Origin of the sequence: Massilia scottii (assembly GCF_030846495.1) — a bacterium.
GTDB lineage: Bacteria > Pseudomonadota > Gammaproteobacteria > Burkholderiales > Burkholderiaceae_D > Telluria_A > Telluria_A violaceinigra.
The window spans coordinates 171,439-229,109 of record NZ_JAVCWM010000002.1 but is presented as its reverse complement, the minus strand read 5'-3'; the positions used below and the strand labels follow the sequence as shown (position 1 = coordinate 229,109).

Genomic DNA, 57,671 nt, shown 5'->3' with positions numbered 1-57,671 from the left:
CGGATCGGGCGAGCACAGAATCGCCGCCGATTTAGTGGCCGAGTCGGCCGCCATGATCGGCACCAAAAAAGTGTAGACGGTCAGATTGTCCACCTTTTTCAGCTCGCCGATGAGCTTGCGGCAGTAGCCGCAATTCGGATCCTCGAAGGTGGCGATCACGCGCGAGCCATCGCCGCGCACGGTCTTGATCGCGTCTTTCAACGGCAGATCGGCAAACTCGAACTTGCCCAGTTCGTTGTTGCGCTGTTCGGTCAGGTTTTCCTGGGTGCGGGTATCGATCGCGGTCACGTCGAAGAGTACGAAGGAGCCGGTTTTGTCGGTATAGATCAGGCCCCGGGGCGTCACCACTTCCAGCAGGCTGCCGAATTTACTAGGTGAAATTCTCTCGATCGGAACAGTGCCCAGCAAGGGGGCGATGGCCTTCTCGACATCGGCGTAAGGCTTGGCGGGTGCGGCCGCATGGGCGGAACCGCCCAGGGCCAGGCCGAGCAAGGCCGCCGGCAGGCTTAATTGAATGAACATGGTGCTCCAGACATCAGGTGGCGGATCGGTAGGAAAAGCGCATCGCCGCAACGCCGGCCAAAGGCGGCGTCGCGGCGCTGCGCCGGTGCATTGACGGTAGCTTAGGGCACCGACGTGCTCTTGGCAACCGCTTGCTCCCACATGCGGATATCGCTCTCAGCCGAATTCATCAGCGGCGCCAGGTCCGGCTGGCGCAAGCCCTGCGTGCGCAGGTCGGCGATAAAATCGGGCAACATGCCGATATGCGCCAGGCCATTGGCCGACCACTGGCGCGTGCCGTTGCCCTGGCAGCTCTCCTTGACGTAGCTGTCCCACGTTGGCGCCGCCAGCGCGCTGGCAGAGCCGAGCAGCAGCACGGACAGCCACGGGAGTGTCGTTAAGTTCTTCATTCCAGATTCTTCATTTCTTCTTTGTTTTGTAAGCGGGTGCATGGCACCGGCGCTGCGCCGGTGCCGGCAAAGCCGATCTGGATGGCCATGCGTCCGGCGGCGCGGTCGAGCAGGCGCACCACCAGCGCGATCGAATGCGGCACCATTTTTTTGGCGACGCCGCGGCGCAGCGCATGGTCGCTCGACGAGAGCACCGCGCCGCCGAACTTGTACGAGTAGGTGCCGCCCTGGGTCAGCATGGCGCGGATGTCGGTGGCATTGGCCGCCAGCGGGGTGAAGTCCGCCAGCGCGGCCAGCACCAGCGCCGGGTCGTTCAGCTTTTCGCTGCTGTAGTAGTCGGTGACCCAGTTTTCCCAGCCCGAGTGGTTGTTCGCCAGCGTGCCGAAGGTGTGGTGCGGCTGCAGCAGGTCGGTGGTGTGCAGCACGAAGCCGAGGGTCTGGGCCGATGGCGCCTGCAGGAAGCGGCTGAAGAAATACTGGCCCAGATTGTCGATCGGCTGGAACGGGAACGCCTGGTAATCCTCGTACATGGCGCGCGTCGAGTAGCTGCCCTGGCGGTAGCGCGCTTCGGTGATGCCATAGCTGTTGTACTTGGACGCGTCGCCGAACCAGCCACCCATGTTGCCGGGTCCGTCGTCGAGGTAGTCGTTGACCAGCCAGGTCGCCGCCAGCGTATCGATATCGCCGGCATTGTTCATCTTCTGGTAGTTGTAGCCGCCGAAGTCGTTGCCATGCACGTCAGCGCCATGGGTATGGCTCTGGAAATGTCGGTGCCGGCCACCGCATAGAAGTTCTTGGGCAGGGCCGGGCGTCCGGCCGTGCCGTACATCCAGGTGGCGTTGTAGTTCGCCATCCAGCTGACCTGCTGCATGCGCACCGCGTCCGACTTCTGGCCCATCAGCCAGCCCAGCGAGGACTCGAAGACGTTGCCGCTGATGGTGGCGTCGGCCAGCGGGGTGCCCAGCGACGACGGCGCCAGCGCGTTGACCCAGCGGATGGTCTTGATGATGCCGGGGAAGCGGCTGTCCTGGGTCGGGTTCGACATCAGCCAGCGCATCATGTTGCCGCCGTGGGAATGGGTCTCGACCACCATGTCGGTGATGTTATTGGCGGCGATGAAGGCGCTCAGTTGCTTGCCGAGGCAACCGCTCGCTTCCGGCGCCCACGCGTACTTGGAAAAGTCGCAGGCCACGACCACATACAGCGCGGGATTGGGCAAGCCCTTGCGCACCGCGTCGATCATCTCGCGGGTCCAGTAGTCGTTGGTGGCGTCGGGGTGGTTACCGGTGCCATGCACAAATGCCACGCCGGTGTTGCCGGCGCTCGCCGCCACGGGAAAAGCGGCCGCCAGCGCTCGTTCAGAACCATGTTGTCTCCCTGTTTTTATCGTAAAAGGTGCGGCCGGGCCATGAGTGGCCGGCCTCCGTTACGCAGGGAAGGAAAAGGTGAGTCGTCCGTCCGCGCATCGGGACTGCTACGATGCATCAGACGGAGTTACCGATTGAATACGAATAGAGGATACCGGCCCCGATGTATTACAACTACAACAGCGGCGGCCGGAGGGGAAGCGGGCGAAGCGGAATGAGCGGGTGGACTGCGCTCTACGGCATCTTCATGCCGAAGCGTTCCATGCGCGGCATCCAGTTGCCGTCGATGTCAGCCGACGCCAGGATGCGCTCGGCGCGCCCGATCAGCAGATGGCGCGGCACCATGCCGACCATGCGCGAATCGGCGCTGCGGTCGCGGTTATCGCCCAGCATCATGAACTGATCCCTGGGCACGGTCACCGGCCCGAAGTTGCGCAACGCCATCAGTTCCGGGATGACCTGAATGCGGCGGCGGTGGCCGTCGAAAGTTTCGTCGATGCGCCGGGCGGCGATGGGGGCCGTGTCGGCGAGCGGCTCCATGGCCGTGCCGGCCGCGGCGTAGCTGGCGCTCCGGCCGTTGATGATCAGCTGTTCGTCGCGCATTTCGACGATGTCGCCGGGCAGCGCCACCAGCCGCTTGATCAGGCGGGTGCCGTCGGTGGGCGACGAAAAGGTCACCACGTCGCCACGCCGGGGCTCGCCCACGCGCGCCAGCACCACATCGGTCAACGGGATCTTGACGTTGTACGCAAGGCGGTTGACGAAGACGACATCGCCTTCGAGCAGGTTCGGGCGCATCGACCCCGATGGAATCGGATTCCAGTCCGCGATGGCGGTTCGGAAGACACCGAATAACAACAGAAACATCAAATACCCCTTATTCTCGCGCACCAGCTTTTTCATACCGCCCTCCTCTGTTAATGGTGAACAAAGTTATACGCGGACGATCTTTAGCGATGCTTAACCGGGAGCTGCGCTTGAATACTTGAACAATGTTGCTTGCGAAAAAATTGTATTACTGCCAAAATCCACGCGACGCCCGGCCTGCCCGGGTCTGCCCTATTACTTCAAAAGAATATCCTCATCAGCATGCAAACACGTCCGCTTTACCTCGCGCTTATCCTCGCAACCCTCAGCACCGGCGCTCACGCGGGCCTGAACAAATGCAAGGGGGCCAACGGCCACTACACCTTCCAGAACGCGCCGTGCGATCTGCCTGGCGCGCGCTCGCAGAAGATGCCGACACTGGCCGAACGCAACGCGAAGAGCAAGCTGGAAAGGCAACAGGAGCAACAACGGGAGAAATACGCGGATGACCGTCCGGGCGCCAACTGGGACCCGGCCCGCAAGCCGGGTGCGTCGCTGCCGCCGCTGGCGCAGGCCGCGCCGCCGAGCGCACCGGCGGTGACGGCCAAGTCCGCGCCCGTACCGAAAGCCGCGCCTGGCGCGCCGGCCAAAAGCGACAATCAGCACAAGCTCGCTGCGGAAAAGGTCGACGCCGAGAATGCGAAGATTCGGGCAAGCAACAAGGCGATTGAATGCACCAACGCACGCCAGCAACTGACGCTTGTCCGCCGCGATGGGCGCGTCGTCCAGATCGACAAAAAGGGGGAGCGCCATTATTTGGCGGACGAAAATCGCAATGCAGCCATTGCCGACGCCGAGCGCGGCGTCGCCCGCGCCTGCGGATAAAATCATCTTGGAGCACCGAACCTTGTTCTTGCCCGCTGCACGACAGTTGACCGCATTAATTTCCGAAGAAAATCAAGGTCATCGCGGTAAGGTTGATCAGCATATGGGGCACGCATGCCGCCACGTACGCTTTACGGAGTGATCGGCCGCTCCAGTAAAGATAGGCGTACGAGAAAGCAAAAAATGAGCAGACCGTCCCAAAAAACCACGATAAGGCGAAAAGCCCATGTAAAGCACCAAAAATCAGCGCGCATGTGCCAGCGATCAGACATGGCCGATTGACATATCTGGAAAGGCCCTTAATAGTCAGCCCAAGCAAGAGTGACTCAAGGACTGGGGCAAAAATAATGGTGCCAAAAAATTCGCCCAATGTCGCCGACCGCGGCGGTGGATCAGACATGACGACGTCGAATTGTAAGGCGATCGAATCAGTTGCGACCGATAAGCAAAAAGAAAGAACCAGTGCTGTCGAATAGCTCAGCAAGCAGGTCTGCCATAGGCCGCAGCTCCTGGACTCTGGGGCTATAGAAATGGACGACATGGTTACCTTTGAGTAAGTGACGTGACGTATCGTCGCATTTAGAGCGTGCGAATGCCATACGGCATTTCCATAAACCAATTCCACCTTTGATCGCCATCAAAATAATGGTCAACATCGCCCCCCAATACGGTTTATTAAGCAACATGATTTCCCACATCAATACTGCTCGGCTCTTCCAAACCTAGAGTACAGGTTCTTATCGCCCGATAAGCAACTTAAGGAGCTAGCAATGGAAGAGATGAGCGCAAGCGAAATTGAAGCGGTATCCGGGGGCTTTCGTAAAGCTGCGGTACGATTTGTAGCAACCATGATCTACGAGGGCGTCGGAAGCTATGCCGCGTACTTGATGAGTTCAGGCCCCGGTAACGGCGTCGATATGACGGCCGAGATGACTGCCGTGAATGGAGGCAACTTGGGGGCATGATCGCTCGCGCTACGATTCCAAAATTCGCGCAGCACGCGCGAATTTTCGTTTACATCGTTGACGTAAACGTCAATGCGAAGCGGCCATTGCAGAACATATGAGTAGAAAAATACTGTTCATGTAATAGCACACGAATCACCTTCCAACCAAGAAAGCAATTCCGGTCGCCATGCCGCTGACCGGCTACGGCTCCTTCACCGCAGCCAGCGCCAGCTTCTCAATTATCCCCGGCGCAACCAGCTTGAGAAAACGCCCGACCTTGCCCTTGGCGGTCATCACGACCTCGCGCTTGCGCCGCTCCATGCCGTCGACGATCAGGCGGGCGCACTCCTCCACCGACATCGCGCCTTCTTCATTCAGACTGCTCTTGCCCAGCTGCTGGCCCGCCGCGTTGTAGCCGCGATGGCGGATCTGCGTGATCACCACGCCCGGATACGCGGTCGTCACGCTCACTCCCGCGCCTTTCAATTCGGCGCGCAAGGATTCGAAAAAACCGGCCATGGCGAACTTGGTCGCCGCATACGCCGTGCGCCCCGGAACCCCGACCAGCCCTGACAGCGACGATACCGCCACGATGCTGCCGCGCGTCGCCTTCAGGTGCGCCAGGGCCGCGTGCGTGCACCACACGCTGCCCCACAGGTTCACGCGCATCAGGTCCTCGTACCAGCCCAGGTCCTGCACATCCTCGAACAAGGCGTGCGCCGAGCGTCCCGCATTGTTGATCAGGGCATCGATGCGGCCGAAGCGCGCCACCGCCGCGCCAATGAGCGCGATGCACTCGGCCTGCACCGATACATCGGTCGGCACGCACAGCGTCTGCGCGCCAAGCGACTGGCATTGCCCGGCCACCGCCTCGAGCATGGCGCCGTTGCGGGCCGCCAGCACCAGCGCCACGCCGGCGCCTCCGCGCGCCGCCAGCTGGCGCGCCACTTCGGCTCCGATGCCGTCCGAACTCCCGGTGATGACGATGACGCGCATGGCCGCTCCTTACTTCTGGGTTTTGACGATCTGCATGGCGCTGGCGATCAAGCCGCTCAGCTCGCCCAGGTTGGCCGGCACGATGATCGAATTGTTGGTCTTGGCCAGTTCCGAGAACGCATCCACGTACTGCTCCGCGACTTTCAGGTTGACTGCCTCCTGCCCGCCCGGCTCGCGGATGGCGGCGCCGATCTGGCGCAACGCTTCGGCGTTCGCTTCGGCCAGCGCCACGATGGCCTTGGCCTGGCCTTCGGCGCGGTTGATCGAGGCCTGCTTCTCGCCTTCGGAGCGGGCGATCGCCGCTTCACGTTCGCCGGTGGCGATGTTGATCTGCTCCTGCTTGCGCCCTTCGGAGGCGGCGATCAGGGCGCGCTTTTCGCGTTCGGCGGTAATCTGGGCCTGCATCGAGTGCAGGATTTCCGCCGGGGGCGTCAGGTCCTTGATCTCGTAGCGCAAAACCTTCACGCCCCAGTTGGCGGCCGATTCGTCGATGGCGTTGACGATGGTGATGTTGATGTGATCGCGCTCTTCGAAGGTTTTATCGAGTTCCATCTTGCCGATCACCGAGCGCAGGGTGGTCTGCGCCAGTTGCGTGATGGCCGCCAGGTAGTTCGAGGAGCCGTACGAAGCGCGCATCGGATCGGTGATCTGGAAGTACAGGATGCCGTCCACCTGCAGCTGCGTGTTGTCGCGCGTGATACAGACCTGCGGCGGCACGTCGAGCGGGATTTCCTTGAGAATGTGCTTGTACGCGATGCGGTCGATGAACGGCACCACGATGTTCAGGCCCGGAGCCAGCGTCGCATGGTATTTGCCCAGCCGTTCGACCACCCATGCGTGCTGCTGCGGCACCACGTTGATGGTCTTGAAGACGAACACCAGCGCCACGATGAAGAGGACAATTGTCATGATTCCGAAAACTTCCATAGCCTACCTCTTTCAGTTGTTGTTAACTAGTTGTTGGAGACGATCAGGCGGCTGCCCTGCACTTCGACGATCCGGAAACTGCCCGCTTCGGCCAGTGCGCCGGGGCCGAGTTCCACATCCCACGGCGCGCCGCGGTACATGACGCGCGCCTTGCCTTCGCTCCAGGTGTCGACGTTGACGCTCTGGCCGATGTCCATGTTCACGTTCGGATCGCGCGCGGTGTTCTGGCGCCCAGGCGCGCCGAAGCGGCTGCGGTGCAGCAGCCCGGTGGCGATCACGCCGACGACGGCCGCGGTCAGGAGCTGGCCCGATGCGCCGTAGCCCATCAGCGCCGCGATGGCGCCGCACGCCACCCCGACGGCGATCATCAAGAGGTAAAAGGTGCCCGTGAAAAGTTCAAAAATTACCAATGCGCCAGCCAGCGCCAGCCACCACGTCCAGTCAGCCATGACACTCCTCCAGGTTATAAAAAGCAAAAACCCCCGTGGCCCGGGATGGACGACGAGGGTGAGAATTTGTTAGAAAGTCGGTATTTATAATGGTCTTGTTGGATTAACTTTAATGCGCCTAGTCTAGCGGGTTTTGGGGAAGAGTCAACTACTGAATGATGGCGCGCAAATGCAAAACCGCCGCTCCCGCCAACGGCGGGAACGGCGGTTTTGCGTATGAAGACCGGTTTTAGAGCGCGGCCAGCTTCTGCCAGGTATCGATCACCGAATCAGGATTGAGCGACATCGACTCGATGCCCTCGCCCATCAGCCACGCCGCGAAATCCGGGTGGTCCGATGGCCCCTGGCCGCAAATGCCGATGTACTTGCCCTGATCGCGGCACGCCTTGATTGCCATCGACAGCAGCGCCTTGACGGCCGGATCGCGCTCGTCGAAATCGGCTGCCAGCAATGCCATGCCCGAATCGCGGTCCAGCCCCAGGGTCAGCTGGGTCAGATCGTTGGAACCGATCGAGAAACCATCGAAGTGCTGCAGGAATTCGTTGGCCAGGATCGCATTCGACGGCACTTCGCACATCATGATCAGGCGCAGGCCATTCTCGCCGCGCTTGAGGCCATTCTTGGCCAGCAGGTTGACCACTTTTTCAGCCTGGCCGAGCGTACGCACGAACGGCACCATGATCTCGACGTTGGTCAGGCCCATGTCGTTGCGCACGCGCTTCATGGCGGCGCATTCCATCTCGAACGACTCGGCGAAATCGGGCGACAGGTAGCGCGCCGCGCCGCGGAAACCCAGCATCGGGTTTTCTTCATCCGGCTCGTAACGCGAACCGCCAATCAGCTTCTTGTACTCGTTCGACTTGAAGTCGGACAGGCGCACGATCACCGGCTTCGGCCAGAACGCCGCGGCGATCGTGGCAATGCCTTCGGCCAGCTTGTCGACGTAGAAGGCCTTCGGCGAGGCATGGCCGCGCGCGACCGACTCCACTGCTTTCTTCAGATCGGCATCGATGTTCGGATACTCGAGAATCGCTTTCGGGTGCACACCAATATTGTTATTGATGATGAACTCCAGGCGCGCCAAACCAACGCCGCCGTTCGGGATCGACTGGAAGTCGAACGCCAGCTGCGGGTTCCCGACGTTCATCATGATCTTGGTGGCGATCGGCGGCAGTTCGCCGCGCGCCACTTCCGACACTTCCGTTTCCAGCAAGCCGTCGTAGATCATGCCCTCGTCGCCTTCGGCGCAGGACACGGTGACCAGCATGCCGTCTTTGAGCGTCTCGGTGGCGTCGCCGCAACCCACAACGGCCGGCACGCCCAGTTCGCGCGCGATGATCGCCGCGTGGCAGGTACGGCCGCCGCGGTTGGTCACAATGGCGGAAGCGCGCTTCATCACCGGTTCCCAGTTAGGGTCGGTCATGTCGGCCACCAGCACGTCGCCCGGCTGCACGCGTTCCATTTCGGACGGATCGTGAATCACGCGCACGCGGCCCGCGCCGATCTTCTGGCCGATGGCGCGGCCCTGCGCCAGCACCGTGCCGCTGCCTTTGAGCTTGAAGCGCTGCTGCGCGTCGGTCGGTTTTTGCTGCGACTTGACGGTCTCGGGACGCGCCTGCAGGATGTACAACTTGCCGTCGCGGCCATCCTTGCCCCACTCGATGTCCATCGGACGGCCGTAGTGGTTTTCGATGATGACGGCGTACTTGGCCAATTCCACCACTTCGGCGTCGCCCAGCGAATAGCGGTTGCGCATTTCGATCGGCACGTCGACGGTCTTGACCGAGCGGCCGGCTTTGGCCTCGTTGGTGAATTCCATCTTCAGCAGCTTGGAACCGATATTGCGGCGAATGACTGGCGACTTGCCCTGCTCCAGCATCGGCTTGTGCACATAGAATTCGTCGGGATTGACCGCGCCCTGCACCACCGTCTCGCCCAGGCCATAGCTGGAGGTGACGAACACCACGTCCTTGAAGCCGGATTCGGTATCGATGGTGAACATCACGCCGGCGGCGCCCAGGTCCGAGCGCACCATGCGCTGCACGCCGGCCGACAGGGCCACTTCGGCGTGGGTGAAGCCCTTGTGCACGCGGTACGAGATGGCGCGGTCGTTGTACAGCGACGCGAACACGTGCTTCATCGCTTCGAGCACGTTGTCGATGCCGACCACGTTCAGGAAGCTCTCCTGCTGGCCCGCGAACGAGGCGTCGGGCAGATCTTCCGCGGTGGCGGACGAACGCACGGCGAACGACATTTCGACTTCGGAATCGGCCACCAGGCGCGCGTAGAAGGTGCGGATTTCTTCTTCCAGGCGGGCCTGGAACGGCGTTTCGACGATCCACTTGCGGATTTCGGCGCCGGCCACGGCGAGCGAACGCACGTCGTCGATGTTCAGGCCTTCAAGGCGGGTCGCGATGCGGTCGCCCAGGGACGGGCCGCCGTCGATGCCATGCGCGAGGAAGTCGCGGAAGGCGTCGGCCGTGGTGGCGAAGCCGCCCGGCACGCGTACGCCGGCGCCAGCCAGTTGGCTGATCATTTCGCCCAGGGAGGCATTTTTTCCGCCGACGGATTCCACATCCGTCATGCGCAATGTCTCGAACGATGCGACGTACACGCCGGTGCGATCCGGTTCCTTCAATGCTGCGGTAGACAAGTTGGTCATAACAAACACCCTTACTGATAGTAGAAATCTGTTCGCTAGGCGGGGCTGACTATGTTTTCTTGTTATTCTTTGGGTCGTGCCGCACAATTGATGCGTTGCAGAGCATTTTACAGCCTGCGCCGCGAATTTACAGCGCACAACTTGAAACAATGGCAGCACAGGAAGCCGACACGACAAATATGACCACAGAACCACGCCCACCCCTGCCGACCTCCGCCCGTACGGTTTTTTTCGTTTCCGATGGCACAGGTATTACCGCAGAGACATTCGGCCACGCCGTCCTCACCCAGTTCGAGATGCGTTTCCGCCAGGTACGTTTGCCCTTCATCGATACGCTCGACAAGGCTTACGACGCGGCGCGCAAGATCAACGAAGCGCTCACCACCGACGGCCAGCGTCCGATCGTGTTTTCGACCCTGGTCAAGCCCGACCTGTCGAACGTGATCCGCCAGTCGCGCGGCATGCACATGGACTTGATCCAGACTTTTGTTGCTCCACTGGAACAGGAGCTGGGCGTCAAGTCGACCCATACCATCGGCCGCTCGCACAATATTGTCGACAGCCAGGAGTACAAGAACCGCATCGAGGCGATTAATTTCTCGCTGGCGCATGACGACGGCCAGTCGCACAAGAACCTGGCCTCGGCCGATGTGATCCTGGTGGGTGTGTCGCGCTCGGGCAAGACGCCGACCAGCTTGTATCTGGCGATGCAGTACGGCATTAAAGCCGCCAACTACCCGCTCATTCCCGACGATTTCGAACGCGGCAAGTTGCCGTCGTCGCTGCCGCCGTTCCGCGACAAGATTTTCGGCCTGTCCATCACGCCGGAGCGCCTGTCGGAAATCCGCCATGAGCGACGCGCCGGCAGCAAGTACGCCTCCATCGAAAATTGCCGCTACGAAGTCAACGAGGCCGAGCTGATGATGAAGCGCGAAGGCATCCGCTGGCTGTCGTCGACCACCAAGTCCATCGAAGAAATCGCCACCACCATTTTGCAGGAAATCAAACCGGATCGGCGCGAGTATTAATTCATGAGTGAAGCTGAGAACAAGAAGACCGATCTGTTGACCAAAAAACCTGACGGGGCAGCGCCTGACGCGGCGCCGGAAAAACTCTCGGAGTTCCTTGACGGCAACCTCAGCGCGCACGACAAGCTGGAACGCGCGCGCATGGAACTGCTCGACCTGTCGGCGCGCAACCGGCTGCTGAACATTCCGCGCTCGGCCAAGGCGACCCGCATCATCGACGTGACCGACGAGCGTTCCAGCGACATTTTCCGCATGCTGGTGACGGAAAACCGCTCGCTCACCTTTTTGCCCGGTCGTAGCACAGCCTACCCCGGCACCACGGCCGGGCTGGACGAGGATGCCGACGTGCTCGACGAACTGGCGCAGCCCGACGACGCCGTCGACGAGCGCGGCGTCATGCTGCGCCATAACGACACCAAGCTGCAAACGAAGCTCACCTCGAAAGGCCTGCAAAAGCGCCTGCTCGACCTGTGCAACGACGCCCGCACGCTGGAGGAAGAACAGGGCGTCAACATCCTGTTTCTCACGCTCGGCACCCTGAAATGGATCGACCCGGCCAACGCCAGGAATATCCGCTACGCGCCGCTGATCCTGATCCCGGTCAGTCTCCAGCGCGGCAATGCCGCCGAACAGTTCAAGCTGCGCTGGCGCCAGGAAGAACTGTCGGCCAACCTCTCGCTCGAAGCGTTCCTCAGCCGCGTGCACGGCATCACCCTGCCGCCGTTCGAGGCCGGTGACGACTTCGATCCGGCCGCCTACATCGGCGAGGTCGCGCGCGCCGTCGCATCCAAGGAAGACTGGCGCGTCCTCGCCGACGATGTCGTGCTGGGCTTTTTCTCGTTCGCCAAATTCCTGATGTACCGCGATCTCGATCCGGCCGTGTGGCCGGTGCAGGAAGGCTTGCTCGGCCAGCCGCTGATGCGCGGCCTGCTCTCGGACGGATTTACCAGCAACGCCTTGACGATCCCGGACGGCACCCCGATCGATGCCGTGATCGCGCCAGCGGACCTGCTGCACATCGTCGACTGCGACAGTTCGCAGGCGCTGGCCGTGCACGATGTGCGCAGCGGGCGCAATCTGGTGATCCAGGGCCCGCCCGGCACCGGCAAGTCGCAAACCATCGCCAACATCATCGCCTCGGCCGTCGCCGACGGCAAGAGCGTGCTGTTCGTGGCCGAAAAAATGGCCGCGCTGGACGTCGTCAAGCGCCGCCTCGATCATGCCGGGGTGGGCGACGCCTGCCTTGAACTGCACAGCAACAAGGCCAACAAGCGCGTGCTGCTGGAGGAACTGCGCCGCACCGCCGACCTGGGCGCGCCGCGCGGCGAACTGCCCGCCACGCTCAACGCGCGCCTGCAGCTGGCGCGCGATACCCTCAACGGCCATGCGGACCGCATGCACGCGGCGCACCCGGTGGCGCGCCTGACGCCCTACCAGGTGATCGGCCATATCACCGAATTGCAGCGCCAGCGCATCGCCCCGCTGCAGGATGCGTTCGACCAGCCGGAAAGCTGGACCCCGGACGAACGCGCGCAGCGCTACCAGCTGGTGAGCGAACTGGCGCAGCGCCTGGCCGACATGGGCCTGCCGTCGCAGCACCCATGGCGCGGCGTGCGCATGACGAATATCTCGCCCACCGAAATGGAGCGCCTGGGCCAGCGCATCACGCAATCGAGCACCGGCTTGTCGGAACTGGCGGCCAGCCAGACCGGGCTTGCCGCCTCGCTCGACATGGGTCCGCCGGACAGCTGCGACGATTTTGCCCGCATCGCCGATATGGCCGAACGGGTGGCCAGTGCGCCGCGCCTGTCGCGCCAGGCCCTCTCGTCGCCGGTATGGCGCACGCAGCGCGAGGAGCTGGCCAACCTGGTGGAACTGGGTGCGCAGTACGCTCAGCTGGTCACTTTTTTGGAAGGCAAAGTCTCCCCCGCCGCCTGGACGATGGACCTGAAACCGGCGCGTCTCGCGCTGCGCCCCCTGCCAGCCGGGATGAGCGACGACGCTTTCGGCCGCATCGCGCGCCTGGCAGGCCAGTTGCCGGCGCTGCTGCAGGATACCGAACGCCTGCGCCAGCACCTGGGCGCGTCCGCGCGTACCGGCACCCTGGCCGACATCGGCAAGGCCCTCATACTCGGCCAGCGCATCGCTTGCGCGCCGGATGTCAGCCCCGAGGTGCTGGCCGCCAGCGTCTGGGATCATGGCATCGAGCAGGCCGCCGACCTGGCGGAAGCAGTGGCGTCGCTGCAGGAAGCGCGTGGCTACCTGCAGAACAAGGTCCTCGACTACGCCTGGGAGACCGACCTGACCGGCGTGCGCCAGGTACTGGCCATCCACGGCAGCAGCATGCTGCGCTTCCTGCGCGACGACTGGCGCCGCGCCAATGGGCTGGTCAAATCGGTGCTGCGCGTGCCCGACATCGAGCTGGCCAGCCAGATCGACATTCTGGACCGCCTGTCCGCCGGCCAGCAGACCATGCGTTTTCTGCGCGAGAACGACCAGCTAGGGCGCGCCGCATTCGGCGCCGACTGGCGCGCCGAGCGCTCGTCGCCGGTACCGCTGCGCGCCCTGGTGGCGTGGATGCGCACCCTGCGCGGCATGGGTCCGGAACCGCGCCTGATCGCCGCCAGCGTGACAGACCGCCCTGCCCTCGGCGAGCGCGTGGACCACGTCCAGCGCTCGCTCGACAACACATTGACCCTGCTGCGCGACTGCTGGAACGACTGCGGCGCGGCGATCCGCGACATGTTCCCCGACATCCTGACGGTCGAACATGCCGACCTGTCGGCGGTGGGCACCTTTGTCGCCACCATCGACGGCGCCCTGGGCACGGTGCGCAGCGCACTGGCGTTCCGGCCGGCGCGCCTGTCGGACCTGCTGCCGGTGCTCGACGCCTTGAGCACCGCGCAGCGCCTGTCGGCCAGCATCGACGGCGCGCGCGTGCTGGGCGAGCAAGCCTTCGGCGCGCACTGGCAAGGGGCGGCCTCGGACTGGCCCTTCCTGGTCGGCGCGGCGCAGTGGATCGCCGCCAATCCGGCCTTGCCGGCGATGGTGGCGCGCCACGACGAGCGTGGCCTGCCGCTGCAGCGGGCCCACGTGCTGGAACAGACCTGTATCGCCTGGAACAACGAGCTGGCAGGCTTGTTCGAGACCCTGTGCACCGACGCCCATGCGCTGTTCGGCGCCGACAGCATCGCCCAGGTACCGATTGCCGACATATTGGTGCACTTCGGCCAATGGATCACGCACGCCGAACAGTTGTCGCGCTGGGTCACCTGGCGCGAGCGCAGCGGCAAGGCGCGTCTGATGGGCATGGCCCGCTTCGTCGACGAGATGGAAAGCGGCCGCATGGCCGCCGGCGCCGCGCCGGCGTGCTTCAACATGAGCTATTTCGAGGCGCTGTATGCGGCCCAGGTGCGCGCCGAACCGGCCCTGGCCACCTTTGACGGCCAGGTACACGACAGCGAAGTGCGCCAGTTCGCGGACCTGGACCTGCAGCGCATCGCCGCGGCCAGCATCGAAGTGGCGCGCGCCCACTTCAAGCGCATTCCGCAAGGCGGCGGCGCCATCGGCCCGCTGGGCGTGCTGCGCGGCGAAATGGCGCGCCGGCGCGGCCACATGCCGATCCGCCAGCTGATGCTCAAGGCGGCGCCGGCGATCCAGGCCTTGAAACCGGTGCTGATGATGAGCCCCTTGTCGGTGGCGCAGTTCCTGCCGCCCGGCCAGCTCACGTTCGACCTGCTGGTGATGGACGAGGCCAGCCAGATCCAGCCGGTCGACGCGCTCGGCGCGATCGCACGCTGCCGCCAGGTGGTGGTGGTGGGCGACGAACGCCAGCTGCCGCCGACCCGCTTCTTCGCCAAGATGACCAGCGACGCCGGCGACGAGACCGACACCGACGGCGGCGAAGCGCAGGTGGCCGACATCGAAAGCATCCTGGGCCTGTTTACCGCACGCGGCCTGCCGCAGCGCATGCTGCGCTGGCACTACCGCAGCCGCCACCAGTCGCTGATCGCGGTATCGAACAGCCAGTTCTACGAGAACAAGCTGTTCATCGTGCCCAGCCCCTACACGCAGGAAGCGGGCATGGGCCTGCGCTTCACGCATGTCGCCGACGGCGTTTTCGACTCCGGCAACACGGGCACCAATGTGCCCGAAGCGAAGGCGGTGGCCGAGGCCATCATGCGCCACGCGCTGCAAACGCCGCAGCATTCGCTGGGCGTGGCCACCTTCTCGGTGGTGCAGCGCAAGGCCATCGAAGACCAGCTGGAGCTGCTGCGGCGCGCCAACCAGCAGGCCGAAGGATTTTTCCAGTCGCATCCGAGCGAGCCGTTTTTTGTGAAGAACCTCGAAAACGTGCAGGGCGACGAACGCGATGTGATCCTCATTTCGGTCGGCTACGGGCGCAACGCCAGCGGCCAGGTCAACATGCGTTTCGGGCCGTTGAGCGCGGAAGGCGGCGAGCGGCGCTTGAATGTGCTGATCAGCCGCGCCAAGCGCCGCTGCGAAGTGTTCTCGTCGATCACCGACGAAGACATCGACCTCGAACGCGGCAAGGGCAAGGGCGTGCAGGCGTTCAAGCTGTTCCTGCGCTACGCGCGCACCGGGCAGCTCGGCGTGGCTGGCAGGAGCGGGCGCGATTACGACAGCATGTTCGAGGTCGACGTGGCGGCCGCCATCAAGGAACGCGGCTTCGAGGTCCATCCGCAGGTCGGCATCGCCGGCTTCTTCATCGACCTGGCCATTCCCGACCCGGACCGCCCGGGGCGCTACCTGCTCGGCATCGAATGCGACGGCGCGGCGTATCACTCGTCGAGTTCCGCGCGCGACCGCGACCGGCTGCGCCAGGCGGTGCTGGAAGACCATGGCTGGATCATCCACCGTATCTGGAGCACCGACTGGTTCCAGCGTCCGCAGGAGCAGCTTGCGCGCGTGATCGCCGCCATCCATGAGGCGCGCAAGACGCTTGACGCGCGCGCCGAGGAGAGTAAAAAGCTGCACCAGGCGCCGCCGCCGCAAAGCGTGCGGATCGAGCGCGAGATCGTGACGGAAGTGGCGATCGTCCCGGTGGAGGAAACGCCGCAGCGGCGCAACCGCTACGTGGAAGCGAGCATGGTGCGGCCAGGCGGCGACTACGAACTGCACGAAGCCCCGCTGGAGGTGCTGGTCGATCTGGTCGAGCAGATTGTCTACATCGAGGGCCCGGTCCATCTCGACGAAATCGTGGTCCGGCTGCGCAAGGCCTGGGGCTTGCAGCGGGTCGGCTCGCGCATGGAAGCGGCGACCGAGAAAGCGGTCGATGCGGCCGTCGCCAGCGGCCTGGTGGGGCGCCTGAACGGCTTTGTGTGGAAGCCGGGCAGCCCGGTCACGGTGCGCGACCGCACGTTTGTGGAGTCGGAAGGCCTGCGCCGCGCCGACATGCTGCCGCCCAAGGAAATCGAGGTGGCCATCATCCAGGTGGTGGAACGCCACTTCGGCGCCAGCCAGGAAGAGATCGTGCAGGCGGTGCTGAAGATGTTCGGTTTCAAACCGATCCAGGGACCGCTGCGGGATGCGGTGCAGATGCGCCTGAACCTGATGGTGCGTGAAATGGTGCTGGTGGCGAGCGGGCCGGTGCTGGTGCTGGCCGACCATGGGAAATAACGGTTCAGTGGCGAGGCGCATAAGCGACCAGCCTCGCATCTTGGCCACTGTATTCCCACATCGGTTTGGTGTTCATCGTAACCCCCGCTGCAATTCGTCCTCGCGCCGAATATCTATTGTCTAGGACGGGGCGTTGTCAGTCGCGCCATTTGCATTGCCGCGGCGGGAAAGGGAAAGCGCCTGCTATTCTCCCGTGTCCGAGCGCTGTCGGCGTTCTGGGGTACTTTGAAGTTCTATATTTCGCGAGACTACGCTATTTTGGAACCGGCCTCGGCGCGGGTTTGATCTTCATCGACCGATTACCGCTCTCCCTGCAATGCTATTGCGGCTTACGCATACGCTCCGCACGTCCTGAGGGGAACGCTAGTTCCTCTCAGTAGAACTGGCGTCAGTCCAGTTGCAAGCCCCATTCGACCCCACATGACCTTGGCAGTCGAGGAAATTAAATCGATAAAGTGACCAAACTTTGAACGCCATCGAAAAAATTGAAATTGCGAGCGCTTGCGATCATTTCGAGAGCTGAGCAACAAAGTCATATCGCATTGTGTAACGTCCGTCGTTGCTTTGGTCTGAAAAATCCCCAGCCCTCTTTTTCATGCCATAAACGCTGATTCGCAGGGTTCCTTTTTCCATAGAAATGTCCTGCTGCCGCATGCCCCATCCGTTTGACCAGTCGACGAACCTTGGGAGCTGCACGTACACTTTTTCGATTGGCTGACCCGACTTGTCACGGCGATACAGCAAGACCTGGCGAAGCGGCCAATTCCGCGAATGCCCCGCGGGTAATAGCACGAACACATAGTCAGACCCGTCCACCAGCGTGGCAATACCAGGCAAGGGTTCTCCATTACCATACGTGGGCATCCGAAAGTTACTTCCATTGGGTAACGTGACTTTTCGGTCGTTGTAATCGAACACAGACCCCGGCGGAAGTGTCGATTGACTGGGAACGTCCAGAAGTTTCACGTCCACCGGCACGGAGCCAAGAACGAGGGCCTTAATATATTTTTCTGGAGTATGCACATGCGAACTCTCATCGCGGTATCGATCGCCAAGGACCCGGTTCACGAAATTGTCGCTCCCCGAGACCCACGAGGAATCTATGCACGTGCTGGATCGGTTGAAGTCCTTGCCCCATATGTAGTTTTCCCTCTCCGCAATCACCTCCCTTGTGCTTAGCTCGATGATTTCCTGGCGCACTCCATGGAATTGCAGCGTTTCCCCGGCCACGTTCGATGTGACTGGAAGATAGGTATAGCGCACTTCGTAAGCGCCGGGAGTGTCGACCCGGTCGGCGGGGGCCGGACCGTCGAGCAAATCGGCAAAGGCCCACCGGCGTGCTCGGGTTACACCAAAGAATAGCTCGAAGCCATATGCCCCATATACTTTTGAACTTTCCGACAAATAGATCTGTTTTACGATGCGCGGAAATCGCTTGATCGATTCATGCGCAGATTCCGAGCACAGATTGGTGAAGCTGTCGTGCTGTGCCTGGGCCACTGCAACATCTTTCCGTGAAGAGCCAGGACTTGTACAGCCGCCCAGCGTTAACACGACAGCTATCCAGAAATAACGACGATGGCGCATTGAAATTGAACTTTCTGGCTGAGCAGTGGCGGCAATTTTGCCGGCACCAGTTGATGAGAATGTTCATGATGCGGATGACGGGGTAGCGTTACCAGTACGATGGAAAATGTATCGAAATCTGACAAGCAAAGTATTGCTCGACGATACGGCCTCGGCACTGGTGCATTCCCGGTCCATTGTCTGCCGAGCGTTGGACCACGCTTCTACGCTGCGTTGAATCACGATATTTTTACAAGTCGCATCGCGACACACCCATCCAGATGCGGGAAGATCGCCCATGCGCTGGGCGCCGCGGTGACAGTGCTGAGCCAGTCCCTCTCCAAGAAAGAAGATGGCTTACGTTTCGGTGCCGCCAGCAATTACGCGGCCAACGACAAGGAAAGCTTTACCAGGCTGGCCGGCCAGTTCGACCTGATCATCAATACCGTCGGTGCGGCGGTCGACTGGAACGATTACATCCGGCTGCTGAAAATCGACGGCCCCATGACGCTGATGGGGGTACCCGATGCGGCCACAGCGCCGGTCAACGCATTCAACATGATGGCACACGCCGCACGCTGGCTGGCTCGATGATCGGCTCGATCAAGGAAACCCAGGAAATGCTCGATTTCTGCGGCAAGCACAATATCACCACGGACATCGAAATCATTGATATCGGGATGATCAACGATGCTTTCGAGCGCGTCGTCAAGAGCGATGTGCGCTACCGTTTTGTCATCGATATGCAACAGTTGCCGGTGTAACTGTCAGCGCTGCCCGGATGTCAAAAGAACTGGCGCCAGTCCGCCAGCCAGTCCGGAAAGCGCTCCGCTTCCATCGGCCTGGCAATGTGATGGCCCTGCGCATACGTGCAGCCCAGACCCTGCAAAAAATCCCAGTCCTGGCGCGTCTCGACACCCACCGCGCACGATTTGCGGTCAAGGCTGCGCGCCAGTCCCAGGCAGGAACTGAGCACCGTGGCCAGCGAGCGCTTGCGCGAGGCGCCGTCGACGAAACTGCGGTCGATCTTCAGTTCCGAAAACGGCACCCGCGCCAGCTGCTGCACATTCGAGCGCCCGGTGCCGTAGTCGTCCACCGCCAGGCCGTAGCCCATCATACGCAGGCGCAGCAGCCGCTCCAGGAAGCTCGGGTCGTTGGTCAGCACCGCCGATTCCGGCAGCTCGAAGGTCAGCATCGATGGCGCGATGCCGTGGCGGTCGGTGCATACGCCGATCTGGCGCAGGAAATCGGGGTGGCCGATCGTTTCGGCCGACAGGTTGAGCGATATTGCGCTCGGCAAGCCCTTGTCCAGGAACACGCGGCACTGCTCGGCCGAGCGCTCGATCATGGTCCAGTCGAGAAAATCGATGCGGTGGTTCTGTTCCAGCGCATCGATAAAGGCCGCCGGCCCCACCACCCCGTGCTCCGGGTGGCGCCAGCGCGCGAATACTTCCAGGCCCTTCACCTCGCCGCTGGCCAGCTCGATCTTGGGCTGGAAAAAGGGCTCGAACTGGCGCGCCTGCAGCCCCTCGCCTACTTCGGCGAAGCTGAAACGCGGCAGCACGCGGCGCTCCAGCACCGGCGCCGCCGGCGGCGTGTAGTGCGACAGCACGGCTTCGAGGTGGCCGCTGGTGAGCGGCTTGGGGATGGTGCCGAGCAGGTCGAGGCCATAGGCCAGCGCCAGGCTTTCGACCGAAAACAGCAGGCTTGCATGGCAGCTGCCGGTGATGATGGCGCGCGTGCCGGCATTGAGCACGGTGATGTCGCGTATCAGTTCCAGGCCGTCGCGCCCGGACAGGGCCAGGTCGATGATGGCGATGTCGATCGGCGGGCCGTCCGGCGCTTCGATGCTGTGCAGCGCGCTTTCGCCATCCAGGGCCACGCTGATGCGGGTGGCGCCCAGGCGGCCGAGCATGTCGATCAGGGTCTGGCGCTGGGCCGTATCGGCGTCGGCGACCAGAAAATGCAGGTGGGCGATGTCCATCATTCCTCCGCTAGGTTCTGGTATTGACATTACCCCGAGAACCCAGCGTCGTCTATGCTGTCAAGAAACTGTTTCGCCTTACTTTGATTGAATCTGCCTCAACTGTTCAAAAAAACAGACAGCTGCACACGCCGCCACGTTGAGCGACTCGATCTGGCCCAGGTGCGGAATCACGACTTGATGAGTTGCCAACGCCAGCAGGTCGTGCGCCACGCCCTGCCCTTCGTGTCCGAGCAGCCAGGCCACCGGACGTGCCAGGTCGACATCGTACAGGCGCTGCGTGGCGTAGCCGCTGGTGGCCAGCACGGGAATCGCCGAGGCCTTCACCAGTTCGGCGAGGTCGACGTTTTCGTGGATGTCGACCACGAAGTGCGCGCCCATGGCCGCGCGCAGCACCTTGGGCGACCAGCAAAAGGCGGTGCCGCTGCTGCAGTAGACCTGGGTGATGCCGGCCGCCGCCGCGCTGCGCAGGATCGAACCGACGTTACCCGGGTCCTGCAGGTTGTCCAGCAGGACCGCGGACGCCGTGAGCACGCCCGGCGCGGCGAGCACCGGGGTGGCGATCAGGAACATCAGCCCGACGCCGTGTTCGACCTGGCTCAGGGCGTTGTACAGCGCGTCCGGCATGGCGGTGACGTACGCATGCGCGCTTTCGCACTGCATGACGATGTCGGCCACTTCCGGGTTGGCCAGCGCGCTTTCGGAGACGATGCAGTGCAGCGGCGCGCCGCGCAGCGCGAGGTACGACTGGCACAGGTGCACGCCGTCGAGCAGGGTCTGGCCGGCCTTGCGCCGCGCCTGCGAACTGCCGGCGAGGTGCTTGAGGTCTTTATAAAGCGGATTGTCGCGCGAGGTGATGGTTTTCATGCGGCCTCGCCGAAGTCGAACGACATGTCCATGCCGACGATGGTATTGGTCACAGATACAGGCAAGGTGGCGCGCACGGGTGCGAACGAGCGCCGGTGCACCGGGCACGCGCCGTGCTCGCGCAGGCGCTCCAGGTGCAAGGCGGTGCCGTAGCCCTTGTGCTGGTCGAAGCCGTACTGCGGATACAGTTCGTGCAGCGCCACCAGGGCGGCGTCGCGCGCGGTCTTGGCCAGGATCGAGGCCGCCGAAATGGCATGCACCTTGTCGTCGCCTTCGATGATCGGATGGCAGCGGATCTGCATCACGGGGCTGCGGTTGCCGTCGATCAGGGCGATGGTCGGGATGGTCGACAGGGCTTCCACCGCACGCCGCATGGCCAGCATGGTCGCCTGCAAAATGTTGATGCTGTCGATTTCCTCGTGCGAGCATTCGGCAATCGCCCAGGCCAGCGCGTATTCCTTGATCTGCGGGGCCAGCGCCTCGCGCTTCTCGGCGGTCAGCTTCTTGGAGTCGCGCAAGCCTTCGATGGGGCGGTCCGGGTGCAGGATGACGGCGGCGGCGAACACCGGGCCGGCCAGCGGGCCGCGCCCTGCTTCGTCCACGCCGCAGACGATATCGTCGGGCGTGAACGGATAGGCGTTCTTCTTCAGCCCCGGGTAAAAATTGACTTTTTTGGTTCTCATGATGACTTTTTCGATGCCGCGATGACGCGCATGACGGCGGCCGCGCTTTCCTGCGCACTGTTGCGCAGCAGGCTGTGGTGCATGTCGGTGAAGCGCTGCACCAGCATTTTGCGGTTGGCCGCGTTGTTAAGTTGTTCCCACATGGCGTCGGCCAGCCCTTGCGGCGTGACCGCGTGCTGCAGCAGTTCCGGCACCAGGAATTCGCGCGCCAGGATGTTCGGCAGCCCGATCCAGGGCTGGTAACCCATGTGGCGCATGATCTCGTACGAGGCGCGCATGACTTTGTAGGCGATCACCATCGGCTTCTTGAACAGCGCCACTTCCAGGGTCGCCGTGCCCGATGCCACCAGCACCGCGTCGGCGGCGGCAATGGCTTCATGCGAGCGGCCCTCTAACAGGTCGATGCGCACCGACTGCAATCCGGCCCTGGCGATCAGCTCCGTGAAATACTGGCGCTGGCGCTCGCCCGCCATGGGCGCGACAAAGCGCAGGTCCGGGTCGCGCGCGGCCAGCAGCTTGACCGCGCCGACAAAGGGCTCGGCCAGGTATTTGAGTTCGCCCATGCGGCTGCCCGGCATCAGCGCGATCACGCGCGCATCCTGCGGCATAGCAAGCGCGCTGCGCGCCGCCGCCACGTCGGGCTCCATGGGAATCAGTTCGGCCAGCGGATGGCCGATGTAGGTGCACGGCACGCCGGCCTTGCGGTAGATTTCTTCCTCGAACGGGAAGATCACCAGCATGTGCGAGACGGCCTTGATGATCTTCTTGATGCGGCCACCGCGCCAGGCCCAGATTTGCGGACTGACGAAGTGCACGGTCGGAATCCCGGCTTCTTTCAGCTGGAGTTCCAGGCCGAGGTTAAAGCCCGGGTAATCGGCGCCGATGAACACGTCCGGGCGCTCGGCCAGCAGGCGGTCGCGCAGCGTGTTCTGGATGCCCTTGATTTCGCGGTAGCGCGGAATGATCTCGAACAGGCCGCGCACGGTCAGGCGGTCCATGTCGATGTCGGACACAAACCCCTGCTCGGCCATGCGCGGGCCGCCGATGCCGTGAAAACGCGCGCCGGGAAGATGGGGCGCGAGGCCGGCCAGCAGGCGCGCGGCGAGCATGTCGCCCGATACTTCGCCCGCGACCATGGCGACCGATGCCGCAGCCGACGCGCACCGCGTCGAATCAGCGGACAATGCCACGGGACGCACTGCCCAGGAAAGCGAGCATGGCGCCGATGTCGGCGGCGGCATCGGGCGACTCGTGCTGCTGGTCGACCAGGGCCGCCTTGGCCGCTTCGAGCGTCATGCCGGAGCGGTAAATCAGCTTGTAGGCCGCGCGCACGCCGTCGATCTGCGGCCGGGTAAAGCCGCGCCGCTTCATGCCTTCGATGTTCACGCCATGGGCCGACGCCGGATTGCCCGACACCAGCACGAACGGCGGCACGTCCTGGGTAAGGCTGGTGTACATGCCGATGAAGGCATGCGCGCCGATCTTGCAGAACTGGTGCACGCCGGCAAAACCCGACAAGATCGCCCAGTCGCCCACTTCCACGTGCCCGGCCAGCTGCGCATTGTTCGAGAAAATCGTGTTGCTGCCGACCTGGCAGTCGTGCGCCAGGTGGCAGTAGGCCGAGATCCAGTTGTCGTTACCCAGGCGCGTGACGCCTTCATCCTGCACGGTGCCGGTGTTGAAGGTGCAAAATTCGCGCACCGTGTTGCGGTCGCCCACTTCCAGGCGGGTCGGCTCGCCATCCCATTTCTTGTCTTGCGGCGGCGCGCCGATCGAGGAAAACTGGAAGAACTTGTTGTCCTTGCCGATCGTGGTGTGGCCTTCGATGACCACGTGCGGACCGACCACCGTGCCGGCGCCGATCGACACGTGCGGGCCGATGATCGAAAAGGCGCCCACTTCGACGCTGCTGTCCAGCTGCGCGCGCGGGTCGACGATGGCGCTAGGATGAATCGTCGCCATTCAGTTCCCCATTGGCTGGCTCGCGTCGCTCGCGCTGCGGATGGTGCACATCAGGTCCGCTTCGAGGGCGATGGCGCCATCGACGCTGCCGACGGCCTTGTACTTCCAGATGCCACGCGAGCAGCGCACGATTTCAATATCCATGCGCAGCTGGTCGCCGGGACCGACCGGACGCTTGAAGCGCGCGTTGTCGATGCCGACGAAATAGACCACCGAATTGGCGTCCGGTTTCACGCCGATCGACATGAACGACAGGATCGCCGCGGTCTGCGCCATCGCTTCGATCATCAGCACGCCCGGCATCACCGGCTTGTGCGGGAAATGCCCGTTGAAGAATTCTTCGTTGGCGGTGACGTTCTTGATCGCGCTGATCGATTTGTGCGCTTCCCAGTCCAGCACGCGGTCGACCAGCAGCATCGGATAGCGGTGCGGCAGGTATTCCTTGATCTGGCAGATGTCGAGGGTCTTGCCTGGTACGCCTTTGTTGTCGGTAATGGTCATATGTCTTCTATTTTTGTTCTGTGAGTGCCTTGACGGCTTTTTCGAGCGCGCGGATTTTTTCGCGCATCGACGTCAGGTTGCGCAGCAGGACGGCGTTCTTTTCCCAGTCGCTGTTCTTGGCGATCGGGTAGAAGCCCGTGTACTGGCCCGGTTCCTTGATCGAGTTGGCCACCAGGCTGCCGGCGGTGACGTACACCTTGTCGACGATGGTGATGTGGCCCGAGACCATGGCGGCGCCCCCGAAAGTGCAGTATTTGCCGATGGTGGCGCTGCCGGCCACGCCGACGCAGCCGGCCATGGCCGTGTGTGCGCCGATATGGCAGTTATGCCCGATCTGGATCAGGTTATCGAGCTTGACGCCGTCTTCGATGATGGTGTCGGCCATGGCGCCGCGGTCGACCGTGGTGTTGGCGCCGATATCGACGTCGTCGCCGATGATCACGCGTCCGGTCTGCGGAATCTTGATGTACACGCCGCCCTCGTTGGCGAAGCCGAATCCGTCGGTGCCGATCACCGCGCCCGAGTGGATGATGCCGCGCTTGCCGATCTGGCAGCGCGCATGGAAGGTGGCGTTCGCGAACAGGTGCGTGCCTTCGCCGATGACGGCGTCGCGGCCGACAAAGCTGCCGGCGTCGATGATGGCGTTGGCACCGATGACCGCGCCCGCTTCGATGGTCACCTGCGGGCCGATATGGGCGCTCGGGTCGACCCTGGCGGTCGGCGCCACGCTGGCGCTCGGGTCGATGCCGGCCGGCGCCACGACCGGATCGAGCGAAGCGAAATACTGGGCGGCGTAGGCGAAGTAGACGTGCGGGTTTTTGACGACGATGCGCGCGCCCTGGTAGGTCGCGCCGACGAATTCGTCGTCGGCGGGCGAGAGTATCATCGCCGCCGCGCCGCTCTGCGCGGCCTGGGCCCGCAGTTTGCTGTTGCCGAGATAACTGATGTGCGAAACGCCTGCGTCAGCCAATGGCGCGACCCCGGATACCTCGGTATTCGGGTCGCCAATCAGCTGTCCTCCCAAGCGTTCGACCAATTCACCTAGTCGAGTGCCCATCTTCTGATTCCTGTCTTGTTGTGGTGGTATTTACTTATCGAGCAGCTTGAGGATCTTGTCCGTGATATCGATGCGCGGGCTGGTCCAGGCCGATTCCTGCAGCACGATATCGAGCTTTTCCTGCTCGGCGATCAGTTCGATCAGCTTGCCGGCTTTTTGCGCGATGTTGCCGCGTTCTTCGCTCTTGCGCTGGATCAGGTCTTCGCGGAATTCACGCTGGGTGCGCTGCACGTCTTTTTCGAGGTCGAGCAGTTCGCGCGCGCGCCGCGTGCGTTCGAGTTCGGCCAGGTTCGGCGCGTCGGTCTCGAACTTCGCTTCCATCGATTTCAAGCGCGCCACCGTATCCTGGATCGCCTTCTGGCGCTTCGAGAACTCGGCTTCGATCTTGGCGTCAGCCGCCTTGGCCAGTTTCGACTCGGTCATCAGGCGTTCGGTGAAAACAAAGCCAATCCTGCTCGGCGCATTTTGCGCCTGGGCCAGCGAGCATGCGCACAAAGCCAGCAAGGCGATGTGCTTGGGCCAGGAGGCAGTCACAGTGTTCAACATAGTTCTCCGCAATCTAAAAGGGAAACGGTCGCGTGGCGCGATCAGAAACCGGTACCCATCTGGAACTGGAAGCGTTCCAGGCGATCACCAGGTTTCGCGTTCAAAGGCTTAGCATAACTCAACTTGAGCGGACCGACCGGCGAAATCCAGCTCACGCCCAGGCCCGCCGAGTAACGCAGTTCGTTCAAACGAATTTTTTGCTCTTCGCTGTAGACCTGGCCGGCGTCGAAAAAGCCGAACCAGCGCAGGCTGCGGTCGGCGCCGCTGCCCGGGAATGGCATCTGCAGTTCGGCATTGCCGATGATCCGCTTGGCGCCGCCGACGGCATCGCCGTTGCGGTCGACCACGCCCAGGGACGAGCTCTCGTAACCGCGCACCGAACCGATGCCGCCGCCGTAGAAGTTCTTGAAGACCGGGTACGGACTGCCCTTGACGCCATGGCCGTAATCGAACTCGCCGCGCAGCGCCAGGGTGACCTTGTTGGTGATCGGACGGTACCATTCCTGGTTGTAGACTGCGCGGTAGTATTTGGTGTCGCCGGCCAGATCGAGTTCGAGGTTGACGCGCTGGTAGCGGCCCGACGATGGCGTGATGGCGCTGTCGCGGCTATCGCGCTGCCACGCGGCGGTGAGCGGCAAGGCGTTGGTGGTGGCGCTGCCGATGCCGCTCTCGATGCCGGTGATCTGGCGCACGTATTCCAGGTAGCGGGTCGGGCTGGTGATGTCGGTTTCGATGGTGGTGCGTTCCACGCCGATGCCGAAGTACACGGTGTCGGTTTCGGAGAACGGCACGCCATAGCTCACGCGGCCACCGGTTTGCTTGACCTTGTAGGTACCGATGTTCAGCGCCGGCGGGTTCAGGGTACGCAGGTACAGCTCGAACTGCTGCGACACGCCGTCTTCGGTGAAGTACGGATTGGTGTGCGAGAAGGCGATCGTGCGGCTGTAGTCGCTGGTATTCAAGTCGATGCCGACCGTGTTGCCGCTGCCGGCAAAGTTGGCCTGCTGGATCGACGCCGTGAAGGTGAACTTTTCCGCCTGCGAGAACGAGCCGCCGATCAGGAAGTTACCGGTCGGTTTTTCGGTCACGGTCAGGTTCACGTCCACCTGGTCGGAAGTGCCCTGCGCTTCCGGCGTGTCGATGGTCACGTCCTTGAAGTAGCCGAGGCGGTCGACGCGGTCGCGCGACATCTTGATCTTGTTACCGTCGTACCAGGAGCCCTCGAACTGGCGGAACTCGCGGCGAATGACTTCGTCGCGCGTGGTGGTGTTGCCGGCGATGTTCATGCGGCGCACGTAGGCGCGCTTGCCCGGATCGACAAAAAAGGTGAACGCGACTTCGCGCTTTTCGCGGTCGATTTCGGGGTTCGCATTGACGTTGGCGAAGGCGTAGCCGAAGGTGCCCATGCGGTCCGAAATGAGCTTGTTACTGGCCGTGAGCAGGTCGCCCGAATAGGTCTGGCCCACGCGCAGGCGCACCAGTTCCTTGAGCTCTTCCTCGCGCCCGAACATTTCGCCTTCGAGCTTGATGCCGGAGACGGTGTACTTCTCGCCTTCGGTGATGTTGATCGTCAGGTAGATGTCTTTTTTGTCGGGCGTGATCGAGACCTGGGTCGATTCGACGTTCGCTTCCAGGTAGCCGCGGTTCAGGTAGAACGACTTGATCGACTCGATGTCGCCGGTCAGCTTGGTCTTGGAATACTGGTCGGCCTTGGTGTACCAGGTGAACCAGCCGGAGGTACCGAGCTGCAGCACTTCGCGCAGTTCCTTGTCCGAGAAGGTCTTGTTGCCGACGATGCTGATCTGCTTGATGCGCGCGACCTCGCCCTCGTCCACGTTGAACATGACGGTGACGCGATTGCGTTCGATCGGGGTGACGGTGGTGGTGATCTTGACGCCGTACAGGCCGTGCGACAGGTACTGGCGCTTGAGTTCCTGCTCGGCGCGGTCGACCGAGGCCTTGTCGAAAATCTTGGTCTCGCCGACGCCGATTTCCTTGAGCGCCTTGACCAGCACGTCCTTTTCGAATTCCTTGGTGCCGGTGAAGTCCACGGTGGCGATCGCCGGGCGTTCCTCGACCAGCACGACCAGCACGCCCTTTTCTTCTTCCAGGCGCACGTCCTTGAAGAAGCCGGTCGCATACAGGGCCTTGATGGCGGCGATGCTCTTTTCATCGTTGAACGTTTCGCCCACGCGCACCGGCAGGTAGCTGAACACGGTACCGGCTTCGGTACGCTGGATGCCCTCGACCCGGATATCCTTGACCACGAACGGGTTCACTGCAAGGGCTTGTCCGGCGCACATCGCCAGGACGGCAGCGCCAATTAAGCTGCGACGAAAGAAAGGCAAGGCAATACGTTCAGAATTTAATTTCATTGGGGTTATTCAATGGGTCAATCGTTTGGACAACGTACATATGTATTCGCGGGAGGCGTGGCCGCCGGTCGCAGCAGGCGCATCGTATCATTGAAGAGCGCCAGCGCCATCAGCATCACCAAAAACACGATGCCGGCGCGCTGCGCCAACTCGACTATCCGGTCCGGCAGACGGCGCCCGGTCAAAACTTCCAGCGAATAATACAGCAAAAGCCCACCGTCCAGAACCGGAATTGGTAACAGATTCATCACTCCAAGACTGACGCTGACGACGGCAATAAAGCTCAGAAATTCAATCGGCCCCATGCGCGCGGTCTTGCCGGCGTAGTCGGCAATCGTCACCACGCCGGTCAGATTGGCCAGCGACACCTGCCCGGTGACCATCTTGCCGATCATTTTCAGGCTCATCACGCTTTGCTGCCAGGTCATTTTGGCACCGGCCAGCACCGCGTCGAGCGGGCCGAGCGTGACCTTGACCATCTCGAACAAGGACAGCAATTCGGCATTGATGCGGTAGCGATTAGTAGCTTTATTCAATTCCGGCGTCACGGCCAGGCTCAAGGGACGGCCATCGCGTTCGATCCCGAATTCGAGCGTGCGCCCGCACGATTGGGCGATCAGCGCCATCAATGCGGCGCCGTCGGGCAGCGGTTTGCCGTCGACGCTGAGCACGCGGTCGCCCGGGCGCATCCCTGCCCTGGCGGCCGGGCCGGCGCTATCGGGAATCTTGCCGATTGAAACCGGGGCGCGGAACATGGAAATGCCGAGCTCGCCCAGCAGGTCGCCTTCGACATTCTTGTCGGCCAGGGCTGCCGGCGGCAGGGTGGCGCTGTAGCGCGCCCCGCCCGGCTGGGTGACGTCGAGGCGCACGCCGCTCTTGTCGAGCACCGCCTTCAGGGTTTCCCAGCGCAGTTCGGAAAAAGTGGAGACCGGCACGCCGTTGACGCCGACAATCCGGTCGCCTCCGCGCAGGCCGGCCTGGAAGGCGGGCGTGGTGTCGGCCATGGCGCGCACGCGGGTACCCACCTCGTCCATGCCCACCATATATAAACCGCCGAACACGGCGATGGCCAGCAGGAAGTTGGCGATCGGGCCGGCCGCGACGATGGCGATGCGCTGCCACACGGACTTGCGGGTGAATTCACGGGCCTGGTCGGCCTCGCTCGCGGCGCGGGTGCTTGGGTCGCGGTCGTCCAGCATGCGCACGTAGCCGCCCAGCGGGAGCATGGAAACGACCCATTCGGTCTGGTCGGCGCCGAAGCGGCGCGACCAGATGACCTTGCCGAAGCCGAGCGAGAAGCGCAGCACTTTCACGCCGCACAGGCGGGCCACCGTGTAGTGGCCCAGTTCGTGAAAAATGATCAGCGGTCCCAGCGCGCACAGAAACGCCAGGACGGTGGTGAGGAACGTCATCTGGCCAGGCCGGCAACGATGCTGCCGGCGGCGGCGCGGGCGCGCGCGTCGCACGCCATTACCGCGTCGATGCTGGTCGCCGCGTGATGTTCGTTCTCGTGCATGACGCGCGCGATCACGCGGTCGATGTCGCGAAAGCCGATGCGCCGTTCCAGGAAGGCTTGCACCGCCACTTCGTTGGCCGCGTTGAGCAGCGCCGGCGCGGTGCCGCCCGCTTCAAGCGACTCGAAAGCCAGCGCCAGGCAGGGAAAGCGCGCGACATCGGGCTTGTGGAACTGCAGGGTGCCGATACTGGTCAGGTCGAGCTGGGCTACGCCCGATTCTATGCGCTCGGGAAATGCGAGGGCATTCGCGATCGGGGTGCGCATGTCGGGATTGCCCAGTTCGGCGATGACCGAGCCGTCCACGTAGGACACCATCGAATGGATCACGCTTTGCGGGTGGATCACCACCTCGATCAGCGAGGCTGGCGCGCCGAACAGCCAGTGCGCCTCGATCACTTCCAGGCCCTTGTTCATCATGGTGGCCGAGTCGACTGAAATCTTGCGCCCCATGACCCAGTTCGGGTGCTTGCAAGCTTCGTCGGGGGTGACGTGTTCGAGCGTGTCAACCGCGCGGTTCAAGAACGGGCCGCCGGACGCGGTCAGCAGGATCTTGGCCACGCCGGCGGCGCCAGGCTGGCGCGCGTAGGATTGCGGCAGCGACTGGAAAATCGCGTTGTGCTCGCTGTCGATGGGCAGCAAGGTGGCGCCGTGCTCGTGCACCGCGTCCATGAACAGCTGGCCGGACATGACCAGCGCTTCCTTGTTGGCGAGCAAAATTTTCTTGCCGGCACGGGCCGCGGCCAGGGTCGGGGCCAGGCCGGCGGCGCCGACGATGGCGGCCATCACGGTGTCGGTGTCGGCGCTGGCGGCAATCGAACAGAGCGCGGCTTCGCCGTGTTCGACCTGGATGCGCAGGTCGCGTTCGCGCAGCAAGGCGGTCAGGCGAGCGGCGGCATCGGCGCTGCCGACCACGGCGCGCGCCGGACGGAAGCGCACGCACTGCTCGGCCAGTTCTTCCACCTTGGAGTGCGCGCTGAGCGCATATACCTGGTATTTATCGGGATGGCGTGCAAGCACGTCCAGGGTGGACACGCCGATCGAACCGGTCGCGCCTAAAATGGTGATGCGTTGCATAGTTGTACTTTCAAACTTCGTTCAAAGCAGCCCGGTATGGATCAGGGCCGCAAGCGGCAGCACCGGAATCAGCGCATCGATCCGGTCGAGCACGCCGCCATGGCCCGGCAGCAGGTTGCTGCTGTCCTTGACGCCGGCGCGGCGCTTGAGCTGCGACTCGAACAGGTCGCCCACCACGCTGGCGGCGACGATCACCACCAGCACCGCCAGCGCACCGGCCCAGCCCAGCTTGGCCTGGAGGGCGACGGCGAAGGTATCGGCCAGCACCGGGCCGCCGAACAGCACGGAGAGGCTGGCGATCAGCAGCACGGCAATGCCGCCGCCGATGGCGCCTTCCCACGATTTGCCGGGCGAAATCGACGGCGCCAGCTTGCGCTTGCCGAAGGCCTTGCCGGAGAAATAGGCGCCAATGTCGGCGATCCAGACCAGCGCCAGCACCGACAGCAGGTACACGGCGGACTGCTTGAAGAACAGCACGATGGCGGCAAAACAGGCCACGATCGAGATCGCGTACATGGTGGCCATCATGGTGTTGCGCCCGCCTTCGGCCGGCGGCAAGCCTACCTTGAGCGAGGGCACGAAGCGGAACAGCCATAGCAAGGTCGACAGGCCGAACCAGAACTTGACGGCGCTGTTATCGTTATACAGGAAGGCGTAGGCAAAGGCCGCGCTCCAGAACAGGGCGATCAGGAACGATTGCTTGCGCGACGACCTGAACAGCTGAAAGCTTTCGGTGATGGCCGCCGTGAGAAATAGCAGCACGACCGCGGCGAAAGCGGGGTAATACCCGCCGAACAGCACCGCCAGCAAGACGACAAGCAACACGACGGCGGTGATGATCCGGGTAATTAGCATCAGCTTTTCTTTTCAGCCAGTTGGTCGCCCGTGCGCCCGAAACGGCGCTCGCGGCTTTGATAGGATGCGATCGCCGCATCCAGGGACTCGATCGAGAAATCGGGCCAGTAGGTATCGGTGAAATACAGTTCCGAATAGGCCAGCTGCCACAGCAGGAAGTTGGAAATGCGCTCTTCCCCGCCGGTGCGGATGAACAGGTCGGGCTCGGGCGCGTAAGCCATGGCCAGGTGTTCGGCCAGCTGCTCTTCGGCAAAGCTGGTCAGGCCAGGATTGGCGGCAACCATCTTGCCGGTGGCCTGCATGATGTCCCAGCGGCCGCCATAGTTGGCGCAAATGGTCACCGTCAGGCGCGTGTTGTTGGCGGTGCGGCGCTCGGCCGAGGCGATCATATCTTGCAGCTTGGAGTCGAAACGCGACAAATCGCCCACGACTTTCAGGCGGATATTGTTTGCGTGCATCTTTGCCACTTCGCGTTCGAGCGCGGTGACGAACAGGCGCATCAGGAGCGAGACTTCTTCTTCGGGGCGGCGCCAGTTTTCGGAGGAAAAGGCGAACAGGGTGAGGTACTCGATGCCGCGCTGCACGCACGCTTCAACACAGCCGCGCACGGCTTCGACGCCCTTGACGTGGCCGGCCACGCGCGGCAAGAAGCGCTTGGTGGCCCAACGGCCGTTGCCGTCCATGATGATGGCGACATGGCGCGGCACGCGGGCTACTTCGGGTACTGCTGTCGTCGAACTTTTATAGATCATAAATCCAGACTATCTAGAACAAATGCATGGGAAGCGGACGCTTGGGTCCGCCTCCGTGTGGGCAGACCCTGCCTTGGCGTCCCCAGTCACTCTACACGGTCAGGACTTCTTTTTCTTTTTCCGCAACCAGTTTATCGACATCGATGACAAACTTGTCGGTCAGTTTCTGGATTTCTTCCGATGCACGACGCTCGTCGTCTTCGGAGCAGGCCTTGTCCTTGACCAGTTTTTTCAGCGACTCGTTGGCGTCGCGGCGGATGTTGCGGATCGCGATCTTGGCATCTTCCGCCTCGCCCTTGACCAGCTTGACCATTTCCTTGCGGCGTTCTTCGGTCAGCGGCGGGGTCGGTACGCGGATCATGTCGCCCTGCGACGAAGGATTCAAGCCGAGGTCGGAATCGCGGATCGCCTTCTCGACGGTGGTCAGCATCTTCTTTTCCCACGGCTGCACGCCGATGGTGCGGGCGTCGATCAGGGTCACGTTGGCGATCTGGGTCAGCGCGGTGGCCGAGCCATAGTAATCGACCATGATGTGATCGAGGATACCCGTGTGGGCGCGGCCGGTACGCACCTTGGCCAGATCGCTCTTGAGGGTGTCGATCGACTTGTTCATGCGCTCTTGCGCGTTTTTCTTGACGTCAGCGATAGTCATGCTGCTCTCCTGTAGCTCTGAATGATATTAAACGTGTACTAGTGTACCTTCGTCTTCGCCCATGATCACGCGCTTGAGCGCGCCCGGCTTGACGATGGAGAACACCTTGATCGGCAGTTTCTGATCGCGGCACAGCGCGAACGCGGTCGCATCCATCACCTGCAGGTGCTTGGAAATGGCTTCGTCGAAGGTAATCGACTCGTAGCGCGTGGCGTTCGGGTCCTTTTTCGGGTCGGCGGTGTAGACACCGTCGACCTTGGTGGCCTTGAGCACGATTTCGGCGCTGATTTCCGACCCGCGCAGCGCGGCGGCGGTATCGGTGGTGAAGAAGGGATTGCCGGTGCCGGCGGCGAACACGACGACCTTGCCTTCTTCCAGGTATTGCAGCGCTTTCGGGCGCACGTAAGGCTCGACCACCTGCTCGATGGCAATGGCCGACATGACGCGGGCGACGATGCCGACGTGGCGCATGGCGTCGGCCAGGGCCAGCGCGTTCATCACGGTGGCCAGCATGCCCATGTAATCGGCCGTGGCGCGGTCCATGCCCTGGGCGCCGGGTGCGACGCCGCGGAAGATGTTGCCGCCGCCGATGACGACGGCCAGTTCCACGCCCAGGTTCGCTACTTCCGCGACATCGGCGACCATGCGCTCGATGGTGGCGCGGTTGATGCCGTAAGGATCATCGCCCATCAGTGCTTCGCCAGACAATTTCAGGAGTACGCGTTTGTAGGCTGGTTTCGACATGGGGGTGGGCTCCAAAAAATGACGGTTTGTATTCGGTCTTGCCGTGCGCACACTTTCATGTGCGCAGATTAAAAAAACGGGCCTTCCGGCCCGCTTTCACACTTACTGCTTGTTAGCAGCCATTTGCGCCGCAACCTCTGCAGCGAAATCGTCCTGCTTTTTCTCGATGCCTTCACCAACGACATACATCGTGAATGCTTTCACGGTGGTGCTTTTTTCTTTCAGCATCTGTTCGATCGATTGCTTGTCGTTCTTGACGAACGATTGGTTCAGCAGCGACACTTCTTTCAGATACTTCTGGATCGAGCCTTCCAGGCGCTTGGCCAGGATTTCAGCCGATTGTACCGGCTTGCCCGCGGCAACGGCGACGTCCGCATCTTCCTGAGCTTTCAGAGCAGCAACCGAGCGCTCTTTTTCGATCAGTTCGGCAGGCACCTGGTCCGACGACAGCGACACTGGCTTCATGGCGGCGATGTGCATGGCCACGTCTTTACCGACTTGCTCGTCGGCGCCTTCGAAGTCGACCACGACACCGATACGGGTGCCGTGCAGGTACGAGGCCAGCTTGCCGGTGGTGTCGAAACGCTGGAAGCGGCGGATCGTCATGTTTTCGCCGATCTTGCCGATCAGGGCGATACGCACTTCGTCCAGGGTCTTGCCATCGAGTGGCAGGGCCAGCAGGGCGGCGACGTCGGCAGGGTTGTTTTCGGCAACCAGGCGCGCGGCGTTGTTCGCCAGGGCCAGGAAGTCGTCGTTCTTGGCAACGAAGTCGGTTTCGCTGTTGACTTCAACCAGGGCGCCGACATTGCCAGCGATGAAGGTTGCTACAACGCCTTCAGCGGTGATGCGGGTAGCGTTGCTGGTGGCTTTGGTGCCCAGTTTGACGCGCAGGATTTCTTCAGCACGTGCCATGTCGCCATCGGCTTCGGTCAGTGCTTTTTTGCATTGCATCATCGGTGCGTCGGTTTTCGCGCGCAGTTCGCCTACCATCGCTGCTGTAATCGCTGCCATGTGTTTCTCCTAAATTTGTGACATATTCTGTTTAAAAAAAAGGGGGAGCTGCTGCTACCCCTTTTGATTTCCGCGGCGCCTCAGGGGCGCCTGAGGCAATTAAGCCTGCTCGGAGACTTCGACGAACTCGTCGCCAGCCGATTTAACCAGTTCAACGATTTCGTTGGAGGCGCTTGCACGGCCTTCCAGGATTGCATCAGCAACGCCACGGGCGTACAGCATGATGGCTTTGGACGAATCGTCGTTGCCTGGAATGACGTGGGTCACGCCTTCTGGCGAGTGGTTGGTATCGACGATGCCGATAACAGGGATGCCCAGCTTGCCGGCTTCGGTGATCGCGCCTTTGTGGTAGCCGACGTCGACGACGAAGATTGCGTCAGGAACGCCGCCCATGTCCTTGATACCGCCGATGGCTTTTTGCAGCTTGATCATTTCGCGCTGGAACATCAGGCCTTCTTTTTTCGACAGCTTCTCAACCGAACCGTCTTCAACTTGCGCTTCCATGTCTTTCAGGCGCTTGATCGAGGTCTTGATGGTTTTGAAGTTGGTCAGCATGCCGCCCAACCAGCGCTGGTCGACGAAAGGAACGCCAGCGCGTGCAGCTTCGGCGGCGATGATTTCGCGCGCTTGACGCTTGGTGCCGACCATCAGGATCGTGCCGCGGTTCGACGCGACTTGCTTGATGGTTTTCATGGCTTCCTGATACATACCCATCGTCTTTTCCAAGTTGATGATATGAATCTTGTTGCGGTGGCCGAAAATGAACGGCGCCATTTTTGGGTTCCAAAAACGGGTTTGGTGACCGAAGTGGACACCGGCTTCCAGCATTTCACGCATTGTTACGGACATGTAATTCTCCAGGGTTGGGTCTGGAATCCGGTCAGTCACCATACAGGCACCCTTTGCGACCGGATTCGCGATTTTAACAAGATTTGTGGCATTACTTAACAACATTGCTCGAAAGCGAATTCAAGCAACCCGAGATTCTAACCGCATTTGGGGATTATTTCAAGTCCCGTACAGTTCATCCTGTCATCACCCCGCACGGCGGCGGGCGCAAAGAGCGCCGGGCTCGCGGGAACGAGGCGTGCGTTATCCCTTATAATGGTCGCCATATTTGCACGGGTTTTCGCACCACCATCCCGCTGTTACTGATTCTTACCGTTTCTTACCGTTTTATTGCCGATTGCTAACTATGTCCAACATCTCGATCAAATCCCCCGCCGACATCGAAGGCATGCGCATCGCCGGCCGCCTCGGCTCCGAAGTGCTCGACTACATCACGCCCTTCGTCAAGGTCGGCGTCACCACGGGCGAACTGGACCGTCTTTGCCACGAATACATGGTGAATGTACAGGGCACCATCCCCGCCCCGCTGAACTATTGCCCGCCGGGCTACACGCCCTATCCGAAAGCCATCTGCACCTCCGTCAACGACGTGATCTGCCACGGCATTCCGGGCGATAAGGTGCTCAAGGATGGCGACATGGTCAACCTCGACATCACCGTCATCAAGGATGGCTACCACGGCGACAACAGCCGCATGTTCCTGGTCGGCAAACCGTCGATCCTGGCCAAGCGCCTCTCCGAAGTCACCTACGAATGCATGTGGCTCGGCATTGCCCAGGTCAAGCCGGGCGCGCACCTGGGCGACATCGGCCACGTGATCCAGCAGCACGCCGAAAAGAACGGCTACAGCGTGGTGCGCGAATTCTGCGGCCACGGCATCGGCAAGGTCTTCCACGAAGAGCCGCAGGTGCTGCACTACGGCCGTCCGGGCACCCTGGAGCGCCTGGAAGCGGGCATGATCTTCACCATCGAGCCGATGATCAACGCCGGCCGCCGCGAGATCAAGGAAATGGGCGATGGCTGGACCATCAAGACCAAGGACAAGAAACCGTCGGCCCAGTGGGAACACACGATCCTGGTCACCGAAACCGGCTACGAAGTGCTGACCGTCTCGGCCGGCTCGCCGCCGCCGCCGGCCTTCATCACCGAGGCCAGTCAGGCCGTCACGGCGTAAGGCCAGCCCCGCCATGCCCGCCGCCGCGCTCAAGAAGCAGTCCCGCGACCTCCTCAAGCAAAGGCTGAAGGCGGAGCGGGTGGTGCTGATCGCCGCCTTCCGCGCCGACGGCAAGCCCGAAAAGCTGCTGCGCGGCCTGCGCCACAGCGTCGACGAGGTGCTCACCGAAGCGTGGCACACGGTCGGCCTGCCCGCCTCCACCGCGCTGGTGGGCGTGGGCGGCTACGGGCGCGGCGAACTGTTTCCGTTTTCCGATGTCGACCTGCTGATCCTGCTGTCCGAACCGGCCGACGCCATCACCCGGGCCAAGCTGGAAGAGCTGGTGCAGATGCTGTGGGACCTGGGGCTGGAAATCGGCTCGAGCATCCGCACCATCGAGGAGTGCATGAGCGAGTCGAAGGCCGACATCACCGTGCAGACGAGCCTGTTGGAGGCGCGCCTGGTGTGCGGCGATGCGGTCCTGTTCGAGCAATTGCAGGAACGCTACCTTGGCGCGCTCGACCCGCGTGCGTTTTTCCACGCCAAGGCGGCCGAAATGCGCCTGCGCCACGCCAAGTACGAAGACACGGCATTCTCGCTCGAGCCCAACGTCAAGGAAAGCCCGGGCGGCCTGCGCGACCTGCAGGTAATCCTGTGGGTAGCCAAGGCGGCGGGCCTCGCGAACTCCTGGGGCCAGCTGGCCACGCGCGGCCTGATCACCCAGACCGAAGCGCGCCAGCTGATGGAAAAGGAGCGCGCTTTCAAGGATATCCGCGTGCGCCTGCACCTGCACGCCAACCGGCGCGAAGACCGCCTGGTGTTCGACGTCCAAACGCCGATTGCGGAAAGCTTCGGCCTGAAAACCACCGGCGAAGGCATCAATGCCCGCCGCGCCAGCGAATACCTGATGCAGCGCTACTACTGGGCGGCCAAGACGGTCACCCAGCTCAACACCATCATGCTGCAGAATATCGAAGCGCAGCTGTTCCCCGAAGCCAACGAGGCCGAGGCGATCAACGAGCGCTTCAACGATGTCAACGGCCTGATCGACATCGCCCACGACGACACCTTCACCAGGCAACCCTCGACGGTGCTGGAAGTGTTCGTGCTGATGACCGAGCGCCCGCATCTCAAGGGCATGACGGCGCGCACCATGCGCGCACTGTGGCACGCGCGCTTCGAGATCGACGCCAAATTCCGCGAAGACCCGGTCAACCGCGCCCTCTTCCTGCGCATCCTGCAAGCGCCGGTGGGCCTGGTGCACGCGCTGCGGCGCATGAACGACACCAGCATCCTGGGGCGCTACCTGCCCAACTTTCGCCGCATCGTGGGCCAGATGCAGCATGACCTGTTCCATGTGTACACGGTCGACCAGCACATCCTGATGGTGGTGCGCAATATGCGCCGCTTCACGATGACCGAGCACGCGCACGAATACCCGTTCTGCAGCCAGCTGATCGCCAATTTCCGCAAGTCCTGGCTGCTGTACGTCGCCGCGCTGTTTCACGACATCGCCAAGGGCCGCGGCGGCGACCATTCCAAGCTCGGCACCGTGGACGCCGCCCAGTTCTGCGAAGAGCACGCCATCGGCTCGGAAGACACCGAACTGGTGGTGTTCCTGGTCGAAAACCACCTGACCATGTCGCAGGTCGCGCAAAAGCAGGACCTGTCGGACCCGGACGTGATCGAGAGCTTCGCCAAAGTGGTCAAGGACGAGCGCCACCTGACCGCGCTGTACCTGCTCACGGTGGCCGACATCCGCGGCACCAGCCCCAAGGTGTGGAACGCGTGGAAGGCCAAGCTGCTCGAAGACCTGTACCGCGTGACCCTGCGCGTGCTCGGGGGCGAGCCGCATTCGGCCGACCGCGAACTGAAAAACCGCCAGGAAGAAGCGATGGCCACCCTGCGCCTGTACGGCTTGCCCGACATCGCCCACGTCGACTTGTGGAAGCAGCTCGACGTCGCCTACTTCCTGCGCCACGACGCCTCCGACATCGCCTGGCAGACGCGCTCGCTGTGGGATAAGCTGGGCAGCGTCAAGCCGGTCGTCAAATGCCGCCTGGCGCCGATTGGCGAAGGCTTGCAGGTGGCGGTCTATGCCAAGGACCAGCCCGATCTGTTCGCGCGCATCTGCAGCTATTTCGACCGCAAGAATTTCAGCATCCTCGACGCCAAGATCCACACTACCCGGCACGGCTACGCGCTCGATACCTTCATGGTGACCGAGCAGAGCTTCGCCAAGAGCTACCGCGACATCATCAACCTGATCGAGCACGAGATTTGCGAACTGCTGACCTCGCAGGCGCCCTTGCCGGCGCCCACGCGCGGCCGGCTCTCGCGCCTGTCGCGCACCTTTCCGCTCACGCCGACGGTCGACTTGCGGCCCGACGAGCGCGGCCAGTATTACCTGCTCTCGATCGCGGCCAACGACCGCACCGGGCTCTTGTACGCCATCGCCAACGTGCTCACGCGCTACCGCATCAACCTGCACACGGCCAAGATCATGACCCTGGGCGAGCGGGTGGAAGACGTGTTCCTGGTCGATGGCGCCGTGCTCAACAACGCGCGCAACCAGATCCAGCTCGAAACCGACCTGCTCGACGCGCTGCGCGTGTAATTTTTAGAACTTCCCTTTCCAGCAACCCTTAGCAACCTTACAAAGCAAGCCATGACTGAATTAGTACGCCTCTCCAAACGCATGTCCGAACTCGGGCTCTCTTCGCGCCGCGAAGCCGATGAATGGATCGCACGCGGCTGGGTGCGGGTCGATGGCCAGGTCATCTCCGAACTGGGCAGCAAAGTGCTGCCGCACCAGAAAATCACCGTCGAGCGCCAGGCCGCGGCCGAGCAATCCAAGCGCGTTACCGTGCTGATCAACAAGCCGATGGGCTACGTCAGCGGCCAGGCCGAGGACGGCTACACGCCGGCCGTGGCCCTCATCAAGGCCGAGAACCGCTGGGCCGACGACCCGTCGCCGGAAACCTTCCACCCGACCCAGTTGCGTTCGCTGGTGCCGGCCGGCCGGCTCGACATCGATTCGGTGGGCCTGCTGATCCTCACGCAGGACGGGCGCGTGGCCAAGACCCTGATCGGGCAGGATACCGCCATCGAAAAGGAATACCTGGTGCGCGTGCAGTACACCAAGGAAGGCAAGCTGCCGGAATCGGATTTGAAGAAGCTGTGCTTCGGCCTGTGGATGGACGGCAAGCCGCTGCTGGCGGCCAAGGTGCGCTGGCAAAACGACGACCAGCTCAGCTTCACCCTCAGGGAAGGCAAGAAGCGCCAGATCCGCCGCATGTGCGATATGGTGGGATTGAAAGTCATCGGCCTGAAGCGCGTGCGCATCGGCAAGGTCAAGCTGGGCGATCTGCCGGTCGGGCAATGGCGCTATCTGCGCCCTGACGAGCAGTTCTGAGCGCAATCTGCGATCACTTTTTTGTCGTCCGCGATGTCCGCTTTGGGATTGGACGGCCCTTGAAGTGACGACCATACTCTGCTGGCGAGCCGTGGCACACCATGGCCGTACCGTCCGCCCACAGGCGGCGGTTCACCAATGGAGACTGCCAATGTTCAAACAACCCGTTATCCCGGCGGGCCGGCTCGCCGCCTGCGTCGCCGCCCTGCTCTTGCCCGCCCTCGCCAGCGCCGCCTCGACCACCTTCATCAACCCGGTCGGGCCAGGCACGGCCTCCTCGGCCGATCCCCATGTCATGCGCCACAGCGACGGCAATTACTACTTCGTTTCCACCGCGCCCGGCTGGGACAAGCTGGAGCTGCGCAAGTCGCCTTCGCTGTCGGGCATCGGCGCGCGCACGCCGGTCACCGTGTTCGTCAAGACCGCCGCCTGCAGCGGCAATAACTGCACCAGCAAGGAAATCTGGGCGCCCGAGATCAACCATATCAACGGTGCCTGGTACATCTATTTTTCGGGCGCCGGCACCGACAACCAGCACCGCGTGTTTGCCATCCGCAACCCCAGCGCCGATCCGACCACCGGAAGCTGGAGCGCGCCGGTCAAGGTGGCCGACAGCGAGGACAGCTGGGCGATCGACCAGACCGTGGCCAACATCAACGGCCAGCTTTACATGGCCTGGTCGGACATTTCCGGAGGGCAGCCGCAGCGGATCAAGATCGCGCGCATGAGCAGTCCAACCACGCTCATCGGCAAGGGCGCGATCATTTCCACCCCGACCCTCGCCTGGGAAAAGTCCGGCGCGGCGGTCAACGAGGCGCCGGCATTCATCGTGCACGGTAACAAGGTGCACCTGAGTATCTCGGCCAGCGGATGCTGGACCGACGATTACAAGCTCGGCCTGCTCACCGCCAATCTGGGCGCGGACCTGACCATGCCGTCCAACTGGAGCAAGGCGGCCACGCCGATCCTGCAAAAAGGCAACGGCGCCTTCGGTCCCGGCCACAACGGCTTTACCAAGTCCCCGGACGGCACCGAGGACTGGATCGTCTACCATGCCAATCCCGCCACCGGCCAGGGCTGCGGCGACGCGCGCACCACGCGCATCCAGAAGGTGAGCTGGAATGGCGATGTTCCCGTGATCGGCGCCCCGGTCGCCGCCGGCACGCCCGTCACGCGGCCATCCGGCGAAGGAAGCGGCACGATCTGGTACCGCGTGCGCAACGAGGCCAGCGGCAAGGTGATGAGCATCGACCGCGCCGCCGCGGCCAACGGCGCCGCCATCTGGCAATTCACGAACCTCAACAATTCCGACCAGTTGTGGTCGCTCGACCCGGTCGACGGCGCCTGGTTCAAGCTCACCTCGAACTACAACGGCAACGTGGTCGACGTGGCGGGCCACAGCACCGCGCCCGGGGTGGCAGTCAAGACCTATCCTTACGCCGCAACCTATAACCAGCAGTGGCAGCTGGTGCCGGGCACGACCCAGCATGTCGGCGTGCGCAACCGCAACAGTGGGCTGATGCTCGACAACCGCGATGGCAGCCTGCTCGACGGCGCCGTCATCCAGCAGTGGAGCGGGAATGGGCTGGCGCCGCAACGCTGGCGCCTGGAGCGGGCAAACTGATCACATCATCGCGCCGACCGGGTCGCAGCAGGCAGTGGCGTGATTAACGGCCTGACGAACAGCTCAGGCCTGCGCGGCAGCGGCGCTGCGCTTACAGCTCGTACGGCTCCGTCCTCTTGTTTTTTGGCCACGGGCGGAAGGTGGGCTTGTATCCGGGCGGCGGTTCATAGGGATTGTCGCGCGCGAATTCGCCTGAGTACACGGCGGCTTCCAGCTCATGCAGCTCAACGTTGAAGTCCCCGGCGGGCATATGGGCAAGTGGATCTTCGCTCACCTGATCAATCATGTCGGGCCAGGGGCCGTCTGCGTCCTCGGTTAAATCCTCCGGCAATGTCTCGTCACCGTCCTGGGCATGGTTGCCCTCGCCTGGCGCCAATCCTGAAACAGGGCCGGGCCCCGCCGACGCAGCGCGTACCGAACTGCCGTCGGGGCCGCGTGCAACGGCTGGCATCAGCGGCGCGATCAAGCCGAGCGGTAACCCGCGCCATGCGTCGATGTAGCAAACAGTCGCGCCCAGGTGCCCAATTTTTTTCCAGGCATGGGGCGAGTACCACTCGAAAAACCATCGCATCATTTCTTCTTGCAATGCAGTATTGATCTTCGACGTGTACAAGCCTGCGGCCCCGAAGATCGCTGAGCCAACCTCGGCGGACATGTCATCCGAATCCGCTAACGGACTGGTCTTAAGTTCCCGGTCCATGACCCTGCTCCTTAACGTAGGTAATCCAGGCTGGCGGACAAAGACCGCGCCAGCAGGGGATCGACCCTGATGCGTAAAGCTCATTGCCTGCAAAGCATTCGATGGCGCTGCGGCGAGGTACCAAAGGAAAACGCTGCGCTGACCGCTACAGTCGAGCGCCGGATAACCCTCCGACAAGAGCATGATTGCCAACGGTACCGACCTGCCTTCGCCATTTGAAATATCAATACATTGAAGACTCGCTTTCCTGCGAAAAGTTCGCTCGACAAGTTGCCAGCGCTTGTACAACAATGGCCATTCCCAACTGGAATCAAGGCGTCCGGCACGACGGATATGGGGTTGGACCACGGCTTGCCAGAGTCGCGCATCCGCCATCGCGCCCTCATGAACCTGGATATCGGCAAACGATGTTCCGCCCGGCACAGGCAGTCGACTCAAATGTTTAGCATGCATACGCGCTGGAAGAGTGGTTAAAACGCGATTCTCTTCCAGCGACCGCTGATTCGATACCGAAAAATACAACTCATCGTCAACGCGTCGCGCTGTTTTTCTGGCCCAATCGCCAGCGCTGATCGGACCATCCACACCCACGCAGGGCGCGCTGGCATTTCCGGAATGCAGCAACCATTACTCGCAGTTATTTGCGTATCAATCACCCCACAGCTAGTTCATTTTGTAGTGGAAATTATAGAAACACGGACTAGACTATTCCCTACACCTCGAGCCCGCATTCCCCACGTTTAAAGGCCAGCCTTGAACACGGACAACGAATCGAACGCGGGCGCCGGAGCCAGGCGCAACAGGATCGAGATCCCCAAGCTCGAGTTGCCCAAGGGGGGCGGGGCCATCCGCGCGATCGACGAAAAATTCCGTGTCAACGCGGCCAATGGCACGTCGGCCCTCTCGATCCCCCTTCCCTTCCAGGCCGGCCGCGGCGCACTGGTTCCCGGCCATTCGCTCAACTACGATTCCGGCAGCGGCGCCGGCGTGTTCGGTGCCGGCTGGACGCTCGACCTGCCGAGCGTGACGCGCGCCGCCGGCAAGCGCCTGCCGGGCTACGACGATGCCGCCGACGGCGACGACTTCCAGTTAAGCGGCGTGGAAGACCTGGTACCGGCCATGCGCAGCGGCCCCGGCGGCGAGCCCGAGCCCGACATCGACGAGATCGACGGTTACCGCATCCAGCGCTACCGGCCACGCAGCGAAGGCACTTTCTGGCGCATCGAACGCATCAGCCTGGCCGGCGAGCCCGCATGCTACTGGCGCATCTCGCCGGGCGACGGCAGCACCACCATTTTCGGACGCAGCGGCGCGGCCCGCATTGCCGATCCGCAGGCGCCGCAACGGGTGTTCCGCTGGCTGCCCGAGTGGCGCTTCGACGATCAGGGCAACTGCCTCGAATACGTCTACAAGGCCGAAGACCTGGCCAATGTGCCGCGGCGCGCCTGCGAGGCCAACCGCCACGCGGGTGCCACGACGTTTGCCAACCGCTACCTCAAGCGCATCTTCCACAACAACCGCCATCCCTATTCGACCGGCGCCGCGCCGCCCTGGGACCCGCCGCGCCCGCTCGATCCCGGCTACTTTTTCCAGACCGTGTTCGACTACGGCGAACACGGCGAGGAACGCGGGTCCGCCGAGCTGCGCGACTGGATGGCGCGCGGCGACCCGCTGTCGGACCGGCGCGCCGGTTTCGAGTTGCGCACGTATCGCCTGTGCCGCCGCATCCTGTTCCTGAACCGTTTCGAGGAACTCGATCCGGGCGCCGCCATCACGCCCTGGATTCCGGTCAAGGGACTCGAACTGAGCTACGCCCATGCGGACTTCAGCCTGCCCGCCGGCGCGCCAATCGAATGCGACACCCTGCTCGCGCTGGCCGAAGCGGGCTACCGGCCGGATGGCGCCGGCGGCCTCGCCCGCACCGCGCTGGCGCCCACCACGTTCGCCTATCACCCCGCCGAACCGGCGCGCAGCGTCAGCCGCGCCAGCCGCGCCGACCTGCCCAACGCCCCAGAGGGCCTGATGGGCGAAGTCCACGCGCTCGACCTGTACGGCGACGGCGTACCGGGCCTGCTGTCCGAAGTCGGGAATGCATGGCTGTATGCGCGCAACCTGGGCCAGGGGCGCTTCGGCCCGGCGCGCCATCTTTGGTCCAGGCCATCGCTGAGCGGCATCGACAGCGCCGTGCTGCAGGTGCGCGACCTCGATGCCGATGGTGCCAAGGAAATCGTGGTGGAGTCGCCCGGCCTGAACGGCTATTTCCCGATCGGCGACGACGGCAAGGTCCGGCCGCTGGTGCACTTCATGCGAACGGCGGTGCTGGCGCCGCAGGCGCGCCGCAAGCTGATCGACCTCGATGGCGACGGCCGCCCCGAAATCGTCGTTGCCGCCCCCAACGAACTGCGCTACCTCGACAGCCTGGGCCGCCAGGGCTACGGCCGCTGGCGCAGCGCGCCGCTGCCGGCCGGCCCGGAGCGCCTGCCCTTCGGCGACGAGAGCGAAGGCATTCACGTGGCCGACATGAGCGGCGACGGCCTGGCCGACGTGGTGCGGGTGCGCCACGACAGCGTGGCCTACTGGCCCAATCTCGGTCACGGCCGCTTCGGCGCGCGCGTCGACATGGACAGCGCCCCCCTGCTCGACAGCCCGGAGCGTTTCGACGCGCGCCGCGTGCAGCTGGCCGACCTGAGCGGCACCGGCGCATCCGACCTGGTCTACGAATCCGATGCCGGGCCGCTGGTGGCGATCAACCAGGGCGGCAACGGCTGGGCACAACCGGTGCGCTTCCCGGGCCTGCGCGGCGCGGCGCCGGCCACCCGCCTGATCGTCATGGACTTGCTGGCCGAGGGCACGCCCTGCCTGGTGCGCTCGAGCAGCCTGGCGGCCGACGCCGGCACCCCGCTGGCCTGGATCGACCTGTACGGCGGTGCCAAGCCCTACCTGCTGGCGGCGGTCGACAATGGCGCCGGCAAGACGGTCAGCATCGCCTACCGCAGCTCGGCCCAGTACCTGCTCGACGATGAACGCGCCGGCCAGCCCTGGCTGACCCGGCTGCCGTTCCCGGTCGCCTGCGTGGCCCGGGTGGAGATCCGCGATAGCGTCACCAACAGCCGCTTCGTCACCACCTACCGCTACCGGCACGGCTACTACGACCAGCGCGACCGCGAATTTCGCGGCTTCGCCATGGTCGAGGAAACCGACACCGAAAGCTACGCCAGCCTGGCCGGCGCCGAAGCGGGCAATGCGCCGGCGCCCGACCTGCACGAAGCGCCCACGCGCCAGCGCCAGTGGTTCCATACCGGCGCCTTTCCCGGCTGGGACCTGGTCCGGCGCCTGGCCGGCGAATTCGCGCCGCTGCCGGCCGCCGCCGCCGGCCTCGATGGCAGTGTCGACGAAGACCTCGCCCCCGATGCGCCGCGCGACCGCCTCGCGGCGCACCGGGTACTCAAGGGTAAACCGCTGCGCACCGAAATATGCGTGCTGGACGGCACGGCGCAGCAGGAACTTCCCTACCGCATCACCATCCATTCCTACCGCATCCGCCTGCTGCAAGCGCAGGGCCGCCAGCGCTACGGCGTGTACCAGGCGCTCGACAGCGGCTCGTCCGAGATCCACATGGAACGCGACGCCGCCGACCCGCGCATCACCTCCCAGCTCAGCCTCGCCGTCGACGATCGCGGCCTGCCGCTGCGCACCGCCCAGGTGGCGTACGGCCGCGCGGCGCCGCCGGCCGGCCTCGACACCGAGGTGGCGGCGGCCCAGCGGCGCAGCCACATCACCGTGCAAACGAGCCGCTACACGCCCGACATCGACACCCCGGGCCAGTGGCGCAGCCGCGCCCTGTTCGAGAGCGCCGCCTACGAACTGACCGGTCTCGGCGCACCGGTGGCGCCGTGGAGCGCGGCGACGCTGGACGCCGCCTTCCAGGGCGCCGCCGTGCGCAGCTACGGCGCGCCCGAACCGGCCACCCCGGCCCGCCGCCTGACCGAACTGGACCGCACTTTGTTCGCCGCCGACGCCGACCCCGACACCGCGCTGGCGCTGGGGGTGGCGGCCGCGCGCGGCATCGTGCACGAACGCTACCGGCTCGCCTTCGACAGCACCCTGCCGGCGCTGCTGTACGGTGCCCGCGTCGGCGCGTCCGACCTGGCTGCGGCAGGCTACCGCGACGAAGCGGCGCTGGCCGCCGCCGGCCTGTTCCCCCTCGAAGAAGCGGGACGCTGGTGGAGCGCTTCGGGGCGGGTCGAATACCCGGCCGACCCGCAAGCGGCCTTCTTCCGGCCGCACGCCTATATCGACCCGATGGGCCAGCGCACCGAAGTGCGCGAATACCGCGACTATTATTTGCTGATCGACCGTATCCGCGACGCCGCCGGCAACCACGTCACGGTGACCGACATCGATTTTTACGTGGTCGCCCCGCGCGAGGTGCGCGACATCAACGACAACCTCTCTGGCGTGGCCTACGACCGCCTCGGCCTGGTGTCCGGCTCCGCCCTGATGGGCAAGGGCGCCGAAGCCGATACCCTGGCCGGCTTCGCCCCCGACCTCAGCGACGCCCAGATCGACGCCTTTTTCGCCGACCCGCCCGGCCAGGCGCGCGCCCTGCTGGGCAACGCCACCACGCGGGTCGTCAGCGACCACCGGCGCCAGCCCAACTGGTCGGCCGTGATCGGGCGCGCCATGCACGCCGCCGACGAAAGCGCTGCGGGGGTCCAGGGGCAGTTGCAGATCGCCTTCGACTACACCGACGGCCTGGGACGGGTGGCGCTGCGCAAGCTGATGGCCGAACCGGGCGAGGCGCTGACCATGAGCGCCACCCCGGACGGACCGGTCGCCGTGACGGTCGACAGCGGCAGCGCCCCGCGCTGGGTCGCCAGCGGGCGCAAGGTGGCCAACAACAAGGGCAACGTGGTGCTCGAATACAGCCCGTACTTTGCGCTCACCCATGTCTACGAGGATGCCGACGCGCTGGTCGCGGCGGGCCATTCGCGGCGCAACCACCACGACGGGCTGGGGCGGCTGGTGGCGGTCGACCATCCCGACGGCAGCCGCGAGGAAACCCGCATCGCGGCCTGGTCGCGCACCCGGTACGACCGCAACGACCTGGCGCCCTCCTCGGCGTGGCGCAGCGCGCGCATCGGCGGCGCGCGCGGCGCGGCGGCGCGCGATGCCGCCCTGCAGACCGACCTGCACGCGGCCACCCCGAGCGTCGAGCACAGCGACGCGCTGGGCCACCTGCTGGCACGGATCGACCATAACCGCCGCATCGACCGCGCCAGCGGCCTGGCGGTCGACGAATTGCTGGTCACCCGCAGCGAGACCGACATCGAAGGCAATGTGCGGCGCGTGCGCGACCCGCGCGGGGTCGAGATCGTGCGCCATGCCTACGACATGTCCGGCACACGCTCGCTGTCCGTCAGCGCCGACAGCGGCGCGCGCTGGCGCCTGTCCGACGCGCTGGGCAAGATGGCGCTGGCCGGCGACGCCAAGGACAACCGGATGTGGATCGTCTACGACGCGATGCAGCGCCCATGGCAATTCTGGGTGCGGGCGCCGGGCGGCCCCGATTTGCTGCGCGAGCGCCACCGCTACGGCGGCGCGGCCGATGCGCCGCTCAACGCCAACGGCCGCCTGGTCGAACTGCACGACAGCGCCGGCAGCGTCGCCACGCCGCGCTACGACCTGCGCGGCAATGTGCTGGAAACGGCGCGCCGCGTGCTGGCCGACCCGCGCGCGATCCCCGACTGGCAAGCCGGACACGCACCTGCGCTGGCGGCTGCCGCCCATGTGACGCTCACGCGCCACGATGCCCTCAACCGACTGACACGCCTGACCGCGCCGGACGGCAGCGTCGAAGTGTATGCCTACAGCGAAACCAACCTGGTCGAGACGGTCGACGTCACGCCGGTGGGCGGCGCGACCACCCGCTTCGTCGCCGACATCGACTACGACGCCAAGGGGCAGCGCCGCTTCATCAGCTACGGCAACGGGGTGCAGGCCGACTACGACTACGATGCCGAGACCGACCGCGTGGCGCGCATCCGCCTGCGCCGCGGCGCCAGCGGCCCGGTCCTGCAGGAACTGGCATACACCTACGACCCGGTCGGCAACGTCACCGCCATCGACGACGCCGCCCTGTCCACGCTCTACTTCAATAACGCGGCGGTGGCGCCGGGAGGCACCTTCAGCTACGAAGCGGTGTACCGGCTGGCCGGCGCCAGCGGACGCGAACACGCCTCCGCGCGCGAGGCGCCCGACTGGGGCGATGCCGGGCGCGTGGGACTGCCGCACAAGGCCGACGGCAATGCGCTGCAGCGCTACCAGCAATGGTTCGACTACGACGCCTCCGGCAACCTGCGCCAGATCGTCCACAGCGCCGGGCGCGGCGCGCTGGCGCATGCCTGGACCCGCAGCTTCGCCCATGGCGGCGCCGACAACCGCCTGCTTGGATCGAGCGTGGGCGCGGCGCCGGCCGAAAGCTACGCCTACGACCTGCACGGCAACACCAGCGCCATGCCCCACCTGGCCAGCCTGGCATGGGACGAGGACAACCGCCTGGTGCACGTGGTCACCGGGGCCGGCGACCATGTCTGGAACAATTACGACAGCGAAGGCAACCGGGTGCGCAAGTATGTGGTGCGCGCCAACGGCACCACCGAAGACCGCGTCTACGTGGGGCGCTGGGAACGGGTCGAGCACGGCCGCGCCGACGGCAGCCTGCGCGTGGCGCGCGAAACGCTGCATGTGCTCGACGGCCAGGCGCGCATCGCCATGATCGAACGGCGCACCGCCGGCAGCGACGGCGGTCTTGCGCAGCTGGTCTGCTACCAGTTCGGCAACGCGCTCGGCACCGCCCTGCTGGAGCTGGACGACGCCGGCGCCGTCATCTCGTACGAAGAATTCCATCCCTTCGGTTCGAGCGCGCTGCAATCGGTATCCACGCTGCGGCGCGAAGTGCCCAAGCGCTACCGCTACACCGGCAAGGAGCGCGATGCCGAAACCGGCTTCTACTACCACGGCGCGCGCTACATGGCGCCCTGGCTGTGCCGCTGGACCTCGCCCGACCCGCTCGGCGCAAGCGACGGCAATAACCTGTACGTCTACGCCGGCAACCGCCCGATCGGCTCGAACGACTCGACCGGCCTGTGGGAAATGCCGAGCTGGCGCACGGTGGCCATCGTGGCGGCCGTGGTGGTGGTGGGCGCCGTCGTCACCATCGCCACGGCGGGCGCGGCGGCGCCAATCGTGGCCGGCGCGGTGGCCAGCATCGGCCTGACCGGGACCGCCGCCACCGTGGCCACCGGGGTCGGGGTCGGCATCGCCTCGGGCGCGGCGGCCGGCTTTGCCTCGGGCGCGGTTGGCGAAGCGACGCGCCAGACCGTCAACAGCCGCGCCCTGGGCCTGGGCACGGCCGAGTTTTCCGGACGCGCGATCCTGAGCGAAGCCGGTTCCGGGGCCTTGACCGGCGCGGCCATCGGCGGCGCCATCGGTGGCGCCGCCGCCTTTGCCGGCACTGCCGCCGGCGCCGCCGTGATCGGGGTGGCCGGCCGCGCCACCGCGGCGGCCACGCGCGCCGTGGTGCCGGCCGCGATCAGGTCGGCGGTGGCGTCCGGCGCACGCAGCGCCGCCGGCGCCGTTGCGCGCACGGCCGCGCGGGCCGGCTCCACCGCCGCCGGCCAGACCCTGCGGCGCGGCGTGGAAGCGGTGGGACGGCGCGTGACGGCGCTCGAACAGGCGTCGGCCCAGCGCGGCCTGCAAGTGTCGCGCGGGCTGTACCGCCAGGGCAGCATCGGGCGCATCGCCAGCGAACGCGTGGTGCGCACCGGCAGCATCGCGGAAACCTTCAACGCCCAGCCCACGCCAAACTACAACAGCCAGCTGACGATGATGCCGGGCGACGAAGCGGCCGGCGTGCTCAGTGAGGGTGTGTATGTGCGCAACCCGACCGCGCGCGTGCTCCACGACAGCCTCAGTCCGACCGGGCTGATCGAAAACAGCCGCATGTCGGGACGCTTCATGTACGTGGTCAACCAGGAGGGCGAAGTCATCATCGGCACCCGCGGCGGGCTACGCATGCCGCACCCGACGCTGGTGGGCGGGGCCGAGCCGCAGGTGCAGGCGGCCGGCATGGTCGATATCCGGGGCGGGCGCATCTTCTCGGTCGATAACGACTCGGGCCACTTCCGGCCGTCGGCCGAATCGTTGCGGGCCGCCGAAGCGGCCTTCAGCAGCCTGCCGGACAACGCCTTCCACCGCGCCTTCCAGGGATTCCTGAACCTTTATTGAGGATGCACGATGCCGTCACGCCCGTCACAGTTCGCCCTGTACAACTGGTTCCCGGAACGCGGAGCGGACCTGGTCCATCCGGACGACCTGGCCGCCTTCGCCGCCATCCCGCCGGCCGGGCTGGTGTTCGGAGTGGAGTCCGGTGGCGCGGGCTGGGTACTGCTCGATGCCGGCCAGGCCAGCTTCCGCGTACGTCCCGACCTGTTGCAGCCGCTGCCGGCGCCGCGCTACTGGGTGGGCGAGCATGTCCGGTTCATCAAATCGGGCGTGCCGCAGCGCGGCGTGGTGGCGCGGGTCGGCTGGCATTTCAAGGAAGCGGCGCCGATGTACTACGTGAGCCAGGATGGCAAGCGCCTCAAGAAGACCTATCACGAGCAAGACCTATCCCCCATCAACGCGGAGTCACCATGAACGAGTCCATCGCTTACGTCACCAGTATCGGCGTAGCCGATGCCGGCCAGGTCGCGCGCCTGCAGCAGGCCTTGCGCGCGCTGCGCTTTCCGATCGCCGACGCCGAAATGAGCGCCGGCGTGGCCGGTCCCAGCACGGTCGCGGCGATTCGCGCGGTCGAGCGCGGGGCGAAGCTGCGCATCGATACCCGCATGGTGCTGGGCGCGGCGGCGGCCGGCGAGATCAATCGCCGCCTGGAGGCGGCCGGCGTGGCGCTCGACACCGACGGCAAGGCCGCCGACCTGCTGTACGTCGAAGGCACCGTGCGCGGCTCGGACGGGGTGCCGGTGGCCGCCATCGAAGTACGCGTCTACGACCAGGATTTGCGGGTGCGCCAGATGCTGGGCAGCGTGCACACCGACCATGAAGGCAACTACCTGATTCCCTACGACGGCGCCGCCTTCGCCCGCGCCGAGAAAGGCTACGCCGACATCGTGGTGCAAGTGGGCGAACCGAAAGCCGAGACGCCGCTGTACGAAAGCGCGATCCTGTTCAACGCCCCGGCGCACCTGGTCCACGATGTGCGCCTCGCTACGCGCGGCCCGTCGCTGTTCCGGCGCCTGATGGCGGCGCTGGCGCCGCTGGCCGAACAGCAGGAAGTACGGATCGAGGAAATCGACGAAAACGCCCGCTTTCGCGACATCAGCTTCCTGGCCGGCGAAACCGGCTTCGCGCCGTCCGAGATCGCCGCGCTGGCGGTGGCCGCGCGGCTGGCGCGCGATACCAAATTCGAGCACCACATGCTGTTCGCGCTGGTGCTGGGCGGCCTGTGGAGCGAGCCCGCCACGGGCGAACACGCCGCGCACGGCGAACTCGATGCGCGCGCCAAGGCCTTGCGCGAGCGCTTCGGCGAAGTCTCGCGGCGCCAGGTCGCCGGGGCCCTGGACAACGCCGCCGAACGCGCCATCATCGCGGCGTCAAAGGACGAAATCGCGCGCTTCACCGATGCCTTCGCCGACTTTTCCAGCCGCGACGAGCAGGCCAGGCAGCGCCTGGGCATCCCGCTGGCGGCCCTGAACCGGGTGCTGGGCGAGCAGGCCGGGGCCGTGCGCCAGCACCTCGACAGCGCCGCCGACAGCGCCGAATTCCTGCGCCGCCTGCAGGCCGATGTCGAGGTGGCGCCGGAGCTGGTGCGGCGGGTGGAGGGCGTGGTCGCGCTGGGAACGGCCAGCCTGGGCGACACCGACCTGACGCTGCAACTGGCGGAGCAATTGCGCTCGGCCGACGACGTGCGCATGCTGGCCCGCCTCGACGCCGGCGCCTGGCACGAACTGCTGCTCAAGCACAATCCGGACCGCACGCCGCCCGCCTTCATCGCCGCCGCCGGCGGCGACCTGGCCCGCTATGGCGCGCTGCTGGAGGCGCGCTTCGCCCAGCTGTATCCGACCCAGGCCTTCGCCGGCGCGGCCGCGCGCGACCCGAAAGCGGGCCGCGCCACGGCGCAGCTGGAGACGCTGTTGCGCGAACAGCCCGACATCGAATTCGCCGACCTGTCGCTGGACCGCTACTTCGCCCGCCGCGGCGAGGGCAAAGGACGGGAGGCGGCCGCCGCGCTCAAGCCGCTGCAGCGGCTGTACAAGGTCAGCCCGGACTACCCTGCCGTGGCGGTCATGGCGCGCCATGGCTTGCACTCGGCGCAGGCGGTCTACCGGCGCGGCGAGGATGCCATCGTCGCCCTGCTGCGCGACGAAGCCGGCATGAGCGCGCGCGCGGCCCGCCTGGCCTACGCGCGGGCCGCGACCACCGCCGCCGCCAGCCTGCAGGTGGCGGTTGGCCTCGCGGCCGAGGTGCAGGTGGGCGCGCCGATGGTCATGGGCGCGCTGGAGGACAACGCCAGTTTCCCGGAACTGGCGCCCCTGTTCGCGCTCGGTAACGATTGCGCCTGCGAGGACTGCCGCTCGGTACTCAGTCCGGCGGCCTACCTGGCCGACCTGCTGCTGTTCCTGTTCAACCGCCAGCTCGGCACCGGCCGCAACGCCAAGGACGTGCTGCTGGCGCGCCGTCCGGACCTGGCCTGGATCGACCTCGATTGCGCCAACGCCCACACCCCCCTGCCGTATGTGGACCTGGCGATCGAGGCGATGGAAGAGCTGGTCGCCCCCGACCGCGTCGGCACCCTGGGCGCGGCCCTGCGTGCCACCCTGCCCACCGACAGCGCCGACCACGCGCCGGATGCCGCCGTGGTGGCCGCCTTTGCCGGCTTCGCCGAACCGGTCGCGCTGAGCGCGGCGGCGCGCGTGCGCCAGGTTGGCGCCAGCTGGATCGTGCGCGACGGCCAGCGCCATTTCCGCGTGCCCGACGGCGCCGGGCCGCTGGCGGTGCTGGTGCTGCGCAATACCCACGGCAGCGCGCGCGAACGCGAACTGATGCCCGAATACGCCAACGCCAGCGCGCAGACGGCGCTGGCCGGCATCAGCTACCCGTGGACCCTGCCGCTCGACCTGGAAGGGGCCGAAACGGCGCAGGCGCTGTCCAAGCTGGGCATCGAACGGCATCGCCTGATGCGCACCCTGCGCGGCCCCGCACTGCCCAACAATCCCGCCGACTTCGACATCGCCGCCGCGCGCCTGGGCATCTCGCCGGCACTGGCCAGCATCCTGGTGACGCCGGCGGCCGATCCATCGGCCCAATGGGGCGCGGCCAACGTGGCGCAGGCGGTGGCGCGCATGGAGCACGTGCCGGCCTTCCTCGACCTGACCGGCCTGTCCTATGCCGACCTGCTGCGCCTGCTCGCGCTGCCGTACGCGAACAGCGGCGGCGCGCTCGCCATCGCGCACCTGGACGACAGCTGCGACCTGGCGCAAAAGCGCCTCACCGGCCTGGATGCGGCCGCGCTGGACCGGCTGCACCGTTTCCTGCGCCTGACGCGCGCGCTGGCCCTGCCGGCCGCCGACGCCGACCTGCTGGTGCGCCGCTTCGGCGCCGGCGGCGCGCTCGGCGTGCCGCAAGACCTGGTGGCGATCGCGCAGGTGATGGAAGTGCGCAGTGCCCTGGGCGATTTGGCGCCCGAGGAAGCGGCGGCCCTGTTCGGACCGATTCCGGCGCAAGACCGCTTCGAACAGCCGCACCAGATGCCGCTGCCGTCGCTGTATGCGCGCCTGTTCCTCGACCCGCTGGTGCAGCGCCCGCTCGATCCGGCCTTTGCGCTGGACGCGGTCAGCGCGCCGGCGCCCGCCGCGCTGCTGGCCGATCACCGCGCGGCGCTGGGCGCGGCCCTGCAGCTGGGCGACGCCGACGTGCACCTGCTGCTGCCGCTGGCCGGCCCGGCGCTGTCGCTCGACAATCTGTCGCTGCTGTTTCGCCATGCCCGGGTGGCGCGCGCCCTTAGCATCGGCGTGGCCGAATGGAGCGTGTTCGCGCGCCTGGCCGCAGGCGATCCGTTCGCCTCGCCGGCCGCGCTGCTCGCCATGCTCGACCTGGTGGCGCGCTCCCGCGCGCTGGGACTGGACGGCCCCTTGCTGGCGCACCTGCTGGAAGCGCGCCTCGATGTCGACGGCGCGCTGGCGGCCGACGCCATCGGCGAAGCGCTGGGCGCGCTGCGCGACCAGTTGCGCACGGTCGATGCCGACACGGCGGCGCCATCGGCCGACGCCGACCGCGCCACCCTGCTGGCGCGCCTGCGAGATGCACTGGCGGTGCTCGACCCCGATCCGGCGCGCGCCGCGCTGATCGGCGCCATCGTCGAGCAGCGCCTGGTGGCGCGCGCCGAGATCGCGCCGGTGCCGGCGGGCGCTTACACGCCATCGAGCGCCGTGCTGGCCCTGCCCCTGACGGTGGTCAACGATGGCGCTCGCATGGTGCTCAGCTTTACAGGGATCCTGTCGCCGGCCGCCAAAACGCTGCTGTCCGGCGTGGCCGGGGCCGGACCGGTGGCGGCCGATCCGCTCTGGCTGGCGGCGCTGGACGCGCTGGAAGCGCAATGGCGCTTGCCGCTGGCGACCGTGTCGACCCGCTACGAAGCGGCGCTGGCCGCCCTGCCCGCCGGGCTGTCCTTGCCGCCCGAATTCAAGCGGCGCGCCCGCCATGTGGCGCGGCGCCGCGTGTTCCAGTTCGACGGCGTCATGAGCGCGGCCGAGCGCGACGCGCTGCTGGCCCTCTCGCCGGACCCGGCCTGGGCGGCGGCGCTGGCCGCACTGTATGCCCAGCCGCGCGCAACGCCGGTGGCAGCGGCCGAACGGCTGGCCGATTTCGCCACGTGGCAGTTCGCCGCCGCCGGCGACGACGAGGCGGCCGCCGACGTCAAGGTACGCGCCAACCTCCAGGCGCTGCTGGCGGTGCTGCTGCCGCGCGCGCGCCGCGCCGCCTCGGAGGAAACCATCACGGCGGCGCTGCAGGTCATCACCGGCCTGGAACGCGACGCCATGCTGGTCCTGCTTCAGCGGATCAACTTGGGCGCACGCAGCTTGATGGCGGTACTTGGCGACCGGGCCGCCTTCGTCGATCTGGCCGGGCCGCTCACGCCCGCCGCCCTGCCGGCGCAATTCCAGGGCGTCGACCTGCTGCACCGCAGCGCCCGCATCGCCACCCTGTTCCTGATGGGCGCGCGCGAGCTCGACCTGGCCATCACGCTGGCCTCCGCCGGCAGCGACCTGCTGGCGTTCCAGGCGCTGCCGCTCGCGTACACGGGCGCCGCGCCGCTCGCGCCGCCCCTGGCCCGCCTGGTCGGACTCGGGGAAATCCTGCTGCTCGACCGCAAGAGTGCGCGCAAGCCGCTGCGCCTGCTCGACCTGATGGCGCGCATCCTGGCCGCACCGGGCACGGTCAGCCCGGGCGGCGGGGGCGCCACGCTCGACCTGTACGCGGCGGCCAATACGGCGCTCGGGTGGAACACGGCGGACGTCGCGCTGCTGGCCCAGCCCGGCGCCGGACTCGGGCTGGCCTATCCTGCCGACTTTTTCGCCGCGTCGGGCTGGCTGCGCCTGCAGCGCGCCCTGGCCCAGGTGCTCAAGACCGGCCTGGGCGTGGCCGACGCGCTGCGTCTGGGCCGCGCAGTGCCTGGCAAGGATGAAGCGGCGCTGGCCCGCATGGCCATGCGCGCACGCCTGGGCGAACAGTTCGCCGTCGCGCTGCGCCAGGTCCAGGATCGCTTGCGCACGCTGCGGCGCGACGCCTTGCACGACTACCTGCTGGCCCACGTGCAGCCGGGCAGCGGCGCGTTGCCGCCCTCGCCCACCGGACGCTGGCGCCGGCCGACCGACGTTTTCGCCTACCTGCTGATCGACCCCAAGATGGGCGCCTGCCAGATGACATCGCGCATCGTCCAGGCCACCATCGCGGTCCAGACCTTCGTGGAGCGCTGCCGCCTCGGCTTCGAGCCGGAAGTCTCGCCCACCATGGCCGGCGACGCGCGCTGGGACCAGTGGGACTGGATGAAGGCGTACCGGCTGTGGGAGGCGAACCGCAAGGTGTTCCTGTTCCCGGAAAACTGGGTCGAGCCGGAACTGCGGCGCGACAAATCCTACGCCTTCAAGGAATTGCAGGACGAGTTGCTGCAGACCGAACTGACCGAAGACAGCGCGCGCGAAGCCTTCCTCAACTATATCGATAAGCTCGACCAGGTGGCCAACCTGGACGTCACCGGTGTCCACTGGGAAGACGGCGGCGGCAGCGGCCGTGGCGCGCTGCACGTGGTCGGGCGCACGGCGGGGCAAGAGCCGCATGCCTGGTTCTACCGCCGCTTCGAGCATCCGGCCGAGCGCTGGAGCGCCTGGTCCAAAATTGACCTGGACTTGAAAAGCGCGCCGGTGGTGCCCTTCATGTACGACCGCCGCATCTTTTTGGCGTGGCCCGAATTTCGCGAACAGAAGCCGGCAACCGGGGACACGATCACCATTCCCGGCGCGGGCGGCGGCGGCGCCGCGGAAGTGAAGAATCCTGGCCTGTCGACCGGCGTGGCGCTGTCCGAACTGCGCAACGGCAAATGGTCGCCCAAGAAAGTGGCAGCCCAGTTCCTGCCGACCGCCACCGTGGTCTCGACCTGGGTCCTGCCGCTGCAGGCACGGCTCGCCTGGACCCCGCTCGATCTGCGCAAACTCGATGGCGGCAACTTCTACTTCCATGATCCCGACGCGCGCTACTACTCGGGCCGCGGCGAGTACTACGAGTTTCTGGGCTGCCGCGGCTATCCGGAGCCGACGAGAGGCAGCGTCACGGTCGCCAACGTGACCTTCGTCAACATGCACTTGCAGGCCGCGCGCGACGTCGAGATGGAGACCAACTCGTCGCTGGTCGCGGTGGGCGGCAGCACCTACGGCGCCGGGACCCTGATCCTGGGCGAGACGCCGTCCTGGAAGCGCATCACCTACCCGCACCACATCAACAACTTCGACCTCAATTTTTTGCAGTCGATGCGCCTGCTGGCCATTCTGATGGGCCAGTCGGTGGCGTCCACGCACGGCAACGACCGGCGCCAGTTCGCGCTGACCGG

The 57,671-nt window shown here is 64.8% G+C and carries 43 protein-coding genes (2 of these 43 only partly in view); 13 read left to right on the top strand and 30 right to left on the bottom strand.

Going from position 1 to position 57,671, the window contains the following annotated elements:
• The 5 genes from RBA41_RS03315 to lepB form a co-directional block, all read right to left on the bottom strand.
• On the bottom strand, positions 1-522 hold the 5' portion of the coding sequence (locus tag RBA41_RS03315) for a DsbC family protein (RefSeq protein ID WP_306621005.1). 204 nt of this gene lie to the left of the window's left edge; only the first 522 of its 726 coding nucleotides appear in the window; it begins with the start codon at positions 520-522; the stop codon falls past the left edge of the window.
• A gap of 101 nt (positions 523-623) precedes the next feature.
• Positions 624-911, bottom strand: a complete 288-nt coding sequence (locus tag RBA41_RS03310; RefSeq protein WP_306621003.1) for a hypothetical protein — start codon at positions 909-911, stop codon at positions 624-626.
• Entirely contained in the window at positions 908-1,648 is a 741-nt protein-coding gene (locus RBA41_RS03305; protein WP_306621001.1) for a phospholipase C/P1 nuclease family protein, read from the bottom strand. Before RBA41_RS03305 ends, RBA41_RS03310 begins: the two co-directional genes overlap by 4 nt.
• A complete protein-coding gene (locus tag RBA41_RS03300) occupies positions 1,606-2,217 on the bottom strand; it encodes a Fes1 domain-containing protein (RefSeq protein ID WP_306620999.1) in 612 nt (203 codons plus the stop codon). The genes RBA41_RS03305 and RBA41_RS03300 overlap by 43 nt, the downstream gene beginning before the upstream one ends.
• A 295-nt stretch (positions 2,218-2,512) precedes the next feature.
• Positions 2,513-3,145, bottom strand: coding sequence for a signal peptidase I (lepB, locus tag RBA41_RS03295; protein WP_306620997.1), 633 nt, complete (start codon positions 3,143-3,145; stop codon positions 2,513-2,515).
• A 222-nt stretch (positions 3,146-3,367) separates the two neighbouring features.
• Between lepB and RBA41_RS03290 the strand changes: the two genes are divergently transcribed.
• On the top strand, positions 3,368-3,970 hold the full coding sequence (locus tag RBA41_RS03290) for a hypothetical protein (RefSeq protein WP_306620994.1): 603 nt from the start codon (positions 3,368-3,370) through the stop codon (positions 3,968-3,970).
• A 55-nt stretch (positions 3,971-4,025) separates the two neighbouring features.
• On the opposite strand, the gene RBA41_RS03285 is transcribed toward RBA41_RS03290, so the two are convergent.
• Positions 4,026-4,370 carry a CPBP family glutamic-type intramembrane protease gene (locus RBA41_RS03285; protein WP_306620992.1) on the bottom strand — a complete coding sequence of 115 codons (345 nt, stop codon included), beginning with the start codon at positions 4,368-4,370 and terminating at the stop codon, positions 4,026-4,028.
• A 28-nt stretch (positions 4,371-4,398) separates the two neighbouring features.
• Positions 4,399-4,656, bottom strand: coding sequence for a hypothetical protein (locus RBA41_RS03280; protein ID WP_306620990.1), 258 nt, complete (start codon positions 4,654-4,656; stop codon positions 4,399-4,401).
• Positions 4,657-4,740: 84 nt separating this feature from the next.
• Here RBA41_RS03280 and RBA41_RS03275 point away from each other — a divergent pair, with 84 nt between their 5' ends.
• A complete protein-coding gene (locus tag RBA41_RS03275) occupies positions 4,741-4,935 on the top strand; it encodes a hypothetical protein (protein ID WP_306620988.1) in 195 nt (64 codons plus the stop codon).
• A 183-nt stretch (positions 4,936-5,118) separates the two neighbouring features.
• Here RBA41_RS03275 and RBA41_RS03270 read toward each other — a convergent pair whose 3' ends face one another.
• From RBA41_RS03270 to ppsA, 4 genes are all read right to left on the bottom strand, one after another.
• Positions 5,119-5,913: an SDR family oxidoreductase gene (locus RBA41_RS03270; RefSeq protein ID WP_306620986.1), complete on the bottom strand. Its 795-nt coding sequence runs from the start codon at positions 5,911-5,913 to the stop codon at positions 5,119-5,121.
• A gap of 9 nt (positions 5,914-5,922) precedes the next feature.
• A complete protein-coding gene (locus RBA41_RS03265) occupies positions 5,923-6,822 on the bottom strand; it encodes an SPFH domain-containing protein (protein WP_374709474.1) in 900 nt (299 codons plus the stop codon).
• Positions 6,823-6,866: 44 nt separating this feature from the next.
• Positions 6,867-7,289 (bottom strand): NfeD family protein, encoded by a 423-nt coding sequence (locus RBA41_RS03260; protein ID WP_306620981.1) that lies wholly within the window; start codon positions 7,287-7,289, stop codon positions 6,867-6,869.
• A 229-nt stretch (positions 7,290-7,518) separates the two neighbouring features.
• On the bottom strand, positions 7,519-9,951 hold the full coding sequence (gene ppsA, locus RBA41_RS03255; protein ID WP_306620979.1) for a phosphoenolpyruvate synthase: 2,433 nt from the start codon (positions 9,949-9,951) through the stop codon (positions 7,519-7,521).
• Between the two features lie 179 nt (positions 9,952-10,130).
• Between ppsA and ppsR the strand changes: the two genes are divergently transcribed.
• Positions 10,131-10,979, top strand: a complete 849-nt coding sequence (ppsR, locus tag RBA41_RS03250) for a posphoenolpyruvate synthetase regulatory kinase/phosphorylase PpsR (RefSeq protein WP_099878219.1) — start codon at positions 10,131-10,133, stop codon at positions 10,977-10,979.
• Positions 10,980-10,982: 3 nt separating this feature from the next.
• The gene (locus RBA41_RS03245; RefSeq protein WP_306620976.1) at positions 10,983-16,619 is read left to right on the top strand and encodes a DUF3320 domain-containing protein; all 5,637 of its coding nucleotides are present in this window, start codon (positions 10,983-10,985) and stop codon (positions 16,617-16,619) included.
• A gap of 507 nt (positions 16,620-17,126) precedes the next feature.
• Here RBA41_RS03245 and RBA41_RS03240 read toward each other — a convergent pair.
• A complete protein-coding gene (locus tag RBA41_RS03240; RefSeq protein WP_306620974.1) occupies positions 17,127-18,206 on the bottom strand; it encodes a hypothetical protein in 1,080 nt (359 codons plus the stop codon).
• Between the two features lie 99 nt (positions 18,207-18,305).
• Between RBA41_RS03240 and RBA41_RS03235 the strand changes: the two genes are divergently transcribed.
• Together RBA41_RS03235 and RBA41_RS03230 are read left to right on the top strand one after the other, a co-directional pair.
• The gene (locus RBA41_RS03235) at positions 18,306-18,779 is read left to right on the top strand and encodes a zinc-binding dehydrogenase (protein WP_306620972.1); all 474 of its coding nucleotides are present in this window, start codon (positions 18,306-18,308) and stop codon (positions 18,777-18,779) included.
• Positions 18,776-18,949 (top strand): hypothetical protein, encoded by a 174-nt coding sequence (locus RBA41_RS03230; RefSeq protein WP_306620970.1) that lies wholly within the window; start codon positions 18,776-18,778, stop codon positions 18,947-18,949. Before RBA41_RS03235 ends, RBA41_RS03230 begins: the two co-directional genes overlap by 4 nt.
• A 20-nt stretch (positions 18,950-18,969) precedes the next feature.
• Here the strand turns inward: RBA41_RS03230 and RBA41_RS03225 are convergent, their stop codons facing one another.
• From RBA41_RS03225 to rpsB, 17 genes are all read right to left on the bottom strand, one after another.
• A complete protein-coding gene (locus tag RBA41_RS03225; RefSeq protein ID WP_306620969.1) occupies positions 18,970-20,169 on the bottom strand; it encodes an EAL domain-containing response regulator in 1,200 nt (399 codons plus the stop codon).
• A gap of 78 nt (positions 20,170-20,247) precedes the next feature.
• Positions 20,248-21,036: a TrmH family RNA methyltransferase gene (locus tag RBA41_RS03220; protein ID WP_306620967.1), complete on the bottom strand. Its 789-nt coding sequence runs from the start codon at positions 21,034-21,036 to the stop codon at positions 20,248-20,250.
• Positions 21,033-21,719, bottom strand: a complete 687-nt coding sequence (gene rnhB, locus RBA41_RS03215) for a ribonuclease HII (RefSeq protein WP_306620965.1) — start codon at positions 21,717-21,719, stop codon at positions 21,033-21,035. The genes RBA41_RS03220 and rnhB overlap by 4 nt, the downstream gene beginning before the upstream one ends.
• A complete protein-coding gene (gene lpxB, locus RBA41_RS03210) occupies positions 21,716-22,855 on the bottom strand; it encodes a lipid-A-disaccharide synthase (protein WP_306620963.1) in 1,140 nt (379 codons plus the stop codon). The genes rnhB and lpxB overlap by 4 nt, the downstream gene beginning before the upstream one ends.
• Before the next feature lie 37 nt (positions 22,856-22,892).
• Positions 22,893-23,681: an acyl-ACP--UDP-N-acetylglucosamine O-acyltransferase gene (lpxA, locus tag RBA41_RS03205; protein ID WP_306620961.1), complete on the bottom strand. Its 789-nt coding sequence runs from the start codon at positions 23,679-23,681 to the stop codon at positions 22,893-22,895.
• Positions 23,682-24,182, bottom strand: coding sequence for a 3-hydroxyacyl-ACP dehydratase FabZ (gene fabZ / locus RBA41_RS03200; RefSeq protein WP_099878183.1), 501 nt, complete (start codon positions 24,180-24,182; stop codon positions 23,682-23,684).
• A gap of 7 nt (positions 24,183-24,189) precedes the next feature.
• On the bottom strand, positions 24,190-25,239 hold the full coding sequence (lpxD, locus tag RBA41_RS03195) for a UDP-3-O-(3-hydroxymyristoyl)glucosamine N-acyltransferase (protein ID WP_306620958.1): 1,050 nt from the start codon (positions 25,237-25,239) through the stop codon (positions 24,190-24,192).
• A 30-nt stretch (positions 25,240-25,269) separates the two neighbouring features.
• A complete protein-coding gene (locus RBA41_RS03190; protein WP_306620956.1) occupies positions 25,270-25,785 on the bottom strand; it encodes an OmpH/Skp family outer membrane protein in 516 nt (171 codons plus the stop codon).
• A gap of 41 nt (positions 25,786-25,826) precedes the next feature.
• A complete protein-coding gene (gene bamA, locus RBA41_RS03185; RefSeq protein ID WP_306620954.1) occupies positions 25,827-28,160 on the bottom strand; it encodes an outer membrane protein assembly factor BamA in 2,334 nt (777 codons plus the stop codon).
• Positions 28,161-28,177: 17 nt separating this feature from the next.
• The gene (gene rseP / locus RBA41_RS03180; protein WP_306620952.1) at positions 28,178-29,572 is read right to left on the bottom strand and encodes an RIP metalloprotease RseP; all 1,395 of its coding nucleotides are present in this window, start codon (positions 29,570-29,572) and stop codon (positions 28,178-28,180) included.
• The gene (gene ispC, locus RBA41_RS03175) at positions 29,569-30,750 is read right to left on the bottom strand and encodes a 1-deoxy-D-xylulose-5-phosphate reductoisomerase (RefSeq protein WP_306620950.1); all 1,182 of its coding nucleotides are present in this window, start codon (positions 30,748-30,750) and stop codon (positions 29,569-29,571) included. Before ispC ends, rseP begins: the two co-directional genes overlap by 4 nt.
• Before the next feature lie 21 nt (positions 30,751-30,771).
• Complete coding sequence (locus tag RBA41_RS03170; RefSeq protein WP_306620948.1) at positions 30,772-31,605, bottom strand: phosphatidate cytidylyltransferase; 834 nt, start codon at positions 31,603-31,605, stop codon at positions 30,772-30,774.
• Positions 31,605-32,357, bottom strand: a complete 753-nt coding sequence (gene uppS, locus RBA41_RS03165) for a polyprenyl diphosphate synthase (RefSeq protein ID WP_306620946.1) — start codon at positions 32,355-32,357, stop codon at positions 31,605-31,607. The genes RBA41_RS03170 and uppS overlap by 1 nt, the downstream gene beginning before the upstream one ends.
• Before the next feature lie 91 nt (positions 32,358-32,448).
• Complete coding sequence (gene frr / locus RBA41_RS03160; RefSeq protein ID WP_099878161.1) at positions 32,449-33,009, bottom strand: ribosome recycling factor; 561 nt, start codon at positions 33,007-33,009, stop codon at positions 32,449-32,451.
• Between the two features lie 27 nt (positions 33,010-33,036).
• Entirely contained in the window at positions 33,037-33,753 is a 717-nt protein-coding gene (pyrH, locus tag RBA41_RS03155) for a UMP kinase (protein WP_054262915.1), read from the bottom strand.
• A 102-nt stretch (positions 33,754-33,855) separates the two neighbouring features.
• On the bottom strand, positions 33,856-34,764 hold the full coding sequence (gene tsf / locus RBA41_RS03150; protein ID WP_306620943.1) for a translation elongation factor Ts: 909 nt from the start codon (positions 34,762-34,764) through the stop codon (positions 33,856-33,858).
• Positions 34,765-34,863: 99 nt separating this feature from the next.
• On the bottom strand, positions 34,864-35,613 hold the full coding sequence (gene rpsB / locus RBA41_RS03145; RefSeq protein WP_306620941.1) for a 30S ribosomal protein S2: 750 nt from the start codon (positions 35,611-35,613) through the stop codon (positions 34,864-34,866).
• Positions 35,614-35,959: 346 nt separating this feature from the next.
• Here rpsB and map point away from each other — a divergent pair, with 346 nt between their 5' ends.
• The 4 genes from map to RBA41_RS03125 all read left to right on the top strand — a co-directional run bounded on the left by map (position 35,960) and on the right by RBA41_RS03125 (position 41,805).
• Positions 35,960-36,787 carry a type I methionyl aminopeptidase gene (gene map, locus RBA41_RS03140; RefSeq protein WP_099878153.1) on the top strand — a complete coding sequence of 276 codons (828 nt, stop codon included), beginning with the start codon at positions 35,960-35,962 and terminating at the stop codon, positions 36,785-36,787.
• 13 nt (positions 36,788-36,800) lie between these two features.
• Positions 36,801-39,383 (top strand): [protein-PII] uridylyltransferase, encoded by a 2,583-nt coding sequence (locus tag RBA41_RS03135; protein WP_306620939.1) that lies wholly within the window; start codon positions 36,801-36,803, stop codon positions 39,381-39,383.
• 51 nt (positions 39,384-39,434) lie between these two features.
• Positions 39,435-40,181 carry a pseudouridine synthase gene (locus RBA41_RS03130; RefSeq protein WP_054262920.1) on the top strand — a complete coding sequence of 249 codons (747 nt, stop codon included), beginning with the start codon at positions 39,435-39,437 and terminating at the stop codon, positions 40,179-40,181.
• Between the two features lie 151 nt (positions 40,182-40,332).
• On the top strand, positions 40,333-41,805 hold the full coding sequence (locus tag RBA41_RS03125; protein WP_306620936.1) for a family 43 glycosylhydrolase: 1,473 nt from the start codon (positions 40,333-40,335) through the stop codon (positions 41,803-41,805).
• A gap of 91 nt (positions 41,806-41,896) precedes the next feature.
• Here RBA41_RS03125 and RBA41_RS03120 read toward each other — a convergent pair whose 3' ends face one another.
• Entirely contained in the window at positions 41,897-43,129 is a 1,233-nt protein-coding gene (locus tag RBA41_RS03120) for a hypothetical protein (RefSeq protein ID WP_306620934.1), read from the bottom strand.
• Between the two features lie 129 nt (positions 43,130-43,258).
• Between RBA41_RS03120 and RBA41_RS03115 the strand changes: the two genes are divergently transcribed.
• The 3 genes in view from RBA41_RS03115 to RBA41_RS03105 are tightly spaced (at most 9 nt apart) and all read left to right on the top strand, a layout consistent with a single transcriptional unit that may run on beyond the window.
• Complete coding sequence (locus RBA41_RS03115; protein ID WP_306620932.1) at positions 43,259-50,794, top strand: SpvB/TcaC N-terminal domain-containing protein; 7,536 nt, start codon at positions 43,259-43,261, stop codon at positions 50,792-50,794.
• A 9-nt stretch (positions 50,795-50,803) separates the two neighbouring features.
• The gene (locus RBA41_RS03110; RefSeq protein WP_306620931.1) at positions 50,804-51,205 is read left to right on the top strand and encodes a DUF6960 family protein; all 402 of its coding nucleotides are present in this window, start codon (positions 50,804-50,806) and stop codon (positions 51,203-51,205) included.
• Positions 51,202-57,671 carry the 5' portion of a Tc toxin subunit A-related protein gene (locus RBA41_RS03105; RefSeq protein ID WP_306620930.1) on the top strand. It continues 3,349 nt past the right edge of the window, so only the first 6,470 of its 9,819 coding nucleotides appear in the window; it begins with the start codon at positions 51,202-51,204; its stop codon lies beyond the right edge, outside the window. The genes RBA41_RS03110 and RBA41_RS03105 overlap by 4 nt, the downstream gene beginning before the upstream one ends.

Coding starts and splice junctions, on each gene's coding strand:
- RBA41_RS03310 (WP_306621003.1), bottom strand. CDS start 911: ATGAAGAACTTAACGACACTCCCGTGGCTGTCCGTGCTGCTGCTCGGC.
- lepB (WP_306620997.1), bottom strand. CDS start 3,145: ATGTTTCTGTTGTTATTCGGTGTCTTCCGAACCGCCATCGCGGACTGG.
- RBA41_RS03290 (WP_306620994.1), top strand. CDS start 3,368: ATGCAAACACGTCCGCTTTACCTCGCGCTTATCCTCGCAACCCTCAGC.
- RBA41_RS03285 (WP_306620992.1), bottom strand. CDS start 4,370: ATGTCTGATCCACCGCCGCGGTCGGCGACATTGGGCGAATTTTTTGGC.
- RBA41_RS03280 (WP_306620990.1), bottom strand. CDS start 4,656: ATGTTGCTTAATAAACCGTATTGGGGGGCGATGTTGACCATTATTTTG.
- RBA41_RS03275 (WP_306620988.1), top strand. CDS start 4,741: ATGGAAGAGATGAGCGCAAGCGAAATTGAAGCGGTATCCGGGGGCTTT.
- RBA41_RS03270 (WP_306620986.1), bottom strand. CDS start 5,913: ATGCGCGTCATCGTCATCACCGGGAGTTCGGACGGCATCGGAGCCGAA.
- RBA41_RS03265 (WP_374709474.1), bottom strand. CDS start 6,822: ATGACAATTGTCCTCTTCATCGTGGCGCTGGTGTTCGTCTTCAAGACC.
- RBA41_RS03260 (WP_306620981.1), bottom strand. CDS start 7,289: ATGGCTGACTGGACGTGGTGGCTGGCGCTGGCTGGCGCATTGGTAATT.
- ppsA (WP_306620979.1), bottom strand. CDS start 9,951: ATGACCAACTTGTCTACCGCAGCATTGAAGGAACCGGATCGCACCGGC.
- ppsR (WP_099878219.1), top strand. CDS start 10,131: ATGACCACAGAACCACGCCCACCCCTGCCGACCTCCGCCCGTACGGTT.
- RBA41_RS03245 (WP_306620976.1), top strand. CDS start 10,983: ATGAGTGAAGCTGAGAACAAGAAGACCGATCTGTTGACCAAAAAACCT.
- RBA41_RS03240 (WP_306620974.1), bottom strand. CDS start 18,206: ATGCGCCATCGTCGTTATTTCTGGATAGCTGTCGTGTTAACGCTGGGC.
- RBA41_RS03235 (WP_306620972.1), top strand. CDS start 18,306: ATGGAAAATGTATCGAAATCTGACAAGCAAAGTATTGCTCGACGATAC.
- RBA41_RS03230 (WP_306620970.1), top strand. CDS start 18,776: ATGATCGGCTCGATCAAGGAAACCCAGGAAATGCTCGATTTCTGCGGC.
- RBA41_RS03225 (WP_306620969.1), bottom strand. CDS start 20,169: ATGGACATCGCCCACCTGCATTTTCTGGTCGCCGACGCCGATACGGCC.
- RBA41_RS03220 (WP_306620967.1), bottom strand. CDS start 21,036: ATGAAAACCATCACCTCGCGCGACAATCCGCTTTATAAAGACCTCAAG.
- rnhB (WP_306620965.1), bottom strand. CDS start 21,719: ATGAGAACCAAAAAAGTCAATTTTTACCCGGGGCTGAAGAAGAACGCC.
- lpxB (WP_306620963.1), bottom strand. CDS start 22,855: ATGGTCGCGGGCGAAGTATCGGGCGACATGCTCGCCGCGCGCCTGCTG.
- lpxA (WP_306620961.1), bottom strand. CDS start 23,681: ATGGCGACGATTCATCCTAGCGCCATCGTCGACCCGCGCGCGCAGCTG.
- fabZ (WP_099878183.1), bottom strand. CDS start 24,182: ATGACCATTACCGACAACAAAGGCGTACCAGGCAAGACCCTCGACATC.
- lpxD (WP_306620958.1), bottom strand. CDS start 25,239: ATGGGCACTCGACTAGGTGAATTGGTCGAACGCTTGGGAGGACAGCTG.
- RBA41_RS03190 (WP_306620956.1), bottom strand. CDS start 25,785: ATGTTGAACACTGTGACTGCCTCCTGGCCCAAGCACATCGCCTTGCTG.
- bamA (WP_306620954.1), bottom strand. CDS start 28,160: ATGAAATTAAATTCTGAACGTATTGCCTTGCCTTTCTTTCGTCGCAGC.
- rseP (WP_306620952.1), bottom strand. CDS start 29,572: ATGACGTTCCTCACCACCGTCCTGGCGTTTCTGTGCGCGCTGGGACCG.
- ispC (WP_306620950.1), bottom strand. CDS start 30,750: ATGCAACGCATCACCATTTTAGGCGCGACCGGTTCGATCGGCGTGTCC.
- RBA41_RS03170 (WP_306620948.1), bottom strand. CDS start 31,605: ATGCTAATTACCCGGATCATCACCGCCGTCGTGTTGCTTGTCGTCTTG.
- uppS (WP_306620946.1), bottom strand. CDS start 32,357: ATGATCTATAAAAGTTCGACGACAGCAGTACCCGAAGTAGCCCGCGTG.
- frr (WP_099878161.1), bottom strand. CDS start 33,009: ATGACTATCGCTGACGTCAAGAAAAACGCGCAAGAGCGCATGAACAAG.
- pyrH (WP_054262915.1), bottom strand. CDS start 33,753: ATGTCGAAACCAGCCTACAAACGCGTACTCCTGAAATTGTCTGGCGAA.
- tsf (WP_306620943.1), bottom strand. CDS start 34,764: ATGGCAGCGATTACAGCAGCGATGGTAGGCGAACTGCGCGCGAAAACC.
- rpsB (WP_306620941.1), bottom strand. CDS start 35,613: ATGTCCGTAACAATGCGTGAAATGCTGGAAGCCGGTGTCCACTTCGGT.
- map (WP_099878153.1), top strand. CDS start 35,960: ATGTCCAACATCTCGATCAAATCCCCCGCCGACATCGAAGGCATGCGC.
- RBA41_RS03135 (WP_306620939.1), top strand. CDS start 36,801: ATGCCCGCCGCCGCGCTCAAGAAGCAGTCCCGCGACCTCCTCAAGCAA.
- RBA41_RS03130 (WP_054262920.1), top strand. CDS start 39,435: ATGACTGAATTAGTACGCCTCTCCAAACGCATGTCCGAACTCGGGCTC.
- RBA41_RS03125 (WP_306620936.1), top strand. CDS start 40,333: ATGTTCAAACAACCCGTTATCCCGGCGGGCCGGCTCGCCGCCTGCGTC.
- RBA41_RS03110 (WP_306620931.1), top strand. CDS start 50,804: ATGCCGTCACGCCCGTCACAGTTCGCCCTGTACAACTGGTTCCCGGAA.